General features: G+C 51.8%; 50 protein-coding genes and 9 tRNA genes (2 of these 59 only partly in view). 34 read left to right on the plus strand and 25 right to left on the minus strand.

Features of this window, described 5'->3' with window-relative positions; translation table 11 throughout:
* Window positions 1–893, minus strand: the 5' portion of a protein-coding gene (locus ACFFJP_RS04680; RefSeq protein ID WP_377240995.1) for a class 1 fructose-bisphosphatase. 79 nt of this gene lie to the left of the window's left edge; the window shows 893 of its 972 coding nt (coding positions 1–893); the start codon lies at window positions 891–893; its stop codon lies off the left edge, out of view.
* Between the two features lie 247 nt (window positions 894–1140).
* On the opposite strand from ACFFJP_RS04680, the gene mpl reads away from it, so the two are divergent.
* The 6 genes from mpl to ACFFJP_RS04710 all read left to right on the plus strand — a co-directional run bounded on the left by mpl (window position 1141) and on the right by ACFFJP_RS04710 (window position 8035).
* Window positions 1141–2502, plus strand: coding sequence for a UDP-N-acetylmuramate:L-alanyl-gamma-D-glutamyl-meso-diaminopimelate ligase (gene mpl / locus ACFFJP_RS04685; protein ID WP_377240997.1), 1362 nt, complete (start codon window positions 1141–1143; stop codon window positions 2500–2502).
* Window positions 2503–2583: 81 nt separating this feature from the next.
* Complete coding sequence (locus ACFFJP_RS04690) at window positions 2584–3249, plus strand: flavin prenyltransferase UbiX (protein WP_377240999.1); 666 nt, start codon at window positions 2584–2586, stop codon at window positions 3247–3249.
* Window positions 3250–3308: 59 nt separating this feature from the next.
* Complete coding sequence (locus ACFFJP_RS04695; protein WP_377241001.1) at window positions 3309–4226, plus strand: ABC transporter ATP-binding protein; 918 nt, start codon at window positions 3309–3311, stop codon at window positions 4224–4226.
* Window positions 4226–4999 carry an ABC transporter permease gene (locus ACFFJP_RS04700; RefSeq protein WP_377241003.1) on the plus strand — a complete coding sequence of 258 codons (774 nt, stop codon included), beginning with the start codon at window positions 4226–4228 and terminating at the stop codon, window positions 4997–4999. The genes ACFFJP_RS04695 and ACFFJP_RS04700 overlap by 1 nt, the downstream gene beginning before the upstream one ends.
* Before the next feature lie 193 nt (window positions 5000–5192).
* Window positions 5193–6842, plus strand: coding sequence for a pyridoxal-dependent aspartate 1-decarboxylase PanP (gene panP / locus ACFFJP_RS04705; protein ID WP_377241005.1), 1650 nt, complete (start codon window positions 5193–5195; stop codon window positions 6840–6842).
* A gap of 158 nt (window positions 6843–7000) precedes the next feature.
* Window positions 7001–8035 carry a M20/M25/M40 family metallo-hydrolase gene (locus ACFFJP_RS04710; protein WP_377241007.1) on the plus strand — a complete coding sequence of 345 codons (1035 nt, stop codon included), beginning with the start codon at window positions 7001–7003 and terminating at the stop codon, window positions 8033–8035.
* A gap of 29 nt (window positions 8036–8064) precedes the next feature.
* On the opposite strand, the gene ACFFJP_RS04715 is transcribed toward ACFFJP_RS04710, so the two are convergent.
* Together ACFFJP_RS04715 and ACFFJP_RS04720 are read right to left on the minus strand one after the other, a co-directional pair.
* Window positions 8065–9003 (minus strand): AEC family transporter, encoded by a 939-nt coding sequence (locus tag ACFFJP_RS04715; protein ID WP_377241009.1) that lies wholly within the window; start codon window positions 9001–9003, stop codon window positions 8065–8067.
* 69 nt (window positions 9004–9072) lie between these two features.
* The gene (locus ACFFJP_RS04720; RefSeq protein WP_377241011.1) at window positions 9073–9447 is read right to left on the minus strand and encodes a GIY-YIG nuclease family protein; all 375 of its coding nucleotides are present in this window, start codon (window positions 9445–9447) and stop codon (window positions 9073–9075) included.
* Between the two features lie 36 nt (window positions 9448–9483).
* On the opposite strand from ACFFJP_RS04720, the gene ACFFJP_RS04725 reads away from it, so the two are divergent.
* Window positions 9484–10770 carry a DEAD/DEAH box helicase gene (locus tag ACFFJP_RS04725; RefSeq protein ID WP_377241013.1) on the plus strand — a complete coding sequence of 429 codons (1287 nt, stop codon included), beginning with the start codon at window positions 9484–9486 and terminating at the stop codon, window positions 10768–10770.
* Window positions 10771–10794: 24 nt separating this feature from the next.
* Here ACFFJP_RS04725 and ACFFJP_RS04730 read toward each other — a convergent pair whose 3' ends face one another.
* Together ACFFJP_RS04730 and ppiC are read right to left on the minus strand one after the other, a co-directional pair.
* Window positions 10795–11316, minus strand: a complete 522-nt coding sequence (locus ACFFJP_RS04730) for a GNAT family N-acetyltransferase (protein ID WP_377241015.1) — start codon at window positions 11314–11316, stop codon at window positions 10795–10797.
* Window positions 11317–11339: 23 nt separating this feature from the next.
* The gene (gene ppiC / locus ACFFJP_RS04735) at window positions 11340–11618 is read right to left on the minus strand and encodes a peptidylprolyl isomerase PpiC (RefSeq protein ID WP_031568523.1); all 279 of its coding nucleotides are present in this window, start codon (window positions 11616–11618) and stop codon (window positions 11340–11342) included.
* Window positions 11619–11830: 212 nt separating this feature from the next.
* On the opposite strand from ppiC, the gene ACFFJP_RS04740 reads away from it, so the two are divergent.
* On the plus strand, window positions 11831–13642 hold the full coding sequence (locus ACFFJP_RS04740; RefSeq protein ID WP_377241017.1) for a DUF885 domain-containing protein: 1812 nt from the start codon (window positions 11831–11833) through the stop codon (window positions 13640–13642).
* Between the two features lie 66 nt (window positions 13643–13708).
* Here the strand turns inward: ACFFJP_RS04740 and aguA are convergent, their stop codons facing one another.
* From aguA to ACFFJP_RS04755, 3 genes are all read right to left on the minus strand, one after another.
* Window positions 13709–14830, minus strand: coding sequence for an agmatine deiminase (gene aguA / locus ACFFJP_RS04745; RefSeq protein WP_377241019.1), 1122 nt, complete (start codon window positions 14828–14830; stop codon window positions 13709–13711).
* A gap of 111 nt (window positions 14831–14941) precedes the next feature.
* Window positions 14942–15829 carry an N-carbamoylputrescine amidase gene (aguB, locus tag ACFFJP_RS04750; RefSeq protein WP_377241021.1) on the minus strand — a complete coding sequence of 296 codons (888 nt, stop codon included), beginning with the start codon at window positions 15827–15829 and terminating at the stop codon, window positions 14942–14944.
* Between the two features lie 251 nt (window positions 15830–16080).
* Complete coding sequence (locus tag ACFFJP_RS04755) at window positions 16081–16719, minus strand: peroxiredoxin-like family protein (RefSeq protein ID WP_377241023.1); 639 nt, start codon at window positions 16717–16719, stop codon at window positions 16081–16083.
* A gap of 182 nt (window positions 16720–16901) precedes the next feature.
* Between ACFFJP_RS04755 and ACFFJP_RS04760 the strand changes: the two genes are divergently transcribed.
* Both ACFFJP_RS04760 and ACFFJP_RS04765 read left to right on the plus strand, forming a co-directional pair.
* The gene (locus tag ACFFJP_RS04760; RefSeq protein WP_377241025.1) at window positions 16902–18059 is read left to right on the plus strand and encodes an FAD-dependent oxidoreductase; all 1158 of its coding nucleotides are present in this window, start codon (window positions 16902–16904) and stop codon (window positions 18057–18059) included.
* Window positions 18060–18148: 89 nt separating this feature from the next.
* On the plus strand, window positions 18149–18586 hold the full coding sequence (locus tag ACFFJP_RS04765; RefSeq protein WP_377241027.1) for a hypothetical protein: 438 nt from the start codon (window positions 18149–18151) through the stop codon (window positions 18584–18586).
* Between the two features lie 70 nt (window positions 18587–18656).
* Here the strand turns inward: ACFFJP_RS04765 and ACFFJP_RS04770 are convergent.
* From ACFFJP_RS04770 to ACFFJP_RS04785, 4 genes are all read right to left on the minus strand, one after another.
* Window positions 18657–18731, minus strand: a tRNA-Gln gene (locus ACFFJP_RS04770).
* A 58-nt stretch (window positions 18732–18789) separates the two neighbouring features.
* Window positions 18790–18864, minus strand: a tRNA-Gln gene (locus tag ACFFJP_RS04775).
* A 28-nt stretch (window positions 18865–18892) separates the two neighbouring features.
* A tRNA-Leu gene (locus tag ACFFJP_RS04780) sits at window positions 18893–18977 on the minus strand.
* Window positions 18978–19004: 27 nt separating this feature from the next.
* Window positions 19005–19081 (minus strand) — tRNA-Met (locus tag ACFFJP_RS04785).
* A 246-nt stretch (window positions 19082–19327) separates the two neighbouring features.
* Here ACFFJP_RS04785 and ACFFJP_RS04790 point away from each other — a divergent pair.
* Entirely contained in the window at window positions 19328–20872 is a 1545-nt protein-coding gene (locus ACFFJP_RS04790) for a POT-type proton-dependent oligopeptide transporter (protein ID WP_377241029.1), read from the plus strand.
* Window positions 20873–20931: 59 nt separating this feature from the next.
* Here ACFFJP_RS04790 and ychF read toward each other — a convergent pair whose 3' ends face one another.
* The 6 genes from ychF to lolB form a co-directional block, all read right to left on the minus strand.
* On the minus strand, window positions 20932–22023 hold the full coding sequence (gene ychF, locus ACFFJP_RS04795) for a redox-regulated ATPase YchF (protein WP_208930549.1): 1092 nt from the start codon (window positions 22021–22023) through the stop codon (window positions 20932–20934).
* Between the two features lie 71 nt (window positions 22024–22094).
* Window positions 22095–22697: an aminoacyl-tRNA hydrolase gene (gene pth / locus ACFFJP_RS04800; protein ID WP_377241031.1), complete on the minus strand. Its 603-nt coding sequence runs from the start codon at window positions 22695–22697 to the stop codon at window positions 22095–22097.
* Between the two features lie 2 nt (window positions 22698–22699).
* Window positions 22700–23302 carry a 50S ribosomal protein L25/general stress protein Ctc gene (locus ACFFJP_RS04805; protein ID WP_377241033.1) on the minus strand — a complete coding sequence of 201 codons (603 nt, stop codon included), beginning with the start codon at window positions 23300–23302 and terminating at the stop codon, window positions 22700–22702.
* Between the two features lie 181 nt (window positions 23303–23483).
* Complete coding sequence (locus ACFFJP_RS04810) at window positions 23484–24419, minus strand: ribose-phosphate diphosphokinase (RefSeq protein WP_106388982.1); 936 nt, start codon at window positions 24417–24419, stop codon at window positions 23484–23486.
* A gap of 83 nt (window positions 24420–24502) precedes the next feature.
* Window positions 24503–25342 carry a 4-(cytidine 5'-diphospho)-2-C-methyl-D-erythritol kinase gene (ispE, locus tag ACFFJP_RS04815; RefSeq protein WP_377243361.1) on the minus strand — a complete coding sequence of 280 codons (840 nt, stop codon included), beginning with the start codon at window positions 25340–25342 and terminating at the stop codon, window positions 24503–24505.
* A gap of 20 nt (window positions 25343–25362) precedes the next feature.
* Entirely contained in the window at window positions 25363–25965 is a 603-nt protein-coding gene (gene lolB, locus ACFFJP_RS04820; protein WP_377241035.1) for a lipoprotein insertase outer membrane protein LolB, read from the minus strand.
* A gap of 150 nt (window positions 25966–26115) precedes the next feature.
* Between lolB and hemA the strand changes: the two genes are divergently transcribed.
* The 6 genes from hemA to kdsA all read left to right on the plus strand — a co-directional run bounded on the left by hemA (window position 26116) and on the right by kdsA (window position 32516).
* The gene (gene hemA, locus ACFFJP_RS04825) at window positions 26116–27357 is read left to right on the plus strand and encodes a glutamyl-tRNA reductase (protein WP_377243364.1); all 1242 of its coding nucleotides are present in this window, start codon (window positions 26116–26118) and stop codon (window positions 27355–27357) included.
* A 30-nt stretch (window positions 27358–27387) separates the two neighbouring features.
* Entirely contained in the window at window positions 27388–28479 is a 1092-nt protein-coding gene (gene prfA, locus ACFFJP_RS04830; RefSeq protein ID WP_377241037.1) for a peptide chain release factor 1, read from the plus strand.
* Window positions 28479–29333 (plus strand): peptide chain release factor N(5)-glutamine methyltransferase, encoded by an 855-nt coding sequence (gene prmC / locus ACFFJP_RS04835; protein ID WP_377241039.1) that lies wholly within the window; start codon window positions 28479–28481, stop codon window positions 29331–29333. Before prfA ends, prmC begins: the two co-directional genes overlap by 1 nt.
* 191 nt (window positions 29334–29524) lie before the next feature.
* Complete coding sequence (locus ACFFJP_RS04840) at window positions 29525–31078, plus strand: DUF3369 domain-containing protein (RefSeq protein ID WP_377241041.1); 1554 nt, start codon at window positions 29525–29527, stop codon at window positions 31076–31078.
* 124 nt (window positions 31079–31202) lie between these two features.
* Complete coding sequence (locus ACFFJP_RS04845; RefSeq protein ID WP_377241043.1) at window positions 31203–31613, plus strand: SirB2 family protein; 411 nt, start codon at window positions 31203–31205, stop codon at window positions 31611–31613.
* A 63-nt stretch (window positions 31614–31676) separates the two neighbouring features.
* Window positions 31677–32516, plus strand: coding sequence for a 3-deoxy-8-phosphooctulonate synthase (gene kdsA / locus ACFFJP_RS04850; RefSeq protein WP_377243367.1), 840 nt, complete (start codon window positions 31677–31679; stop codon window positions 32514–32516).
* Window positions 32517–32556: 40 nt separating this feature from the next.
* Here kdsA and ACFFJP_RS04855 read toward each other — a convergent pair whose 3' ends face one another.
* Window positions 32557–35232: a hybrid sensor histidine kinase/response regulator gene (locus ACFFJP_RS04855; RefSeq protein ID WP_377241045.1), complete on the minus strand. Its 2676-nt coding sequence runs from the start codon at window positions 35230–35232 to the stop codon at window positions 32557–32559.
* 274 nt (window positions 35233–35506) lie between these two features.
* Between ACFFJP_RS04855 and ACFFJP_RS04860 the strand changes: the two genes are divergently transcribed.
* The 6 genes from ACFFJP_RS04860 to gpt all read left to right on the plus strand — a co-directional run bounded on the left by ACFFJP_RS04860 (window position 35507) and on the right by gpt (window position 38573).
* Window positions 35507–35582: transfer RNA gene (locus tag ACFFJP_RS04860), tRNA-Phe, on the plus strand.
* Window positions 35583–35651: 69 nt separating this feature from the next.
* A tRNA-Thr gene (locus tag ACFFJP_RS04865) sits at window positions 35652–35727 on the plus strand.
* 15 nt (window positions 35728–35742) lie between these two features.
* Window positions 35743–35818: transfer RNA gene (locus ACFFJP_RS04870), tRNA-Phe, on the plus strand.
* A gap of 323 nt (window positions 35819–36141) precedes the next feature.
* Window positions 36142–37359: a phosphopentomutase gene (locus ACFFJP_RS04875; RefSeq protein WP_377241047.1), complete on the plus strand. Its 1218-nt coding sequence runs from the start codon at window positions 36142–36144 to the stop codon at window positions 37357–37359.
* A 20-nt stretch (window positions 37360–37379) separates the two neighbouring features.
* Window positions 37380–38081 carry a purine-nucleoside phosphorylase gene (gene deoD / locus ACFFJP_RS04880; protein ID WP_377241049.1) on the plus strand — a complete coding sequence of 234 codons (702 nt, stop codon included), beginning with the start codon at window positions 37380–37382 and terminating at the stop codon, window positions 38079–38081.
* Window positions 38082–38096: 15 nt separating this feature from the next.
* Window positions 38097–38573, plus strand: a complete 477-nt coding sequence (gene gpt, locus ACFFJP_RS04885) for a xanthine phosphoribosyltransferase (RefSeq protein WP_377241051.1) — start codon at window positions 38097–38099, stop codon at window positions 38571–38573.
* 111 nt (window positions 38574–38684) lie between these two features.
* On the opposite strand, the gene ACFFJP_RS04890 is transcribed toward gpt, so the two are convergent.
* The gene (locus ACFFJP_RS04890; RefSeq protein WP_377241053.1) at window positions 38685–39863 is read right to left on the minus strand and encodes an endonuclease/exonuclease/phosphatase family protein; all 1179 of its coding nucleotides are present in this window, start codon (window positions 39861–39863) and stop codon (window positions 38685–38687) included.
* Window positions 39864–40224: 361 nt separating this feature from the next.
* Between ACFFJP_RS04890 and ACFFJP_RS04895 the strand changes: the two genes are divergently transcribed.
* From ACFFJP_RS04895 to ACFFJP_RS04920, 6 genes are all read left to right on the plus strand, one after another.
* Complete coding sequence (locus tag ACFFJP_RS04895; protein WP_377241055.1) at window positions 40225–43386, plus strand: TonB-dependent receptor; 3162 nt, start codon at window positions 40225–40227, stop codon at window positions 43384–43386.
* Window positions 43387–43545: 159 nt separating this feature from the next.
* Window positions 43546–44178, plus strand: coding sequence for a uridine kinase (udk, locus tag ACFFJP_RS04900; protein WP_208930564.1), 633 nt, complete (start codon window positions 43546–43548; stop codon window positions 44176–44178).
* 354 nt (window positions 44179–44532) lie between these two features.
* Window positions 44533–45747 (plus strand): NupC/NupG family nucleoside CNT transporter, encoded by a 1215-nt coding sequence (locus tag ACFFJP_RS04905; RefSeq protein WP_377241057.1) that lies wholly within the window; start codon window positions 44533–44535, stop codon window positions 45745–45747.
* A 15-nt stretch (window positions 45748–45762) separates the two neighbouring features.
* Complete coding sequence (locus ACFFJP_RS04910; protein ID WP_377241059.1) at window positions 45763–46716, plus strand: isopenicillin N synthase family dioxygenase; 954 nt, start codon at window positions 45763–45765, stop codon at window positions 46714–46716.
* Between the two features lie 221 nt (window positions 46717–46937).
* A tRNA-Leu gene (locus tag ACFFJP_RS04915) sits at window positions 46938–47022 on the plus strand.
* Between the two features lie 46 nt (window positions 47023–47068).
* Window positions 47069–47153 (plus strand) — tRNA-Leu (locus ACFFJP_RS04920).
* A 137-nt stretch (window positions 47154–47290) separates the two neighbouring features.
* On the opposite strand, the gene ACFFJP_RS04925 is transcribed toward ACFFJP_RS04920, so the two are convergent.
* Complete coding sequence (locus tag ACFFJP_RS04925) at window positions 47291–47704, minus strand: hypothetical protein (RefSeq protein WP_377241061.1); 414 nt, start codon at window positions 47702–47704, stop codon at window positions 47291–47293.
* Here ACFFJP_RS04925 and sixA point away from each other — a divergent pair.
* The 3 genes from sixA (at window position 47693) to ACFFJP_RS04940 (ending at window position 50527) form a co-directional block, all read left to right on the plus strand.
* Window positions 47693–48181, plus strand: a complete 489-nt coding sequence (sixA, locus tag ACFFJP_RS04930; RefSeq protein WP_377241063.1) for a phosphohistidine phosphatase SixA — start codon at window positions 47693–47695, stop codon at window positions 48179–48181. The two genes, ACFFJP_RS04925 and sixA, sit on opposite strands and share 12 nt — an antisense overlap.
* A gap of 182 nt (window positions 48182–48363) precedes the next feature.
* Window positions 48364–49539, plus strand: a complete 1176-nt coding sequence (locus tag ACFFJP_RS04935) for a tetratricopeptide repeat protein (RefSeq protein ID WP_377241065.1) — start codon at window positions 48364–48366, stop codon at window positions 49537–49539.
* Window positions 49517–50527 (plus strand): M28 family peptidase, encoded by a 1011-nt coding sequence (locus ACFFJP_RS04940; RefSeq protein WP_377241067.1) that lies wholly within the window; start codon window positions 49517–49519, stop codon window positions 50525–50527. The genes ACFFJP_RS04935 and ACFFJP_RS04940 overlap by 23 nt, the downstream gene beginning before the upstream one ends.
* Here the strand turns inward: ACFFJP_RS04940 and ACFFJP_RS04945 are convergent.
* From ACFFJP_RS04945 to ACFFJP_RS04955, 3 genes are read right to left on the minus strand one after another with little or no spacing between them, the layout of a single operon-like run.
* Window positions 50506–52020 (minus strand): cryptochrome/deoxyribodipyrimidine photo-lyase family protein, encoded by a 1515-nt coding sequence (locus ACFFJP_RS04945; RefSeq protein ID WP_377241069.1) that lies wholly within the window; start codon window positions 52018–52020, stop codon window positions 50506–50508. The genes ACFFJP_RS04940 and ACFFJP_RS04945 overlap by 22 nt on opposite strands.
* A 3-nt stretch (window positions 52021–52023) precedes the next feature.
* Window positions 52024–53412 carry an FAD-binding domain-containing protein gene (locus ACFFJP_RS04950; RefSeq protein WP_377241071.1) on the minus strand — a complete coding sequence of 463 codons (1389 nt, stop codon included), beginning with the start codon at window positions 53410–53412 and terminating at the stop codon, window positions 52024–52026.
* A complete protein-coding gene (locus ACFFJP_RS04955; protein WP_377241073.1) occupies window positions 53409–54932 on the minus strand; it encodes a cryptochrome/photolyase family protein in 1524 nt (507 codons plus the stop codon). The genes ACFFJP_RS04950 and ACFFJP_RS04955 overlap by 4 nt, the downstream gene beginning before the upstream one ends.
* Window positions 54933–55111: 179 nt before the next feature.
* On the opposite strand from ACFFJP_RS04955, the gene ACFFJP_RS04960 reads away from it, so the two are divergent.
* The gene (locus tag ACFFJP_RS04960; RefSeq protein WP_377241075.1) at window positions 55112–56461 is read left to right on the plus strand and encodes a sensor histidine kinase; all 1350 of its coding nucleotides are present in this window, start codon (window positions 55112–55114) and stop codon (window positions 56459–56461) included.
* An 81-nt stretch (window positions 56462–56542) separates the two neighbouring features.
* Window positions 56543–57082, plus strand: coding sequence for a ZrgA family zinc uptake protein (locus ACFFJP_RS04965; RefSeq protein WP_377241077.1), 540 nt, complete (start codon window positions 56543–56545; stop codon window positions 57080–57082).
* A 64-nt stretch (window positions 57083–57146) separates the two neighbouring features.
* Here the strand turns inward: ACFFJP_RS04965 and ACFFJP_RS04970 are convergent, their stop codons facing one another.
* Window positions 57147–57671: the 3' portion of a DUF3299 domain-containing protein gene (locus ACFFJP_RS04970; RefSeq protein ID WP_377241079.1), read on the minus strand. The gene runs 87 nt beyond the window's last position; the window shows 525 of its 612 coding nt (coding positions 88–612); its start codon lies off the right edge, out of view; it ends in the stop codon at window positions 57147–57149.

Genomic DNA, 57671 nt, shown 5'->3' on the forward strand with positions numbered 1-57671 from the left:
ACCGGTTGGATGTCCATTATGCGTTGATAACCGGTAGAACTGGCGCCGCCAGCCTGTTCGACCAGAAAGCTCATTGGATTGGCTTCATACATCAGACGCAATTTGTCTGGTTTGTTTGGATCTTTGGTGTCGGTCGGATACATAAAGACACCGCCGCGGCACAGGATGCGGTGCACATCGCCGACCATGGCAGCGATCCAGCGCATATTAAAGTTTTTGCCCCTTGGGCCAGCTTTACCCAGTAGCAAATCGCCGATATAAGCCTGCATACCTGGTTGCCAGTAACGTTGATTGGACATGTTGATAGCAAATTCAGCGGTGACCGATGGGATCGCAACTTCTTCCTGAGTTAACAGGAATCCGCCATAGGTTTTATCCAGTGTATAGAGGCGGGTGCCTTTCCCTGTAGTCAATGCCAGCATCGTGGACGGGCCATACAACACATAACCGGCAGCCAGCTGAGCGGTGCCAGGCTGTAAAAATTGTGCCGGGTCTGCTGCGTCTAGGTTGGCTTGTGCCGGCAGAATGGAGAAAATGGTGCCAATCAGGCTATTGATGTCAGTATTGGAAGAGCCATCCAGCGGGTCAAAAGTGACCAGATAGCGGCCTTGCGGGTTGCCTGCAACCGTGTTGTCTTCCTCTTCGCTGGAGATCGCTTTGACCACGCCGGTCTCCAGAATCATGTCTTTGAGCAATTCGTTGGCGAGCACGTCGAGTTTTTTCTGCGTTTCGCCCTGAATATTTTCATCCAGTGTGGAGCCTAATACACCGGCCAGCGCACCCTGACCAACACGGAAGGAGATTTCTTTGCAGGCCGCCAGAATGGTTTTAATCAGGGCAATCAGGTCGGTATCGACCCCATCTTGTCGCAATACGGGAGCCAGACGGCGCATCGGTGTTTCCTTCTGTTAGTGTAGGGTTAAGGCCCTATGCCGGTCTTCGTTGGAATAATAAGCAGGCTCTATTGGCCGACCTAGCATCGGATCCGGCCAGAGTTTAAAGAATCTGGGCAAAAATTGCATTTTTATCACCGATTTTATTTCGAAAAAGCCGGTTGTGCTTTTGTTACAATGCCGCAAAATACCGGCAAATGCCCGTGCGTGGATTGAGGCGCGGGGCCATCTATAGCAGGACTATTCAATGCATCTTCATATTTTGGGTATTTGCGGCACTTTTATGGGCGGCATTGCTGCCATCGCCAAGAGTTTAGGTCATCAGGTCACGGGTTCCGATGCTAATGTGTATCCACCAATGAGCACACAGCTCGAGGAGCTGGGGATCAGCCTGACGCAGGGTTATGATCCGGCACAACTGGAGCCTGCACCGGATTTGGTGATCATCGGCAACGCCATGTCGCGTGGTAACCCTTGTGTCGAGTATGTGCTCAATCGCAATATTCCCTACACTTCCGGACCACAGTGGCTGGCGGAAACCGTGCTCAGAGACCGCTGGGTCTTAGCGGTGTCGGGTACCCACGGTAAAACCACGACAACGACGATGCTGGCGTGGATTTTAGAATTCGCTGGCATGAAACCTGGTTTTCTGATTGGTGGTATTCCGCAGAATTTTGCTGTATCGGCTCGCCTCGGTGATGCGCCGTTTTTTGTTATCGAAGCCGACGAGTACGACACGGCGTTTTTTGATAAACGTAGTAAGTTTGTGCATTACCGGCCACGCACGTTAATTCTGAATAACCTTGAATTTGATCACGCCGATATTTTCCCGGATCTTGCGGCCATTCAGCGCCAGTTCCACCATTTGCTGCGAATGGTGCCAGGTAACGGCTTAGTACTTTCGCAGTCCGGTGTCCCGGCTGTGCAGCAAGTGCTCGACATGGGCTGTTGGAGCGAGCAGCAACAAAGCGGTACCGACTGGCAGGTGAAGTTGCTGCAAGCGGATGGCTCTAGTTTTGTGGTCAGTTTCCGTGGCGAAGTCAAAGGTACCGTTAACTGGGCTTTATGTGGCCAGCATAGTGTCGACAACGGCTTGATGGCGCTGGCGGCGGCGCAACATGCCGGCGTGCCAGTAGCCATCGCGATTGAAGCACTGAACCAGTTTGTTGCACCAAAACGCCGGCTCGAGCTCAAAGGTGTTGTCAACGACATCAGCGTCTACGACGATTTTGCCCATCACCCAACCGCGATTGAAACGACATTGGCCGGCTTACGCGCCCGGGTGGGCCAAAAACGCATCCTGGCCGTACTGGAACCGCGCTCAAACACGATGCGCATGGGCGTGCACAAAGAAGCCTTACCGGCGTCACTGCAACATGCTGATCAGGTGTTCTTGTTTGAACCAGCCAATAGCGGTTGGTCGCTGGGGATGCTCGCGGGTCAAATCAGTAATGAGTGTGGGATTGCAGCGACCGTTGAGCAGGATATTACCGGCCTGGTGCAGCGGATTGTTGCGGCGGCGCAGCCAGGCGATTCGATTCTGGTGATGAGCAACGGGGGCTTCGGCGGCATTCACGATAAGTTATTACAGGCGCTGGCTGGCGGTTGAGCCAGCCGGTTTTTGCCGCTGTCTGCAGACGTCTGAATCCAGACCGCTGCCGGCAGATGCATTCAGCAAGAAGGCACTTTTATGCATGTAAGTGATGATCTCAAAGTTCAACACAATGTTTCCCCTAAGCGTGAAGTCACGCTGGCTTTTACCGGCGCGTCCGGTGCTTTGTATGGCTGGCGCTTGCTGCAAGTGCTGCTGAGCCTGGAAGTAAAGGTACATTTGCTGATTTCCAGTGCGGCAAAAGTGGTCTTTGCGACAGAACACGATTTGAAACTGAATGGCAATCCACAAGCCTGTCAGGCCCAACTGGTTGAAATCTTTGGCTGTGCTCCCCATTTATTGGCTGTCTATGGCAAAGATGACTGGTTTTCGCCGGTCGCGTCCGGCTCAGCAGCGCCTAAAACCATGGTGATTTGCCCTTGTTCGACCGGCACAGTCGCTGCGATTGCGCACGGCATGAGCGACAACCTGATTGAACGGGCAGCCGATGTGGTGCTGAAGGAAAAAGGTCAGTTGATTCTGGTGCCGCGGGAAGCGCCATTAAGCGCGTTGCACCTGGAAAATCTGCTGGCTTTAGCGCGGTTAGGCGCCACTATCATGCCGGCCGCACCTGGTTTCTATCACCAGCCCAAGACCATCGAAGATCTGATTGATTTTATTGTGGCCAGATTGCTGGACCATTTGGGACTGCCGCAGCAGCTGATGCCGCGTTGGGGCTATCAGCCACAGACCACCAAGGATTAATCCGAAATAGGGTTATTCAATCACAACAAAAATCGCCTGGCGATTAAGAGGAGTAAGCTGTGACGCTGGCTTTATCGATCCGCGCTTTACACAAATCCTATAAAAGCGGCACCAAAGCGCTAAATGGCATTGACCTTGACGTGCAACAAGGCGATTTTTTTGCACTGCTCGGGCCCAACGGCGCCGGTAAAAGTACCACCATCGGTATCATCAGTGCGCTGGTCAATAAGACATCCGGTTCGGTGAGGGTTTTTGATTTTGATACAGATACTCATCTTGAAGATGCCAAGAGCCAGCTAGGTTTAGTTCCGCAGGAGTTTAACTTTAACCAGTTTGAAACAGTGCTGCAGATTGTGGTGAATCAGGCGGGTTATTATGGCGTGCCGAAAAGTGTCGCGTTGGTCCGGGCCGAAAAATACCTCGGGCAACTCGGCTTGTGGGAAAAACGTCATGCGCGGTCGCGTGAACTGTCCGGTGGCATGAAACGTCGTCTGATGATCGCTCGCGCTTTGATGCACGAGCCTAAGCTGTTAATCCTGGATGAGCCGACGGCGGGCGTTGACATCGAACTGCGCCGTTCGATGTGGGAATTCCTCAAAGAGATAAACGCGCAAGGCGTGACGATTATTTTGACCACGCATTATCTGGAAGAAGCGGAAATGCTCTGTCGTAATATCGCCATCATCGACAAAGGCCGCATCGTCGAAAACACCTCGATGAAAGCCTTACTGAGCAAACTGAACAAAGAAACTTTTGTGCTGGATTTAAAAGCCGGCCGCGCCGAGTTGACACTCCCTGGCTTTGTTACCCGCAAACTGGATGAACAAAGTTTTGAAGTGGATGTTGAGAAAAATCAGGGCCTGAATGCAGTGTTCAGTGCTTTAGCCCAACAGGACATCACAGTGTTGTCGATGCGAAACAAAGCCAATCGGCTGGAAGAGCTGTTTGTCAGTCTGATAGGTGAGGGGAAACACTGATGTTTAGACCAAGATATCTGATTGCACTGCAAAGTATTCTGAATAAAGAAACCAACAGATTCCTGCGGATTTGGGTGCAGACGCTGGTGCCGCCAGCCATTACGATGACCTTGTATTTTGTCATTTTCGGCAATTTAATCGGTAGCCAGATTGGTCAAATCCATGGTTTTAGCTACATGGAATTTATTGTGCCAGGCCTTATCATGATGTCGGTGATCACCAACTCGTATGCCAACGTGGCATCGAGCTTCTTCAGTGCGAAGTTTCAGCGTAATGTCGAGGAGCTGCTGGTCGCGCCGGTGCCCAACTACATCATTGTGCTCGGCTTTGTTGGTGGTGGCGTCGCACGTGGTGTGCTGGTTGGCCTGATTGTCACCATCCTCAGTTTGTTTTTTGTTGATATCCGCATTCATCATCTGTGGGTGATTGTCAGTACTGTGTTACTCACTTCGGCGGTGTTTTCGCTCGGCGGTTTGATTAACGCTGTGTACGCCAAAACCTTCGACGACATCAGCATAGTGCCAACCTTTGTACTGACCCCTTTGACTTATTTAGGCGGCGTATTCTACTCGCTGAGTCTGCTGCCGGAGTTTTGGCAGGGGGTGTCGACATTGAATCCGATTGTCTACATGGTCAATGCGTTTCGCTACGGCTTTTTGGGGCATTCTGATGTCAGTCTGGCACTGGCCTATTCAGTACTGATTGGTTTGATTGTCGTGTTGTTTGCCGTGGCGATGTATCTGATCCGCCGTGGTACAGGGCTGCGTAGTTAGTGATAAGCGGGTGCAGTGCGGTCAGCCTCTGCTGATTGCGCTGCGCTATTTCTACTGCACGGACCAGTCAGGATATTTTTTAAAGACATTTGTAATGTGTTTTAGTACATTGCTTCCTTTGGGCCAGATCAGAGCCCATGCGCATAACAGCGCCAACAGACCGCAGAGTCTGAGCTTACCACGGCGAGGATAAATGACAGATAACAAACGACTGGCAACAGCGTCCGAAGAGGCTCTGTGGCGGATCTTTACCGTCCCTGAAGCACCGGACTCGACGCTGAGTATTATCGAGCAGAATATTTCGCAGAATCTGGCGGGGTTCCTGCGCGAGAGCATTGTGGCGGTGGAAAAACCGCTGTGGCAAATCGAGCGTGATTTCCAGGCCTACCAGATCCCGGCAGAACCTAGTTTTGTGTCGGATTACGCCGAAAATATTATGGAAAAGCTGGTCGCGCACTCAGTGCACACGGCAGCGCCCAGTTTCATTGGTCACATGACGTCGGCCTTGCCGTATTTCGTGTTACCGCTGTCAAAAATGATGGTGGGGCTGAACCAGAATCTGGTCAAAATCGAAACCTCCAAGGCTTTTACGCCACTTGAACGCCAAGTGCTCGGCATGATGCACCATCTGGTCTATGGCGAAAGCGAAGGGTTTTACAAAAAATGGCAGCATAGCGCCAACCATTCATTAGGCGCATTTTGCTCCGGCGGCACTGTCGCGAACATGACAGCCCTTTGGATCGCGCGTAACCGCCTGCTGAAGCCAGACGGTGATTTTAAAGGCGTGGCCAAAGAAGGCTTGTTCCGCGCCATGCGGCATTATGGTTACGACGATCTGGCGATCCTGGTATCAGAACGCGGCCATTATTCATTGAAAAAAGCAGCGGACATCCTCGGCATCGGCCGCGACATGCTGATCCCCATTCCTACCGACGCTGACAACAAAGTCGACGTCGCCAAGATGCGTGAAAAAGCGCTGGAACTGCAGGCTCGGCATATTCGCGTGATGGCGATTGTCGGTGTCGCTGGCACCACTGAAACCGGTAATGTCGACCCGCTGGCCGATCTTGCGGCACTGGCCACTGAACTGCAGTGTCATTTTCATGTCGACGCGGCCTGGGGCGGTGCCACCTTATTATCCGAGAGTTACCGCTATCTGCTCAAAGGTATTGAGCTGGCGGATTCAGTCACTATTGATGCGCATAAACAAATGTATGTGCCGATGGGCGCCGGCATGGTGGTGTTTAAACATCCGTCCAGTGCCCATGCCATTGAACATCACGCTGAATATATTCTGCGTAAAGGCTCAAAAGATTTAGGCAGTCAGACTTTAGAAGGCTCGCGTCCTGGTATGGCCATGCTGGTGCATGCCTGTTTGCAGGTGATTGGTCGCAAAGGCTATGAAATTCTGATTAACCGTAGTCTGGAAAAAGCACGTTACTTTGCCGGTCTGATTGATTTACATGCAGATTTTGAGTTAGTGACCGCGCCTGAGCTCTGTTTACTGACCTATCGCTATGTTCCGGCATCAGTGCAGCAGGCGATGCAAAAAGCCAAAGCTGCCGGTGACCTTGAGCGTTTAAAGAAATTTAATGATTTGCTGAGCGGCTTGACCAAGTTTATCCAGAAGCGGCAGCGTGAAGAGGGCAAATCCTTTGTTTCGCGCACGCGGTTGACACCGGCGCGTTACCACCGGCAGGATACTGTGGTATTTCGTATTGTGCTGGCGAATCCATTAACCACTGACCAAATCCTGCATGATGTGCTGGATGAGCAAGTGGAGCTGGCGAAAATGGACAAAGAGTTTTTACCGAAATTGTTGCAGCTGGCGCGCGATTATTAATCAGCACCTATCTCTGTAGTCAGAGTAAAAATGGCGGCATGGCCGCCATTTTTGATCTCGGCGATTTTGGGTCATGCCCATTTTTGATCATGACCCTTGTTGATCATCAATAGCGCCGCTAATCAGCCAGTGATGACTATTAAATGCACAGGAGTCAGATGATGTCTTTATGGATACGACGGAGTAGCCGCTTGCTGCTGACCACCGGCGCTATTGGCTTGGTGCTGGTCGCAGCGATTTGGCCATTTTATCAGGTGAGTCAGCAGCAGCTGGCCACCGCAGAGCAAGCGCGAATTGATGCACAGCCGGATGTCAGCCGCAGCGATTATCAGCCAAGGCTTGACCAGTTACAACAAACGGCTGACTTCAGTACTCTGGCTTCAACGGAGATGGCGGGGCGTCGGCCCGGTCAACCGGGTAGTGACCTGGCGCGGGACTTTCTGCAGCGTCGTTTCAGCGAATCGGGCTTAGTCCCTGCTGGCAGCGAAGGATTCCGGCAAGCCTATCAGACGGATAGTAACGGCGCTGGTGTGAATTTCGTCGGAAAAATCCAAGGCGTGGATGCACAGTTACCTGCGATCGTTATCACGGCGCACTATGATCATTTAGGCGTCCATAAAGGCCGGATGTATCCGGGGTCAGATGACAACGCCTCAGGCGTAGCTGCCTTGCTGGCGCTGGCGACGTATTTTCAGGCGCATCCGCCGCGTCATACCTTGATATTCGCGGCCGTAGACCATGAAGAGCAGGGCATGCGTGGCAGCCAGCAATTATTTGACGGCAAGCTGTTAATACCTCAGCAGCTGGCGCTCAATGTGAATCTGGAGATGTTAAGCCGTGATAGCAAGGCCCGGTTGTTTGCCGTCGGCACTTATCAGCATCCGGCGTTACTGCCGCTATTGCAGCCGCTGCAACAGGACAGTCTGGTTGCGGTCAAATTCGGTCACGACCGGCCTGCTTCGCTGGTAGGGCAGACGCAGGATTGGAGTAGCGCCAGTGACCACGCGGTGTTTGCCCGTCAAGGCGTGCCTTTTGTCTATTTCGGTGTGCCGGATCATCCCGATTATCATCAGCCGACAGATACCTTTGAGCGCGCTGATCTCGATTTTTATCACAAAGTCAGCGAGACCATCCTGTCCGCATTGCTGCTGCTAGACAATGCTGATTTAGCGCTATTGCGCAGCAAAGATTAAGCACTGAAAAACCAGTCGATGCACCAGAGTTAAAGCTGGTGCAGTAGCCAGGCCCATAACGGCAGCGTGATAAAACTCAGTAACAAGCCAAAGCCAACGAGTGCTGCGACCAGCCGCGGTGCTAAACCTGCCATCATCGCAATGGCGCCGGCAGAGATCATCGGGGGCATCGCCGCTTCAAACACTGAGACTTGCACTGCTTTGCCTGACAACCCCAGCAGCATCGCGCCTGCCAATACAAGCAGTGGCATCAATAGCAGTTTAATGCCAAGACCGCTCAGCAGTGGGGACAAGCGCTCACCGGCTACAGAAAACTTCAGTTGGAAGCCTACGGCAAACATAATCAGCGGCACCAGGGTGCCCGCCAGGTTATCCAGCGTCGTCTGTAGCAGTGGCGGATAAGTCCAGGACTTCATTAATAAACCAGTCAGCAACGCCAGGAAAGGCGGGAAGGTCAGAATGCGCATTGCCATGGCTGCAGGTGTCACTTTCTGCGCCGGCTGACTGCTGCCGTCCGGGCCAATCTGTGCGGTGCCATAGAGCGCAGCCAATATTGTTGACCAGGTCGCCAGCGCGACAAATGAGCCGATTTGGTCATAAATCATTGCATAAGGCAGCCAGTCGCCACCAAACAACGCTTCAATCATCGGGAAGCCCAGGAACGAGGTATTGCCAAGCGGCAGCACAATCAGCAACGCGACAATGATATCGCGTGACCAGTGCAGCAGACGCCCAAGCACTAAGATCAGCGCACTGACCAGCAATAACAAAATCCACGGCACTAACGCCGGGATCAATAAATCCCAGGAAAAATGTAATGACGGGATTTTCTGCAGCACCAGCGCCGGCAACGCGACATACATGACAAAAGTATTCAACACGACTGGTGTTTCAGTCGGGAATTTTGGCACCCGGCGCATGGCAAAGCCAAGGCTCAGGTAAATCAGGATCAGGATAAAATTGTCCAAGGTGCAACAAATCTCAGGTAAGACGACAACGAGCTTTGCAGGCAGATTACCGGTTTTACTCTGTCTTGCCTATGCGACTTCGGTGGAAGTAATTGTCGTTGCGGTTACTGCTGCCTCAGGTTCTGGTGTATGTTGCAGCCATTCAGGTTGCCAGCTGCCGCTGATCAGTCGTTCTTTATCGGTCTTTTTCAGTTGCTTCAGCTGATACTCCAGCATGCTGGCGTGACTGCGGTTGTGGGCCGGAAAAAGCCAGACCAACTGCAGCGGGCCTTTACCGCGTAAAGCGCGGGAGCCACCGGTCAGTTCACCTTGATGCTGACGCAGCCGGCGCTGCGGATCAGTCGAAATTCCGGTATAGAGATTGCCAGCCGCAGTGCGTAGCACATAGAGCTGCCACTGAGTTTTCGGCAGCGGGTCTGTTTCTGCTATAATCGCGCTCTGCAATTGTGCTCCTGCATTCTGGTTGTTCGTTGAGGTGTTATGCAATTTACCGATTTGGCCCTAGCGCCGTCTATTTTAGCGGCCATCGCCGAGCAAGGCTATCAAACGCCGACGCCGATTCAGCAACAAACCATCCCATTGATTTTACAAGGTAAAGACGTGTTAGGCGGCGCCCAGACCGGCACCGGTAAAACCGCCGCTTTTACTTTACCTATTTTACAAAAGCTCAGTACCAGCACCACGGAACTCGTAGCAAAACAGGTACGTTGTCTGATCTTAACACCGACACGCGAACTGGCGCAGCAAGTGGCTGATAACGTCGCGGCCTATGCGCGACATTTGCAACTGAAAACCGCGGTGTTCTATGGCGGGGTATCCGTCAATCCGCAACTGGAGCAGGCGGCTGCTGGTCTCGACATTCTAATCGCAACGCCCGGACGACTGCTCGACCATCTACATCAGCAAAGTATCAGCCTGTATCAGCTGGAAGTGCTGGTACTGGATGAAGCGGATCGCATGCTCGATATGGGCTTTATCCACGATATTCGCCGCATAATGGCGAAACTGCCGGCCGAGCGTCAGACACTGTTTTTCTCTGCTACTTTCTCACCGGAAATTAAAACGCTGGCGGATTCGTTGCTGAATAACCCGGTGCTGGTTGAAGTGGCTAAAGCCAACTCCACTGCTGCAGGGGTCGAGCAGCTGGCGTATCGGGTGGATTCACAGCGTAAACGCGAATTAATTTCCGAAGTGATCGGCAAAAAGAACTGGCAACAGGTACTGATCTTCAGTCGCACTAAGTTTGGCGCAGACCGCTTGAGCAAGCAGTTGCAGCTGGATGGTATCGACGCGCAGGCGATCCATGGCGATAAAAGCCAGGGCCATCGCAGCAAAGTGTTGCAGGATTTTAAAGAAGGCAAAGTCCGGGTGCTGGTCGCGACTGATATCGCTGCGCGTGGTCTTGATATTGAAGAGCTGCCGATAGTGGTCAATTTTGATTTACCGCATCAGGCCGAAGACTATGTGCATCGTATCGGGCGGACGGGGCGGGCCGGTAATATCGGTCTTGCCGTGACGCTGGTGACTCCGGACGATTTACCGATGCTCAAAGAGATTGAGGTGTTGACCAAGCAGGTGATCGCGCAACAGGTATTTCCCGGTTACGAACACGACCCGCGGTTTAATCATTCCAGCAAAGGCACGCACAAATCCGCCGATGAGCAGGAAGAGATCCAGCTGAAGAAAAAACTGTCCAATAACCGCAAGCTGTCGCAGGAAAAATCGCGTTTACGTGCTGAATTGACTGGAAAAAAACGCCCGCGTTAAGCGGGCATTTTGATATTGATATTCTCAATCATCATGTGGCTGCAGCGGCGTAGCCAGCGTCAGCTGATAAAACGCCAGGTCCAGCCAACGACCGAATTTAAATCCTGCTTGAGTAATAGTGCCACTGTGGACAAAGCCAAGCTTCTGATGCAGCGCGATACTGCCGCTGTTTTCGGCATCAATACCACCAATCAATAAGTGATAACCCTGAGTTTGGGCCGCTTCAATCAGCAGTTGCAGCATCTGCTGGCCGAGGCCTTTGCCCTGATGCTCCGAATGCACATACACCGAATGCTCCACCGAGTATTTAAATGCCGGAAAAGCACGGAAAGTGCCATAACTGCCAAAAGCCAGCAGCGTGCCGTCGTCGGCTTTAATGCCGATGACGGGGAAGTTGCCGGCGCTTTTATTAGCAAACCACTGCTGCATGGTTGCCATGGTGCGGGGTTTGTATTCATACAGTGCCGTGGTGTGCAAAATGGCGTGGTTGAAGATCTCGAGGATCTGCGCCGCTTCCGACTCAAACTGACACTGAATAATCTGCATGCAGCACTCGCTTTGTCTGCGCGTTAAGCGCGATATAAGGTTTTAATCAGGTGGAAGCCAAACTGGGTTTTCACCGGGCCGTGCACTTCCAATACTGGCTTTTTGAATACTACTTCGTCAAAGGCTTTGACCATCTGACCCGGTCTGAACTCACCGAGATCACCGCCTTTTTTTCCGGAAGGACATAATGAATGTTTCTTCGCAAGATCCTGAAAATTGGCGCCTTTGGCCAGTTGTTTTTTCAGTTGTTCCGCTTCTTCCTGGGTCTTGACCAGGATATGACATGCACAGGCTTTGGCCATACTGAGTACTCCTACCACTTAAAATGAGCAGCTCTGCCTTCCCGGGCGGACCTTTTGCAATGGGCGCGTAGTTTAATCGAAATTCACTACGAAAAAAACCTGCTAATCCGACCTGTTTGGCTGTGTTTTTTTTCAGCAGTTGCAGGTATGGTAAAGATGTAACAAAAAAGTATCTGGATAACTAATTTATAACTAAAAAAAGGAAAGTTGATATGTGGAAGTGGTTGGGGCGTTTATTGCTGTTGGCAGTGCTCGTTGTGACAGCGTTTGTCGTGAATGCGGTTTGGTTTAAGCCGCTGTCAGCCAGAGTGTTTTACGAACGGGTTTTTCTCGAGTTTGGCTTTAATAGCCCTGAATTATTAAGCCAGCTTGGATTGTTAGAAAGTTTTGGTTTACGTGCTCACAATGCTGAATTAGATGACCGCTCGCAAGCGGCCGGTGACAAGCAATATGCCAAAATGAAGCAAGATTTAGCGACGCTGCGCAGTTATGACCGAGACGGGATGTCTGACAGTGAAAAACTCAACTATGACATGCTGGAATGGTTTATGGCGCACCAGGCCGAGGGTGAAAAGTGGCGTTACCACGAGTACCCGGTCAATCAGTTATTTGGTGTGCAGAATGTGTTGCCGCGATTTATGACCACCACGCACAGACTGAAAGATAAAACAGACGCCGAACAATATGTCAGTCGTCTCAACCAGTTTGACCGGGTTTTCAGCCAGGTGATTGAAGATTTGAATATTCGGGCTGGCAAAGGCATTGTGCCGCCCCGTTTTGTGCTGGAAAAAGTGCTGGCGGAGGTAAAAGGTTTCACTGCGGGCGGTGCCAAACAAAATATGATGTATAAGCATCTGGTCGATGCGATGGCGAAAATGCCGGAACTTACCGATGCAGAACGGCAAAAGATCGCTGCTGATGCCAAAACCGCAATGGAAAAATCGGTATTACCGGGTTATCAGAAACTGACAGATTTTTGGGCCGATACTGTGGCCTCAGCAACACAGGATGATGGTGTCTGGAAGCTGCCGGACGGTGATCAGTACTATGCCTATATTCTGAAACAACATACCACGACAGATATGACACCTGAACAAATCCATCAGATGGGACTGTCAGAAGTGGCCAGGATCCAGCAGGAAATGCTGACAATTTTGCATGCGCAAGGCATCAGTGGCGACAATGTTGCACAAATGATGACTGCACTTGGCGATGACAAACGTTTTCAATATCCGGATTCAGACGAGGGGCGCGCCCAGATCCTAGCTGACTATAAATCACTGCTAGAGGCAAATGAGCAGCTTTTGGCGCCAGCTTTTAATATCAGGCCTAAAGCTGCTTTAGAAGTAAAACGCGTACCTGAGTTTTCCGAAAAAACCTCACCAGGTGCCTATTATTATGCACCAGCAATGGACGGTTCACGGCCGGGGCTGTTTTATGCCAATCTATATGATATCCGTGCGACGCCTAAATTTGGTATGAAAACGCTGGCTGTGCATGAAGGCATTCCCGGCCATCATTTCCAGATTGCGATCCAGCAGGAACTGAAAGGCTTACCGACGTTCCGCAATATTCTGCCATTTACCGTCTATGCCGAAGGCTGGGCGCTGTACACCGAACGGCTGATGGCAGAACTCGGTTTGTACAAAGATGACCCCTTTGGCGATTTAGGCCGGCTGCAGGCCGAGTTGTTTCGCGCGATCCGCTTGGTAGTAGACACCGGTATCCATCACAAACGCTGGAGCCGCGAACAAGCAATCGCGTATATGTCCGGTAATGCCGGTATGGCGAAATCTGATGTTGAGTCTGAGATTGAGCGTTATATCGTAATGCCGGGGCAGGCCTGTGCTTATAAAGTCGGCATGATGAAGTTGCTGGAGCTGCGCAGCAAAGCACAGCAGGAACTGGGTGATAAATTTAAGCTGACCGATTTCCATGACGTGGTATTGCAAAACGGCTCGATGCCGCTGGCGATCCTGGAGCGGGTGGTGGACCAATATATCGCGGCGAAAAAAGCGGCCTAATCAGGCCTACACCCATACGATAACAAAAAGGCGCCTGATGGCGCCTTTTTCACGTTGTAACTGTCGTTACGCCGGTTGTTGCTGGGTAATACAGTGAACGTTACCGCCACCTAACAGAATTTCGCGGCCAGGCACAGTCACCACCTGATGCTGCGGAAACACCTTGGCGAGGATATCTGCGGCAACGTTATCCATCGGATCGTCAAAGGTTGGCAGGATCAAACCGCCGTTACACAGATAGAAGTTGATATAAGAGCCAGCCAGACGGGCTTCGGCTTCGCGCGGTACGGCAGCACCTGTTAAGTCGACACTGGCATATTCTTCGGCTTTGGCCAGTAACGGGCCCGGTACCGGTAGTTTATGCACGATAAAAGGCCGGCCTTTGGCGTCTGTGCTGTTTTCCAGCACTGTGAGCGCCGCGCGCGAGCGGGCGTATTGCGGGTCGGATTCGTCATCGGTCCAGGCCAGCAGCACTTCACCGGGGCGGACAAAACAGCACATGTTATCGACATGACCGTCGGTCTCGTCATTAAAAATGCCTTCTTCCAGCCAAACCACTTTATCAATACCGAGGTAATCGCTGAGTTGTTGTTCAATCTGTGCTTTGGTCAAATCCGGGTTGCGATTCGGATTGAGCAAACATTCGGCGGTGGTCAATAAAGTGCCTTCACCGTCGGTGTGAATGGCGCCGCCTTCCAACACAAAACCTTCAGTGCGGTAGCGTGGCAGGCCTTCAATATTTAGTACTTTTTGCGCGACCTGGTCGTCCAGATCCCACGGGAAATACAGGCCGCCATTGAGGCCGCCCCAGGCGTTAAAGGTCCAGTCGATGCCACGCACTTCTTTGCCGTTGGTGACAAAAGTGGGGCCGGTATCACGGCACCAGGCGTCATTGTTAGAGACTTCAACGACACGGATTGGATGCACGCTTTCCAGCAGGCTCAATTGCGCCTGCGCATTGGCAAACTGACGGGCTGACGCCATCACTGTCACTGGCTCAAACCGGGCAATAGCGCGGATCACGGCGGTAAAGGCCTGCTGTGCAGGCTTGGCACCAAGGCGCCAGTTGTCGGTCCGCTCCGGCCACACCAGCCAGGTTTGTTTGTGGCGGGCCCATTCGGCAGGCATATAAAAGCCGTCCGCGCGTGGCGTGCTGGTTAAGGTACGATCTGAAATAAATCCGCTCACGTCAGGTTCCTTGTTCAATGTTCAGCCTGCTGCTGAAAAGTCGTCAGGCCAGAATAATCCGGCCTGAGTGTTTATCTGTCGCTGATATCCTGCGGCGTTGCCGCGGTACACTTAGTTGCTGTTTTTAGGCACTGTTTTGCCGTCTTTGGTCAGCAGCGTGTCAAACAGGTCGATACGGCGGTCACGGTAAACGCCCCAGCTGCGGCGAATGTGTGCCAGCTCGTCGAGGTCAAAACTGTGCACCAGCACTGCTTCGCTGACTTCGTCGGCTTCCTGCACTTTGGCACCAAACTGGTCGGCAATAAATGAGCTGCCATAGAAAGTTATAGAGAAATCCTGTTCAGATTCAGTACCGATCCGGTTCGACGCAATCAGCGGCACCAGGTTGGCGGCGGCGTGACCTTGTTGGGTACGTTGCCAGTGGTCGCGCGAAGAGATGGTTGGGTCATGCGGTTCGCTGCCAATCGCCGTTGGGTAGAACAACAGTTCTGCGCCCATCAATGCCATAGTGCGGGCACATTCCGGGAACCACTGATCCCAACAGATGCCGATGCCGATTTTGGCGTAGGCGGTGTCCCAGACTTTAAAACCGGAATCACCCGGCGTGAAATAGTATTTTTCGCTGTAACCCGGGCCGTCCGGGATGTGGCTCTTGCGATAAGTGCCGAGGTAAGAGCCATCGGCATCAATGACTGCAACGCTGTTATACAGGCAGTTACCGGCGCGCTCATAGAAACTGATTGGCAGAACCACATTCAGTTCTTTAGCGATTTTAGTGAAATGCGCGACGGCCTGATTGTTTTCAAGCGGTGTGGCGAATTCTAAATATTCTGGTTTTTGCTTCTGGCAGAAGTAGTTACGTTCAAACAGTTCCTGCAGCAGGATAATTTGGGCGCCTTTTGCAGCGGCATCACGCACCAGTTTTTCACCGCGGGCAATATTTTCTTCTACATTCCAGCCACCGATCATCTGAGTGGCAGCAACAGTTACCTTACGCATGCAAAGCATCTCCTGGCAAAAGAACAAAATAGACACATTACTTTAGCCACTTATCGTCACCGCAGCAAAGACTGACGGGCAGTAATGGACTGGCACATAATGCAGTTTGGCCGCGCAAAATGCCGGATTTTTCCCCTCGGGTCAATGAAATTCTGCTGATTTTTCCGCGCCTTGGCTGAGATGAATTATCCGCGAATTTCTATGCGGCATTCGCGGATATTCATTAGGATTTTATGCTGTTTTCGCCAGGTCTATTGATTTGCCAATTCAGCAGCCAAAAGCAACAACCGAGGTTGCAGGCGGGTTTTGTAATTGATATGCACATAACTGAACTGAATTTCGCCGCTTTTACTGATAATAAAAACGGCGGGCGCCGGCAGCACAGCCTGACCTGTACTGTCATACGTCAGCTGTATGCCATAAGTACCTTTATAGGTTTTCTCTGTCGCGGCATCCATGTAATACGCCACACCAAAACCTTGCAGGGCATTCAGGTGAGGATCAGACAACAGCTGATAATTCAGCGCGGCATCTTTAGTCATTTGTTCTGACTTGCTGCTGGCTGTCGGTAATTCAGGGCTGATTGCGAGAATGCGGTATCCGAGTTTCTGTAATTGCGGTGCGATGTCGCGAAGGCCCGCCAGTTGCGTGTTGCAATAAGGGCACCAGCCGCCACGATAAAATACCAGAATGGTTTTTTGCTGACTTAACAAGGCTGACAAATCGATAGTCGCTCCTTTACTATCTTGCACCTGTAATCCGCTAGGTACTGACTGACCGTTTAATAGAGGCCTAATCTGTTCGGGTTTTAACGCGATTTCTGCCGCACCGGCAAAAAAAGTGCTGAGCAGCAGTGCAATGGAAAACAACATCTGTTGGTAACGGGTCATAACTTGGGCCTTTGATTGATGAAAGTCACTGGGATCACAAGACCTGTTCACGCCGGATTTTCGTTCGCGCTGTGAAAAAAATTATCATTTTGTGATTTATCGCAGCTTTCAGCTGCGGAAGCTGCGTAAAATACCGGCTCAGGATAAGTGTTTGATGGTCATCATGAATAAGGCAGGTCAGCGTGTTTGATATTGCAATTGTCGGTGGCGGCATGGTTGGCGCGGCTTTGGCTGTAGCAACGGCGCGAGCTGGTATGAAAGTCGCGTTACTGGAGCGGCAAATGCCAGTCACGATCAGTGAACACAGTGAAGTGGACTTGCGGGTCAGTGCAATCAATCGTCGCAGCGAGCAATGGCTTCAAGATCTTGGCGCCTGGCCGCAATTAATGACCAGCCGGCTGGCTCCGTATGCCACATTACGTGCTTTTGAAGGCGATGCGGCACCGCTGGATTTTACTGCCGCCGAACTGGGTGAAGATCACCTCGGTCACATCATCGAGAATTTACATATCCAGCAAGCGTTATGGCAGCAATTGCCAGATACAGTCGAACGGTTTTGCCCGGTCCAACTGCAGGGCTATCAGCAGATGAACGATTATGCCAGTCTGCAGACCGATCAGGGCGAGATAAAAGCCCGTTTGCTGATCGCCGCCGACGGTGCTCAGTCGCAACTGAAACAACTGGCAGGGATTGGCTCACAAGGGTGGCAATACAGCCAGGCCTGTTTGCTGGTGCATGTCAGTACCAGCTATAGCGCATTGCCGATGACCTGGCAGCAGTTTACACCACAAGGGCCGCGGGCCTATTTGCCGCTGCCGGGCCGCGAGGCATCACTGGTGTGGTATGACGACCATCTGCGCATTCAGCAACTTGCAGCGCTCCCGCCGCAACAGCTCGCACAACAAATCCAGCAGCATTTCCCGGCAGAGCTTGGTGAATTCAGCGTGCTCAAACAGGGTTATTTCCCATTGACCCGCAGCCACGCCAATCAATATGTCAAAGGCCGGCTGGTGCTAGCCGGTGATGCGGCGCATACCATCAATCCACTAGCCGGGCAGGGTGTTAATCTGGGGTTTGCCGACGCGCAGTGCCTGGCGGCATTACTGATTAAACAGTTCGCTGCTGGTGCTGATTTGGCTGCCCCTGCGTTGTTGGCGCAATATGAGAGTGAAAGGCGTAAGGCGAATCTATTAATGATGTCCGCGATGGATGTGTTTTATCAGGTGTTCAGCAGCAAACTGACTCCTTTGGTACAGCTACGCCGGCTCGGGTTACAGGTGGCCGCGAAAGCAGGGCCACTGAAAACTTATGTGGGAAAATATGCGGCGGGTCTGGTCTGAGACCAGTTTCCAGACATTTAAAACGCGGGACAGGGCGCTGGCCTTGTCTGTTTTACGCTGCACCCTGCTGAATCGGGGAGACATATCGTATGCAGAGTCTTGGCTGGCGTGATTATGCTGCGCGCCGGACCGGTTTACCAGTCGGTAGCCGTGGTGAGTTACGGCAAAATCTCTATCGGGCCTTCACCGCCAGTAGCTTCGGCCGTTTCTGGCAGATCTGGAACCCGCTGTTTGGTTTTTATTTACAGCTGTGGCTGTATCGCCCGCTACAGCGACGACTGCCGCAATCACTGGCTCTGTGGTTGACCTTCGTTGGCAATGGCATGTTGCATGATGCAGTAACGATGCTGGTACGACAGGATGTTGCTTTGTTTTTCACACCCTGGTTCTCTTTGATGGGCGCTTATGTATTGGCGGAAAAACGGTTTGGGCTTCGTCTTACAGCTGGCAGACCAGTACTTGCGATGTGTTATCACGCCAGTTTGTTAGCAGGGGCCGCAGTACTGGCAGGCTTTGCGCGGATTTGAACTGATAGCTGATATTTATTCAAATATCGCCGCAAAAAGAAAACCCAGCCGAAGCTGGGTTATCAAATAATGGCAGGGGTACAGGGATTCGAACCCCAGAATGGCGGGATCAAAACCCGCTGCCTTACCGCTTGGCTATACCCCTGCAGAAGCACATGTGGCTGTAACGTATGAACTGATGACCATACTGCCACTAAAATTAATGGCAGGGGTACAGGGATTCGAACCCCAGAATGGCGGGATCAAAACCCGCTGCCTTACCGCTTGGCTATACCCCTGCAGAAACTGCAGAATTCTTACTTGCTTTGGTGCGGAAAGAGAGACTCGAACTCTCACGCCTCGCGGCGCTGGAACCTAAATCCAGTGCGTCTACCAATTTCGCCATTTCCGCAATATACGGCGAACAACGCAGAGAAAGTGGTGGCTACAGCGGGAATCGAACCTGCGACCCCAGCATTATGAGTGCTGTGCTCTAACCAGCTGAGCTATGTAGCCACTGCGTCTTAGTTGTCCTAAGCAAGTGGCGCGTATTATGCTCATCCATGTTTTTTGCGTCAACCGTTTTTTTGCCACAAATCCATGCATTTGAATCGTTTGCTGAATTTATGTTCGCCTTGCTGCAGTTCGCAGCAATTTCTGGCCAAATCATCGCCGCTGAGGCTGATAAGGTTTGGCACTTTGCACTTTTGCGTTAGTATCGCTACCTACCTTTATACGCAAAAAATTGCCTTTGGATGACCAATGACAGATAAAACTGCGCGCTGGCCGCGCCAACTACCATACATTATTGCCAGTGAAGCCTGTGAACGCTTTAGTTTTTATGGCATGCGCAATATTCTGACGCCGTTTTTAATGACGGCGTTGCTGTTGTCGGTGCCGGAGCAATTCCGCGCCGGTGAAGCTAAAGACATTTTTCACTCCTTTGTTATTGGTGTGTACTTTTTTCCGCTGCTTGGTGGCTACCTCGCTGATAAATTCCTCGGTAAATACCGCACTATTTTGTACTTAAGCATTCTGTACTGTATTGGTCATGCTTTTCTGGCAGTCTTTGAGACCAACAAAGAAGGCTTTTATGCCGGCTTGTTTTTAATAGCCTTAGGCTCAGGCGGTATTAAACCGCTGGTGTCGGCCTTTATGGGTGACCAATTTGACCAGTCGAATAAACATCTGGCCCGAAAAGCCTTTGACTGGTTTTATTTCACCATCAATTTCGGATCGTTTTTCGCGTCATTATCGATGCCGCTGGTGCTGAAACATTACGGCGCAGCCTGGGCCTTTGGTTTGCCTGGCGCGCTGATGGCGTTGGCTACGTTGTTCTTCTGGCTTGGACGTAGCCGCTACGTGCACGTTGCGCCGGAGCCGGATAATCCACATAGCTTTTTGCAGGTGGCGAAAACAGCGCTGCTGAGCAAACAGGCTGGTCACGCAGATAAAGGTTTATATTTGGCCTGCGCCGGTGTGGCGCTGGCGCTGTTTTCATTGTCACAAACACCGAACTTAGGTTTTGTCGCGGCTTTCTGTCTGGCCTTAGTCTTTATCATTGGTTTTGGCGGGGGCGGTGCCGCCTTGCAGCTTGAGCGTGCGCGGGGAATACATCCGGACGAAGCAGTAGATGGTGTGCGGGTGGTATTGCGGGTATTAGTGCTGTTTGCTCTGGTCACGCCATTCTGGTCTTTGTTTGATCAAAAAGCCTCTACCTGGGTACTGCAAGCAAACCTGATGAGCCGGCCGGAGTGGTTTGAACCGGCGATGATGCAGGCACTGAATCCTTTACTGGTGATGATCCTGATCCCATTTAATAACTTTGTGCTTTATCCGTTATTAGAACGATCTGGCTTAAAAATCACAGCGTTACGCCGGATGGGGGCGGGGATCGCTTTTTCCGGTTTTGCCTGGATAGTGGCAGGCAGCCTGCAGGTTTGGTTGGATAACGGCCATATTGTCAGTATTTTATGGCAGATGCTGCCATATGCCTTACTGACCTTTGGCGAGGTTCTGGTCTCTGCCACCGGTCTGGAATTTGCCTATAGTCAGGCGCCGGCCACGATGAAAGGCATTATCACGGCATTTTGGCAATTGTCGGTCACTGTCGGGAACCTGTGGGTGCTGCTCGCCAATAATAGTATCCGCAGTGAGTCGGTGTTATCGCATGTCGACAGCACAGGTCTCAGTCAAACTGCGTTTTTGATGTACTTTTTTGCAGGTTTTGCGCTGGTGGCTGCCGCCGTGTTCGCGTTATATGCAAGGCGTTATCAGCTGGTGGATAACTACCGGGCTGCGGGTTAATCAGCGCCGTGTGCCCATAAAAAAAGCCCGCGTTGCGGGCTTTTTTTGCAAGAAATGAATCAGACGTTAAACAGGAAGTGCATCACGTCGCCGTCTTTACAGACGTAAGTTTTACCTTCAACTTTCAGCTTCCCGGCTTCTTTAGCCCCGGCTTCACCGTTACAGGCGATAAAGTCGTCAAAAGACACCACTTGAGCACGGATAAAACCACGTTCGAAGTCGGTGTGGATCACGCCAGCCGCTTGAGGCGCTGTCGCGCCAACCGGAATAGTCCAGGCACGCACTTCTTTCACGCCGGCAGTGAAATAAGTGTGCAGATTCAATAACGAATAACCGCCGCGGATCACCCGGTTTAAACCAGGTTCATTTAAGCCCATTGATTCTAAGAATTCGGCTTTTTCGTCATCTTCCAGTTCAGAAATTTCTGATTCAATGGCGGCGCACACTGGCACGACAATAGCGCCTTCTTTGGCGGCAATTTCACGCACTACATCGAGGTGTGGGTTATTTTCAAAGCCATCTTCCAGCACGTTGGCGATGTACATGGTTGGTTTGATGGTCAGGAAATTCATGTAAGAAATCAGCGCTTTTTCTTCCGGCGACAGCTCCAGCTGGCGCAGCGTCAGGCCTGATTCTAAGTGCGCTTTGACTTTTTCCAGTACTTCAATTTCAGCTTTGGCGTCTTTATCACCGGCTTTGGCTTTTTTGCTGACACGGAAAATAGCTTTTTCTGCGCTATCCATATCTGCCAGTACCAACTCCATATTGATGGTATCGATGTCGTCAGCCGGGTCGACTTTATTGGCAACGTGGATCACGTTTTCATCTTCAAAACAGCGCACCACGTGGCCGATGGCGTCGGTTTCGCGGATATTGGCCAGGAACTTGTTACCCAGACCTTCGCCTTTCGAAGCGCCTTTGACCAGACCTGCGATATCAACAAATTCCATTGTTGTTGGCAGGATACGTTGTGGTTTGACGATGTCAGCCAGTTGCGTCAGCCGTGGATCCGGCACAGGCACCACACCGGTATTCGGTTCAATGGTACAAAACGGGAAGTTGGCCGCTTCGATGCCAGCTTTGGTCAAAGCATTGAATAAAGTCGATTTACCGACGTTGGGTAAACCAACGATGCCACATTTAAAGCCCATTTTCAGATCCTGTGTTATCCGGGGTCAGCGTGCTGACCAGAAAAAAGATGTAGCGCCCAAAGGCACAGGGCTCAGGCTTGCGCCGGAGCCGCGTTAAAACTATGCAGCCGGTGTTGTGCTTTAACCAGGCCTTGTTCCAGCCACAGTTCAAAACAGCGCAGACTTTCGTCCAGCGTTTCATCCAGCAGTTTTTGCTCCGCCTGCGGCGCTTTACCCAGCACATAGCCGGTCACTTTATCTTTGTGACCCGGATGGCCGATGCCAAGCCGCAAACGGTAAAAATTCAGGTTGTTGCCAAATTTGCCGGCAATATCTTTCAGACCATTGTGACCGGCGTGGCCACCACCGAGTTTGATTTTCGCCGTACCGGCTGGTAGCGCCATTTCATCATGCGCGACCAGGATCTGCTCAGGTGGAATTTTGTAAAATTGCGCCAGCGCCAAAGTTGCCTTGCCACTTAAATTCATAAAAGTGGTGGGGATCAGTAGTTTGATTTCACGGCCCTGACAGACAATCTTGCCTGACAAACCATAGAACTTCGGATCAGCTTTGAGCGGGGCGTTGTAGCGGCGGGCCAGTTGTTCGACAAACCACTGTCCGGCATTGTGTCGGGTCTTTTCATACTCGGGGCCTGGATTACCCAGGCCCACGATTAACTGAATGTTTTCAGTCATGCTTACTCAGCGGCTTCAGCGTCTGCTTTACCAGCTGGTTTGTTGACAGAAACAACAGCCTGGTCATGACCAGCGCCTTTTGCCAGTTCAGCGATAGTCACGCCGGCTGGAACTTTCAGGTCTGACAGGTGCAGTGTTACGCCAACTTCAACGTTTGCCAGGTCAACTTCAATGAATTCTGGCAGGTTTGCTGGCAGAACAGTGATAGCAACTTCGTTGATGTGGTGAGCAACGATACCGCCTTTTTTACCTGCAGCAGCTTCGTTAACGAAGTGCAGAGGAACGATTGTGTGCAGCTCGTGGCCAGCTTCAACGCGTTGGAAGTCAACGTGCATTACTTTTGGCTTGAACGGGTGACGTTGCATGGCTTTAACGATTGCTTTTACTTCTTCACCGCCGACGTTGATAGTCAGGATGTGAGTGTAGAAACCTTCGTTGGCTTGTGCTTGGATCAGTTTGTTGTGGTCCAGAGTCACTGACAGAGGCGCTTGGTGGCCACCGTAGATGATTGCAGGAACTTTGTCCGCGTGACGCAGGCGGCGGCTCGCACCTTTCCCCAGGTCGTTACGGATTTCGGCATTTAACGTGTAAATGGCTTCAGACATTTGGATCTCCAAAAATTAAGAATGCCGGTTTCCGCGACCAGAAAACCAGCTCAGATTTTTTTCTCGCCACGAAAACGCGAGGCGCTCTGGCGGAAAAAAGCGCGACATAATAGCACCGGCCCTATGTTCAGGCAAACAAAAAAGCCGCTCAGGGAGCGGCTTTTATCAACAGAGCAGGCTCTTAGTCAAACATTGAAGAAATCGATTCTTCGTTGCTGATGCGGCGGATACACTCAGCCATCATCTCGCTCAGGGTCAGCTGTTTCACTTTACTCACCGCCTGCATGGCTGGTGACAGTGGAATAGTGTCAGTAATGATCAGTTCATCAATCACTGAGTTGGCAATGTTTTCTGCTGCGTTACCAGAAAACACCGGGTGCGTTGCATAAGCGAACACACGGCGGGCGCCTTGTTCTTTTAATGCTTCAGCGGCTTTACACAGCGTACCACCGGTGTCGATCATGTCGTCGACGATGATACAGTCGCGGTCTTTCACGTCACCGATGATGTGCATCACCTGCGCCACGTTGGCTTTTGGCCGGCGTTTATCGATGATAGCAAGGTCGGCATCGTTCAGCAGTTTGGCAATAGCACGGGCACGCACCACACCACCGATATCCGGTGACACCACGACAGGCGCCTGGAACTCACGCTTACGCATATCATCCAGCAGTACTGGCGATGCGAAAACGTTGTCGACCGGGACGTCGAAGAAACCCTGGATTTGTTCAGCATGCAGATCAACGGTTAATACACGGTCAACACCGACGCTCGACAGGAAATCTGCCACAACTTTTGCTGTGATAGGTACCCGGGCAGAGCGGACACGGCGGTCCTGGCGGGCATAACCAAAATATGGGATCACCGCAGTGATACGACCGGCAGAAGCGCGGCGCAGCGCATCGACCATTACGATCAGTTCAATCAGGTTATCGTTGGTCGGGGCGCAGGTAGACTGGATAATAAAAACGTCCGATCCACGGACGTTTTCATTAATCTGAACGCTGACTTCTCCATCGCTGAAACGGCCAACTTCGGCATCGCCGAGCTTGATGTACAGGCGGCTGGCGATTTTTCTGGCGAGTTCTGGTACGGCGTTACCAGCGAATATCTTCATGTCGGGCACGGTAGGATCCTCAGGGATTGCTCCGGTTAAAATCTGAAATCAGCACCCGGCAGCAAAAGGGCGCTGATCCCTCGTCATACGGCATGTCGTAACGCAGTCAGCAGCGGCGACTGGTTGAGCCCCCGGGCGACAAATCCGCGGCAATTAGCCGGCAGGTCAGCCAGGGCGCGACGAGCACTGAGTTCATCGGCGAATTCAGCGAAAACACTGGCACCAGTACCCGTCATTCGAGACGGCGCGTATTCTACCAACCACTGTAAGGTTATTGCAACCTGCGGACACAGACGTTCAACCAGTGGCTGACAGTCATTTCGCCACGGACTGCTCATTAAATCTGCCAGCGTCAGTGGTTTGCTGTCGCGAATTAAATCCGGATGGGTAAACACAGCCGCGGTTGAGACGTGTGCATCCGGCGTGACTACCAGATACCAGCAATCCGGCAATTCAACCGGCTGTAGCTGCTCGCCAACACCTTCAGCAAAGGCGGTCTGGCCAAACACAAATACTGGCACGTCGGCTCCGAGTTTTAAGCCGATATCGGCTAGTTGCTGGGTTGATAACCCGAGCTGCCATTGCAAATTTAAAGCATGCAGGGTGGTCGCTGCATCGGACGAACCACCACCAAGCCCACCGCCCATTGGCGTACGTTTTTCCAGATAAATCTCAACACCGGCATCTGGTGCGGCGAATGGCTGCAGCAGTTTGGCGGCACGCACCACCAGATTATCTGCACCGGCAATGCTGGCATCAGAGCAGCGAAAATTGATAGCGCCGCTTTGATTGGCGCGAAAACTCAGCTCGTCACCGACGTCCAGCATGCGAAATAGGGTTTGTAGATTGTGGTAGCCGTCCGCGCGCCGCCCGGTGATATGCAAAAATAAATTCAGTTTGGCCGGCGCCGGTAATGTCAGCATGCTATTGATAAAAGTGCCTGTCATGGCTGCCACTCCCGGATCACCAGTTTGAGGCGGGTCTCGCCGGATTGCAGCTGCATTTTCCGTGGTAACGATTTGGCGTCAGGGAAAAAGTCACTGTAACTGACCTGCCATTGCCGCGAGCGGCTATCGGTTAGGGTGAAACTGGTCAGGCGACCCATGCCGTCGCGTTGCAGATTTTCACTGCTGGGGCCAGGCAGGCCTTTGAGCCACAGTTGCATTTCTTCAATCGGTAAAGACCAGCCGGATAAATAATCCAGCAAAGCACCGGCAGACATGGCCTGATGCGTCTGACCATCGACTTTGACTGTCGCACCTTGTTGATGCGTTTCCAGTTCAAACACGGTCAGACCCAGAAAGTTGGTCATGGACGCCTGATAATATTCGCCGTTTTGCTGCCAGTTCAACGTGCCACTGACATTTTCACCGGGCGCTTTGACGCCCAGAGCCGCGACGACTTTATATTCGGTCATCGCATCCAGTGCCTGCTCCCGTTCAACAGCGGGCAATGGGCGTGAAACTTGCGGAGCCGGCTGGCTGGCACAGCCGGTTAATAGCAGGCCCAGCAAACAGCCGGCCCAGAGATTTTGCTTCAAAAACACAGTTTTTCCTGCTTCAAAATGATGCGCCGGACCTGCAAGCGGTTGCAGTAGGCTTTTCAGCGTCCGTGGATTTTCGTACAATCCGGCCTTTATCCGGTACTCTGGCTGTATCCTGCCAAAGTTTCCTTACTTATTTTCAGGTGAATCGCTATTTTCGCACTTGGCATCAATCACAAAACTGCGCCGGTCGCCCTGCGTGAGCAACTGGCCTTTGCGCCAGAGCAAGTCGCTGATGCGCTGCTGGATCTGACTGCCAAAACGGCGGTGACTGATGCTGTGATCGTATCCACCTGCAATAGAACTGAATTGTATTTTAGCGGCAGCAGCGAACAATCGAAACAAGTGATTGACTGGCTGGCGCAATTTCATCAGCTGAACCGGCAGGAAGTGGAGCCGCATTTGTATCTGCACAGTGCAGATGCCGCCTCAACACATCTGATGCGGGTCGCTTGTGGTTTAGATTCACTGGTGCTCGGCGAGCCGCAAATCCTTGGTCAGGTGAAACAGGCCTACAGTCAGTCGCGCCAGCTTGGCACTATTCAGCCGGTGTTTGAACGCTTGTTCCAGAAAACTTTTGCGGTGGCCAAACAGGTTCGCACTGACACTGAAATTGGTGCCAGTGCCGTATCGGTGGCCTTTGCTGCGGTGACGCTGGCGCGGCAGATCTTCGGTAAGCTCAATGATGTCAAAGTGTTATTGATTGGTGCCGGCGAAACGATCGAACTGGTAGCCAAACATTTACTCGAGCAAGGCGCTGCCCATTTGACAGTGGCGAATCGTTCCTACGACCGGGCCGCGGCTTTGGCGGCACAGTTCAACGGTCAGGCGATTAGCCTGGCCCAAGTGCCGCAAGCGCTGGTTGATGCCGACGTGGTGATTAGTTCCACCGCCAGTACTTTGCCGATTGTTGGCAAAGGCATGGTGGAGCAAGCGCTAAAAAAACGCCGGCACAAGCCGATGTTCCTGGTCGATTTAGCGGTGCCGCGTGATATTGAAGCGCAGGTAGCAGAGCTTGAAGATGCGTATCTGTATACCGTCGATGACTTACAGAATATCGTTGCGCAGAATATGCAATCCCGCCAGGCGGCCGCCGAGCAGGCTGAGCAGATGATTGCGGTTGGCGTGGCAGATTTCAGTCAATGGCTGGCGCTGCAGGGCAATATCGACTGGGTGCGGGACTATCGCGAGCGCTGCGACGCGGTGAAGCAAGAATTATTACAACGGGCGTTGAATCAGCTCGCCAGCGGCCAAAGCGCCGACAAGGTGATGACTGAATTAGCGACTAAACTCAGCAACAGGTTAATGCATGCGCCAACCCGGACTATCCGGCAGTTGCTGCAAGATGACACTACTCAACCCCAAACATTGATCAACACGCTGTTAGATGTGTAGTTGGATGTTTAACCAGGTATTTATTGTTCCATGAAAGAATCGGTATATCGCAAACTCGAAGGTCTGGTCGAGCGTTATGAAGAAGTGCAGGCGCTGTTAAGCGACGCTGCTGTGATCTCTGATCAGAATAAATTCCGCGAGTTATCCCGCGAATACAGTCAGCTCGAGCCGATCGCTCAGCATTTTGCGCTGTATTGTCAGGCGCAAGACGATTTGCAAAGTGCCGAAGAGATGTTGAAAGACGCCGATCCGGATATGCGGGAGATGGCGCAGGAGGAATTCAAATCTGGCAAAGAACGGATTGAAGTGCTGGATCAGGAACTACAAATCCTGCTGTTGCCAAAAGACCCCAACGACAACAACAACTGCTTTCTTGAGATCCGGGCCGGCGCCGGTGGTGATGAAGCCGCGATTTTTGCCGGCGATTTATTCCGCATGTACAGCCGTTATTGTGAAAAACGCCGCTTCAAAACCGAGATCATCAGTTTTAACGACGGTGAACACGGCGGCTACAAAGAAATCATCGTCAGTGTGCAGGGCGATGGCGCTTACGGCGTGCTGAAGTTTGAATCCGGTGGTCACCGTGTGCAACGGGTGCCAGCCACCGAATCGCAAGGCCGCGTGCATACTTCTGCCTGTACGGTCGCTATTATGCCGGAAGTACCGGAAAGCGAAGCGATTGAAATCAATCCGGCTGATTTAAAAGTTGATACTTATCGCGCATCCGGTGCCGGTGGTCAGCACGTCAACCGAACAGATTCTGCTATTCGGATCACTCACTTGCCAACTGGCATTGTGGTGGAATGTCAGGACGAACGGTCGCAACATAAAAACCGCGCCCGCGCTATGTCGGTGCTGCAGTCGCGCATTCAGGCAGCCGAAGATGAAAAACATCGGTTGGCGGAAGAATCGACCCGTCGCTTGTTGGTGGGCTCGGGCGATCGTTCAGAGCGGATCCGCACTTATAACTTCCCGCAAGGCCGTTTGACTGATCACCGTATCAACCTGACCATCTACAAATTACTCGATGTGATGGAAGGTGACCTGGATCCGGTATTAGGTCCGCTTGGCCACGAATATCAGGCCGACCAATTGGCCGCGCTGGCCGAGGAAAACCGCTGATGTTGTTGCGTCAGTGGCTGCAGCAGGCAGAAACCGCGCTGCAGGCGCTGGCACAGCAAGACCCGCATGCCACCGATCTTGCTTTCGAAGCCAGCCGGCTTTGGGCTGACGTGTTGGATAAAAATCCGGCCAGCCAGCGTCTATATCTGGACCAGCCACTGAGTGAAACTGAATTAGACCGCTTAAATACCGCGTTACAGCGGCGCGCCGCTGGCGAGCCTCTGGCCTATATTACCGGGCGCTGGTGGTTCTGGGATCTGGAACTCGAAGTAGCCCCGTGCACGTTAATCCCAAGACCGGATACCGAGTTACTGGTGGAGCAAGCCTTAGCGCTGCCGTTGCCGTTAGATGCCAAAGTGCTGGATTTAGGCACTGGTACCGGCGCCATTGCGTTGACGTTGGCGTCACAGCGGCCACACTGGCAAGTCACAGCTGTCGATTTTTCGCCGGACGCCGTTGCACTGGCGGAGCGCAACCGCAGTCGCCTAAGGCTGGTTAATGCTAGTGTCTTGCAAAGTGACTGGTATCAGGCCGTTGCTGGCATTCGTTTCGATTTAATCATTTCAAACCCGCCTTACATCGACGTTGCGGACCCGCATTTGCAACAAGGTGATGTGCGTCATGAACCGCTCAGCGCCTTGGTGGCTGCAGATGACGGTCTTGCTGATATTCGGCTGATTTGCGCGCAGGCGCCGGTGCATTTAGAGGCTGGCGGTTGGCTCTGGCTTGAACATGGTCATCAGCAGCATGAAGCGGTGCAACAAATCCTGACTGACGCCGGTTTTAACGCGGTGCAATCACGCCGTGATTATGGCGGCAACTGGCGCATCAGCGGCGGTTGCTGGCTGCCCTGATCTTATCCTGCTTTTGGCGCGTACCCACCTCCCGTATTTTCCCGAATATTTTCAGTGCTATTTGCAGCAATCTTTTTGACCATCGCTTGATTAGCGCATATAACTACTGCAGTTTATTCTTAAAATAATTAATTCATCTCAATCACTTAAACTACCGGAGTCGAGTGGCTGAAGCTCAAGAGGGAACAAGCGTGGCGAATGATTTTTTATTTGCGGATGAGCCGGAAGAGCAGGCGCCGCAACATAATGGCAGCTGGAAAATTCTGATCGTCGACGATGAGCCGGAAGTGCACGCGGTGACGAAACTGGCGTTGAGTGATTTTTCCTTTCAGGGCAAAAATCTTGAGTTTTTCAGTGCTTATTCCGGTACTGAAGCGAAAAAATTGATCGAAACGCACCACGATGCGGCCATCATCTTGTTGGATGTGGTGATGGAATCAGACGACGCTGGCTTAATTGTGGCGCGTTATATCCGCGAAGAACTGCACAACCACTATGTCCGCATTATTCTGCGGACTGGTCAGCCCGGACAAGCGCCTGAGCGCCAGGTGATCGTCAATTACGACATCAACGACTACAAATCCAAGACTGAACTGACCGCACAAAAACTCTTTACTGTGATTATGTCGAGCCTGCGCTCGTACCGCGATATCTTGTCGATTGATAACAGCCGGCGCGGTTTAGAGAAAATTATCACGGCCTCCGCCGATTTATTTTCGTCGCACTCGATGGAACAGTTTATCGATGGCGTCCTGCAACAACTGACCTCTATCCTGGGCTGTGATGACAATGCGTTATTGGTCACGTCGTCTCTGGTTGCTGGCAATATTCACGAAAATACCGATCCGGATAAGTTGGTGGTATTTGCCGGTCTCGGTGAATTTGAACACCAGGAAGGCCGTGCTGTATCTGATGTACTGGACCATACGCTGATGGATGCTTTCCATCAGGCGCTCAGAAGCCGCAGTATTGTTTATCGCGAAAACTATCTGGTGGCCTACTGCACCAGTAAATTCACCCATGGCTCTTTGTTGTATGTTTCGGGTCTGCCGACTCTGGTCAATGAAACGCAAAAACGGCTGATCGAGCTTTTTTCGCAAAACGTGCAAATTGCTTATGAAAACGTGCAATTACAGCATGAAATTGAAGATACTCAGCGCGAGATCGTTTACCGGCTTAGTGAAGCGGTAGAGCAACGCTCGATTGAAACCGGCAACCATGTCAAACGCGTCGCTTTTATTTGTTATGAGCTGGCAACGGCTTATGGATTACCCGTGGATGAGGCAGAAAAACTGATGTTTGCCTCGCCTTTGCATGATGTCGGCAAAGTAGGTATTCCCGATGGTATTTTGAATAAACCGATGAAACTGGCTGAACACGAGTGGGAAGTAATGAAAACCCATTCCAGTATCGGTTATGAGATCTTAAAAAATTCAAAGCGCGCCATTATTCAGGCCGGCGCGGTGATCGCCCGTGACCATCATGAAAAATGGGATGGCAGTGGTTATCCGGCCGGTAAACGCGGCGAAGAAATTCATGTGTATGGCCGGATCGCGGCAGTCGCTGATGTCTACGACGCGCTGCGGCATCGACGCTGCTATAAATCACCCTGGACCGCAGGCGCAACTTTGGCGCATATGGAAAGTGAAGCAGGGCGCCAATTTGACCCGCGATTGGTGGAGATCCTGAAAACCCGCGTCGATAAAATTGAAGCGATTTTAACTAAGTATCCCGACGAAGAATAAATCTGTATCGCGTATGACAAAGCCACCATCTGGTGGCTTTGTTGCTGATAAGCATGGACGATCAAGCGATGAACATGCAAAATGCGTTTTTCTTCAATTAATCCATAGATTGTGCGTCGTAACCATGCGACTGCTCAGTCAGGTTCCGGAGCATATTGCGATGTATATGGCATTAAAACATACCCACCTGTTATTAGCTGCCCTGAGTGTGTCCCTGTTGTTTATTCGGTTTGTGCTGAGCATGCGTGACTCAGCGTTGTTACAGAAAAAACTGTTCAAAGTGCTGCCGCATGTGATTGACACCTTGTTGTTGTTATCAGCTGCAGGCCTGATGCTGACCATTCAGCAATATCCTTTTGTCACCCCATGGCTGACGGAGAAATTTCTCGGTTTATTGGCTTATATAGCCCTTGGCGTGATGGCGTTAAAAGGCCGGACCAAAGCGCTGCGGGTGTTCGCGTTTTTCGGCGCCCTCGGCTGGTTGGCATTAATGGTGCGCGTAGCAATCACTAAGACGCCGGTATTATTTGGTTAAGTTTGGACTTGTGCCCGGCTGCAACAATCAGCCGTGTTATTGAAGGAGGCCCTTGTGGCGTCAATGAATATTCAGATTGGTAAGCTGGAAGTTGCCAACGACAAACCTTTTGTGTTGTTCGGTGGTATGAACGTGCTGGAGTCGCGTGACATGGCAATGCAGGTGGCAGAGCACTATGTCAGAGTGTGCGAAAAGCTCGGTATTCCTTATGTGTTTAAAGCGTCTTTTGATAAAGCCAACCGCTCGTCAGTGCATTCTTATCGTGGTCCGGGTCTCGAAGAAGGCTTGCGGATTTTTGAAGAGATTAAACGCACATTTAATATTCCGCTGATCACGGACGTACATGAACCCTATCAGGCGGCGCCTGTGGCAGAAGTGGTCGATGTGATCCAGCTGCCGGCATTTCTGGCGCGCCAGACGGATTTGGTCGTAGCTATGGCCAATACAGGTGCGGTAATTAATGTGAAAAAGCCGCAATTTCTGGCTCCGCATGAAATGCGCCATATCATCACCAAGTTCGCCGAAGCCGGCAACGACAAAGTGATCCTGTGCGAGCGTGGTTCTTGTTTTGGCTATAACAATCTGGTCGTTGACATGCTGGGCATGGACGAAATGAAGCAATATGGTCCGGTGATTTTTGACGCGACCCATGCGCTGCAGAAACCGGGCGGTCGCACCGATTCTGCCGATGGCCGTCGCGCACAGGCTGCACAGCTGGCTCGCTCGGGCATGGCCCTAGGTCTTGCCGGTCTGTTTATCGAAGCGCATCCGGATCCAAATCAGGCCAAATGCGATGGTCCTTGCGCGTTGCCACTGGCGAAGCTGGAAGATTATCTGCAACAAATGCAGGCGTTAGATCAATTGGTGAAATCTTTTGCACCATTGGATACTTCCGCCAGTTAACCGATACGCCTTAACCGTGACAAACGCTGCAGCGCACTGCTCAGCGTTTGTAGCGTTCCTGCACATACACCACCACTTGTTGATAACTCTGCTGTAACCGGTCCGCCAATGCGCTCAATTCGGGCCAATAAGGTTGTTCTGCCTGCTGCTCCAGCTGCAATGCCAGTTCTGACAATGCTAAGGCGCCAACACTCTTTGCCATGGACTTTAACTGATGGGCCAGACTGCGACAGACGTCTGCTTGTTGCTGTTGTTGTGCGTCCTGCAGTTGCACCAGTAAATCGGCGGCATGACTAACAAAATAATTCAGATATTGTTGATGTTTCGCCGGATCCGGCCCCAGGAAATTGGCAATAGTGGTAAAACAAATGGGGCTTACTTCTGCAGCGTCCGGTGCCGCCGGCGTGTTTTGTACCGTAGCTGGTTGAGGCTCTGCCGCTTCAGGCGCAGCGAGCGGCAGCCAACGCTGTAGCACGGCATGTAATTTCGCCAATTCGACCGGTTTGGTCAGATAGTCGTCCATACCAACACTCAAACATTTTTGTGCCTCTCCTTTGAGAGCATTGGCGGTTATGGCCACAATGCGGGTAAATACGATGTCTTCGTCATCATACTGTGCGGCTTCCTTGCGGATAGCCTTAGCCAAATCATAGCCGCTCAGATTTGGCATATGCAGGTCAGTCAGCAACAGTGGATAGCGATATTGGCGCCATTTATCGAGGGCGATTTGGCCGTCATCTGCGACTTCAACCCGATAACCGAGCGTTTGCAACTGTTCGACCAAGACCTTTTGATTCATCGGATTATCTTCGGCCAATAACAACAGTGGGGCGTTCACGTCTGTGACGGCCAGGCCGCTATCCAGTGCTTGCGGAAATTGCAGCGCAGGTTTGTTACTCAGTTGGCCCTGAAGTTTTAACAGCGCAGTGGCCAGGCTGCTGCGACACAGTGGATTGAGTTCCAGTACCTCACTGCCGGCTGGCGCGCTGCGCAGCGCTGATTCCGCGGCAACCAACAATAAGGTCGGCAACGGTAGCGACGCTGGTAACTGTTGCAAAGCACTTTCCGGCGACTGACTGCAGTCCAGCACCACCAGGTCTGCGCCATGGTGCGGCGACCACAACTCTGTCAGGCCGACCAGCACCGGCGTTGCACCAAACGACGCCAGGTAACGCTGCAGTAGTTCTTGCTGACCGCTGTCGTCGCTGCAAATCAATACGCGCTGGTTTTGTAGATCTGGTTGTTGGCGCGGGATGGTTTCCTCGGCGTGGCGCATCGGCAACAACACGCTGAATTCGCTACCTTTACCAATCACACTCTGCACTTCGATCCTGCCAAACATCAATTCAGTCAGATGCTGACAAATCGACAGACCAAGGCCGGTGCCACCATACTTGCGCGTAATGGAGCCTTCTGCTTGTAAAAAGGGCTGAAACAACTGATTCAGCTGGCGCGGGGTCATGCCTTTTCCGTTGTCGGTCACCGAGATCCGGATCTGACAAAACTCCAGATTATTGTCGACCAGTTCAGCTCTGATATGCACTTTGCCACGTTGTCCGGGCAAGGTTTCGGTGAATTTAATCGCATTGCCGGTCAGGTTATAAAGGATCTGCCGCAAACGCACCGGATCACCGACCAAGCTTTCCGGTATCGCCGGGTCAACAAAGATGCTGAGCTGCAGCTGGCGCTGCAATGCGACGGTAAACATGACCTGAGCGACAGCCTCAACCACTTCATTTAGCGACAATGGAATATGCTCGATTTCCATTTTGCCGGCTTCGATTTTGGAAAAATCCAAAATGTCATCGAGAATACGTAGCAGCGCAAAGGCGGATTCACGCACAGTATTGGTCAGACGGAACTGATTGCTGTTTAACATGGTATTTCGGAGTAAATCGACTGTCCCGATGATGCCATTCATCGGCGTGCGGATCTCGTGGCTCATTGTGGCGAGAAAGGTGGATTTCGCTTCATTCGCGCGCTCTGCACTGATTTTAGCGCTGGCTAGCGCTTCGGTGCGTTGCAGGATTTTATCATCCAGTTCGTGTTGTAACAGGGCGCAATCCGCTTTCGTTTTTTCCAGTAGCAGTTGTTGTTCACGACAATGTTGTAACAGCAGCTGTAATGGATGTTCCAGCGCCTGCAAACTGCTCGGCGCTGTTAGCATCAGTTCAAACTGCTGCCTGCCCACACAAAGCAGTAATTGGTCGTTGAGTTGTTGTTGCTGCTGTTGCAGACGACGCTCGAATAAACGCATCGGTACAACCCCTAACAGCAGTAGCACGCCTGCGCCTGCCGCTGCGAACAAGAACCAGAGCCGCCAGTCGCTCTGTAGCGGCTGTGCGACCAGAATCATTTCCCCTTGCGGTATTGATTGACGTGCCAGCAGCAATTCTGCAGCGAGTGTTTCAGGCTGCAGCGGATTAAAACCCGCGAGTCCGGGTGTGTGCGCCAGCACCTTTTGGTTGGGCCCGAGCAGGTACAAGGCTTGTTGTTGCTCGCCAGCCAACAAGTCCGACAGCTGCTGATTTGCTTGTTCCAGCGGCATGGCAGCAATATTGGCCGGCACCAGCTGACTCACTAATTGCAACTGATGCTGCAATTGCATCTGTTGTCCATTATCGTGCTGATGTTGTTGATACCAGGAATGGCACCAAAGCGCACTGAACAATAAACAACTACTGACAGCTAATAGCCAGACGATAAACAGCGGCATTTTAAAGCTCGATTGCGGCATACGGATGTGTACGAATAAGTGGAAGTCCTTTCATTTTAATCAGTTTTTTCTAATTATCTGAGAACTTTCAGAAAATTTGCGACTAACGCGTGTGTGGTGAAAGTTCAGTCGTGCCGGTTTTCACCGTTACTTCCGAAAATATGCTGATAGTTTCAGCAGAATCGCCTGATTTGTTCAATCCATAAGCGGTCAGCAGGTTCAGGCCAAAAAAAAGTTGACTTGATCCGGCAAAATCCGTTTAATACCCCCCGTTGCCCAGATAGCTCAGTCGGTAGAGCAGCGGATTGAAAATCCGCGTGTCGGTGGTTCGATTCCGCCTCTGGGCACCACTAATTTTTAGTGTCTTGATTTTCCTCATCAATTCGCTACACAAGCAACAACAGTTTCGCTTGATATATGCCGCTTTAGCTCAGTTGGTAGAGCAACTGACTTGTAATCAGTAGGTCATCCGTTCGACTCGGATAAGCGGCACCATTCAAGGCCAGTTTTGCCCAGATAGCTCAGTCGGTAGAGCAGCGGATTGAAAATCCGCGTGTCGGTGGTTCGATTCCGCCTCTGGGCACCAAAACAGCAAGCCCCGGACAATGTCCGGGGCTTTTGCTTTCTACTGCAGTCAGATTCTTCTGTGTCTTGCCATAGTGACACAACGTTCTGTTATTAACTCCCGGTTGTCAGCAATCAGTTAAGTAGTTGCTAATTTGTCGCATTCGTTCTAATCTGCGTGCCCCTTTTTGCATTCGCGCTGCAACAGGGGACTGGTTGTGCCATTTTGCTGAAAAAAGCAGCGGTCAGTGCAGACTGAGTTTCAACAGTTTCCGCTTCAGCTATGGTTATCAAATCTGCTGTGAGTCCACTGGCTTGCAGATCAAGCGCTGTAGGGGTCAATCCATGAAAAAAGCTGTGATTCTGGTATTGGACAGTTTTGGTGTCGGCAGTGCGCCGGACGCTGATAAGTTTGGTGATAGCGGAGCCAATACCTTTGCCAGTATTGCTCGTGCTTTTGCCAATCATAAAGGTAGGCAGTTGCAACTGCCAAACTTGGCGAGACTGGGTCTCGTCAAAGCCGCATTTGCGGCTTCTTCTGAAATGGCTTGCGTGACCGACAATGAGCCCGCGGTTGGGGCCTTTGGTTATGCCCGCGAATTGTCCAGCGGCAAAGATACGCCGAGTGGTCATTGGGAAATCGCCGGCGTGCCTGTGTTGTTTGAGTGGGGTTACTTCCTGAATAAACAACACAGCTTTCCGCCGGAACTGATTGACGAATTATGCCGTCGTACCGGCGTGCCCGGCATTCTGGGCAATTGCCATGCGTCTGGCACCGACATTCTGGTGCGCCTCGGTGATGAGCATATCCGTAGTGGAATGCCGATTTGTTATACCTCGGCTGACAGTGTGTTTCAGGTCGCCGCCCACGAAAGCCATTTTGGTTTGGAACGGTTGTATCAGTTCTGTGAAACTGCCCGTCAGTTACTGGATGATTACAATATCGGCCGGGTGATTGCGCGGCCATTTTTAGGTGATGCACCGAACAACTATGCGCGCACCGGTAACCGCCGAGACTATTCCGTGTTGCCACCGGCGCCAACGGTGCTGGACAAGCTGACCGCTGCCGGCGGTACTGTGGTCAGTATCGGTAAAATCGCCGACATCTACGCTCATCAGGGCATCAGTAAAGAGGTGAAGGCCAATGGCCTCGAAGCACTGGTTGACAAAACCATCAGCGAATATCACGCCGCGCCGGATAAAAGCCTGATCTTCACCAATCTGGTGGATTTTGACCAGAACTACGGCCATCGCCGTGATCCGATTGGCTATGGCGAAGCGCTGGAGTATTTCGACAGCCGTCTGCCTGAATTAATGGCCATGCTTGAACCGGATAGCCTGATGCTGCTGACTGCAGATCATGGCTGTGATCCGACCTGGATTGGCACCGAACACACCCGGGAATATGTGCCGGTATTGTGCTACGGCCCGCAGATCAACGCCGGTTCTTTGGGCGAACGTGCCAGCTTCGCCGACATGGGCCAGACCTTTGCTGAGTATTTTGCATTGGATGCGCTGGCGTATGGCCAGTCGTTCCTGACAGAACTCACCCGTACTCATTAAATAATCAGAGAATTAAGTTTATGACCACTCCACATATCCACGCCGCTGCCGGCGCTTTTGCTGAAACAGTACTGATGCCGGGCGACCCGCTGCGCGCTAAACATATCGCCGATACGTTCCTGACCGACGTGCAATGCATTAACACAGTGCGCAATATGTATGGCTTTACCGGTAAATATCAGGGTAAACCAGTCAGCGTGATGGGCTCAGGCATGGGCGTGCCGTCGATGTCAATTTATGCCACTGAGCTGGTGAAATTTTATGGTGTGAAAAATATCATTCGTATTGGTTCTTGCGGCGGTCTGCCGCTGTCGGTCAAAGTGCGTGAAGTTGTTGTCGCGATGGGCGCCAGCACTGATTCTGCCGTGAACCGTAACCGCCTGCAGGGTATGGATTTTGCCGCGCTGGCAAGTTATGACCTGCTGGAGCGTGCAGTAGCCGCAGCCCGGGCGAAAAATATCGGTGTGAAAGTCGGCAATGTCTTTACGTCTGATCTGTTCTACAACCCAAGCGACACGCTGTTTGATACGCTGGAAAAATACGGCATTCTCGGCGTGGAAATGGAAGCGGCCGGTTTATACGGCGTCGCTGCTGAGTATGGCATTAACGCGCTTGCAATCATGACGGTCTCTGATCATATCCGTACCGGTGAATCGTTAAGTCCGGAAGAGCGCCAGACCAGCTTTAACGAAATGGTCGAAATCGCCTTAGCACTGGTATAACGGGAGTCAGCTGACATGTCTTTATCCGGCAATAAGAACTTTTATGTGTCCTGGGAAGCGTTCCACCGCGCGACCAAGGAACTGGCGAAAATGTGCCTGCACGGTAATTTTGATAGTATTGTCGCAGTCAGCCGCGGCGGTCTGGTGCCGGCAACGATCATCGCGCGCGAACTGAATATCCGGGTGCTGGATACTATTTGTGTCTCCAGTTATGACCATGATCAACAACGTTCGTTACAGGTGCTGAAAGATGCCACGCTGCCTGACTCAGAGCGGCTGTTGGTGATTGACGATCTGGTGGATACCGGTGAAACCGCCCGTGCACTGCGTGAACGGTTTCCTAAAGCTTGTTTTGCCACTGTTTATGCCAAACCACAAGGCAAAGCACTGGTCGACAAATATGTCACCGACATTGAGCAAGACACCTGGATCCACTTGCCTTGGGATATGGAGCTGGCCTACAGCGCGCCACTGGCAGAGCAGTCACGTTAAGTGATTGTTTTATAGATAAAAAGCAGCCGATGGCTGCTTTTTTTATGTCTATGGCCGGACGGTACAGCGGCACTGCCGCAGCAATTGCCGCTGTTGATCAGCTAAAAAGACTTATTTCTTTTCGCCGGTGAGACTGAGCTTGACCCAAACTAGCCGGTGATCTGAGCTGGCGCCGCGGCTGGCGACCGCATCAAACAAGGCTTCGCCTTTAACCGGCCAGAACACACCACTGCTGTGCACCGTTACGCCTTGCTTTGACGGCAACACATAGTCAGCGCGCATCCGCCAGCCGGCGGTGTGGAATTTCGCCAGCGGGTTATCCGGGCTGTGCGCAGCGCCACCAGCGCTTTGCGGCACAGGTTCATGCTGGATTTTTGGATGATTCACCAGCGCCTGAATCGCGTCACGATGCGCATCGCCTTCATCCGGTGACGAGTTCTGATCACCCATGACCACAAAAGGTGCATCGGCCTGATAACCACCGCGGCCAGCTTTATCGTCATAGATGTAGTCGGCGTTGCCGGACAAATAATCGACCCAGAATTTGACTTCGTCATGGTTACGATGGCCATTGCGGTTTTCCGCGCCATCAAACACGGGGGGGGTCGGGTGGCTAATTAACAAATGCAGCGGTTTGCCATCGACATTGACCGGTAAATCCCAGTGCGATTTACTCGATAACGGCATGTTGGCCCAGGCATCTGGACTGAACCATGGGCTGCCATCGGCTTTTTTCGTTGTTTTGTGCCCTGGCATATCCTTCCATTTAAAATGCTGAAAAGTACGCGCTTTTTCGGCATCAATTGGGAAACGTGATAGCACCAGCATGCCATATTGGCCCGGATAGTGGCCAAATCCCCAGGCATCTTCGGCGCCTGCGGCTTTGCCATCATTGTTTAAATCAAAACCACTCGGCTGACCGGTATTGACGGTTTGATAATAAAAGTAGGGGTATTGCAGCGGTTGACCGCCGTGTTGTGGTTTTTGCAGATACTGCTGAATGAATTGCTTGACGCCCTGCGCCGGATCTTCGATATAGTCGAATTCATTTAATAGCAGAATATCGGGGCGTACTTGCTGCAAAATAGCCGCGATATTGCGGATTTGCGCATTATGGCCGCTGGCCAGTTCGCGGGCCAGCACTTGCGGGCCCAGCGGGCTGCCTTTGGCGACGTAATTTTCGGACTCCATGCTGACATTAAAGGTGGCAATGGTCAGTTCAGTAGCATGCACGTGCAGACCTCCGCAAAGCCCCAGTCCGGCCAACAGGCTTGTGATCAGTGATTTCATTGATAAAAATCCGGCAGAAAAAGACCAGTCTAGCCTACCCAGATTTGTAACGATATCCCAGAAGTTTCGAATTTAGATGGCTGGATAGCCGAAAATGTCAACAAAATACAGCGAAAATTTAAACAAACTTATTTAGGCTGCCTGCATATTTCTGGTCTGATATGTTACACTCGCATGACATCAGGCGTCTTGACTGCAGATGTGCGGATAAGTTCCGCGAGCTGATATTAATATTTCATCAGCAAGTGCTTGTGTAAGAAAAACGTAATGTTACTGCGTTAAGCTTGCCACCCAAATTGGACACACAGTTTGGTTTTATTCAGGGTTTGACAATACCTACAACTACCAGGTGAAAAACGATATGAAAATCAGACATATTGCTATGGCCGTTGCCGTAGCCTTAGGTTCTAGCTATGCCATCGCTGATACTTCTTCAGCAATCCGCGGTCGTATTTCGAATCCTCAAGGCGAAGCCGCTGCAGGAACCAAAGTTATCATTCTGCACGTGCCTTCAGGCACCAGCCGCACTGTTGTTACCAACGAATCCGGCAGCTTTGTAGCTTCTGGTCTGCGTGTTGGTGGTCCATACAAAGTTATCGTTGATTCAGATACTTACAACGACGAAACCGTCAACGACGTATTTTTACAACTGGGTGACACCTATCAGTTAAACCGCCAACTGCAATCTGCTGCAGTAGAGCGCATCGCGGTAACAGGTTCTGCGATTGCAACTGTGGTTGCAACGGGCAGCTCCAGCTATTTCAGCGCCAAAGAAATTGAAAACGCGCCAAGCTTAAACAATGATTTAAAAGATATCGTTAAAAACAACCCGTTAGCAGTGTTGTCACCAAAAGACGGCGAGCTGAGCGTGGCAGGGACTAACCCACGTTTTAACAGTATCAGCGTCGATGGTATCTCTCAGAACGACGATTTCGGTCTGAATGCCAACGGTTACCCAACGACCCGTACACCAATTTCTTTTGATGCTATCGATCAGGTCACTGTCGATGTATCGCCATTTAATGCCAAAGCTGGTGGTTTCCAGGGCGGTAATATCAACGCCGTCACCAAGTCTGGTGCTAACGACACATTCGGTTCACTGCGTTATGAAATCAAAAACGACAGTCTGGCCGGTACACCAGAAAACCAATTCGCTGCCACTCCAACCAATCCAAAAGGTGAAGTGCCACTGAATTTTGAAAACAAAAACTGGGCTGCCACATTAGGTGGTGCAGTGGTTGAAGACAAACTGTTCTACTTCGTTGCTGCTGAGCAATATGATGCAACGCCTCCGCTGGAGTGGGGCCCGGTCGGTTCTGGTCTGTCAAACGCTGCATTGGTCAGCCAGGCAGATTTGGACCAGATCATGCAGATCGCCAAAAACGTCTACGGTGTTGACGCCGGTGACTGGAATGTGAACCCGGAAGAAACAGATGAAAAGTTACTGGTCAAATTAGACTGGAACATTTCTGATATTCACCGTGCGGCTTACACCTATCAGTACAACAAAGGTAACCAGACGCAAAATAACCAGTCAACCACGACGCGGATGCGTTTGTCGTCTAACTGGTACAACAAAGAAGAAACACTGAACAACCACGCACTGAAACTGTATTCAGACTGGACTTCAGAGTTCTCAACCCAGTTAAGCGCTACTTATATGGACGTTGCTACTGTTCAAGCGTCACTGGGCAATTACGGCGAAGCCATTATCAACGTGCCACGTGTAGGTGGTACTGCGACTCAGACGACTTCAGTCAATATCGGCAGCGATGTTAGCCGTCATTCAAATGACCTGAAAAAGAAAACCTGGATTATCGCCGCTGACGGTGAGTATCTGATGGACGAGCACCGTTTGTCTTTCGGTTACCAGATGAAACGCCTGGACATTTTTAACTTGTTCCTGCAACGCACTAAAGGTGAGTACACCTTCAGCAGCATCGCGAACTTCCAGAACCGTTTAGCACAATCAGTGCGTTACCAGAACTCTGTGACACACAACCCAGATGATATCGCTGCGAGCTTCGTGCGTGACGAACATGCGCTGTACGCACAGGATGAGTGGGCTGTTACTGACGAATTCACGTTAAACTATGGTCTGCGTTATGAGCGTTTAGGTTCGAATGACAAGTCAACCTATAACAAGTTCTCTGAAGCTCGCACTGGTCTGCGTAACGACGAGAACCTGGACGGTGTGGATATCTTCTTACCACGTGTTGGTTTCAGCTACCTGATGACCGAAGATCTGACCGTTCGCGGTGGTGTTGGTCGTTTCTCTGGTGGCCAACCAACAGTTTGGGTGTCTAACAGCTATTCAAACCCAGGTATCGGAACCGGTGACCGTTCACAAAGCAACGTAGCGAACGTTAGCCTGAGCCAAGTACCACAGTCATTAAAAGATGCAGTTGCTGGTGTCACAACAGGTGGTAACACCAACCTGGTTGACCCGAACTTCAACCTGCCTTCTGACTGGCGTGCGCAGTTAGGTGCAGACTATATCTTCAGCCTGCCGCTGATTGGTGATGACATCACCTGGACCACTGAATATCTGTATATCAAGAAAGAAGACAGTGCAGTGTGGAAAGACCTGTCGCTGGCTGACAGCGAAAAAGTGGGTACTACACCAGATGGTCAACGGGTGATTTATAACGACGCGGACGGTGTGGTTGATATCATGCTTACCAATGCGGATGAAGACGGCCGTTCTAAAGTATTCAGCACACAATTAGCGAAAAACTGGGACAGCGGCGTCAGCTTACGCACGTCTTACACCAACATGGACATCACCGAAGGTGCGCCGGCGACCAGTTCTACTGCAGGTTCTAACTTCGGTAACAACGCAGTCATCAACCGCAACGACATGCTGATTGGCCGTGGCGCGTTCGAAACTGAACACCGCTTCGTGGTGAATCTGGGTTATGAAACTGAGTTTTTCGCCAACTATGCGACCAACTTCAACCTGTTCTTCGAACGTAAATCAGGCAAGCCTATTACTTATGTATTGGGTGTAACTGAATTCAACAGCACGAACAAAGCAGCGAACCCGTACTTGCAGTTAAGCCCGGGCACAACTAACAACTACTTCCTGCCGTTTATCCCGAAAAAGGGTGATACCAGCGTAGTAACTTTTGCTGATGCAGCCTCTGAAACAGCGTTCTGGAACACGGTCACTGCTTTAGGCCTGGACAAATACCAGGGGCAATACCTGCCAAAAGGCGCGAATACTACGCCTTGGGTAACGACACTGGACTTGTCTGTACGTCAGGAAATCCCTGGTTTTGCCGAAGGTCATAAAGGGTCTGTTTACTTCACAGTCGACAACCTGCTGAACCTGATCGACAAAGATAAAGGCAAAGTATACGGTGATGACTTTGGTGATTTGACGTTGTCTAACTTTGTGTTGAATCAAACCAACAACAAGTACGTTTACAGCAACGTGACTAGCAACACCCGTAACTGGGACAAGTTCTATACTGAAGAATCAACCTGGCGCATCAAAGTAGGCGTCAGCTACAAGTTCTAAATTGAACTGTTGTTGATTGAAAAAACGCCGGCTTGTGCCGGCGTTTTTGTTTTATCTGCCGCCGACTGGCTGACAGATACATTTTCCCGCTTCTGGCAGTTTCTAATCCGGCCGGAATTGGCGATAATTAGCGAACTATCTTAAAAGAAGAACAACATCGTGGCCAAACCTACCATCATTGCTATCGCCGGCGCTTCAGCGTCTGGCAAAAGTTTATTTGCTTCCACCGTCTATCAGGAATTGGTGGCAGAATTTGGCGGAGAACGCATCTCCGTGTTAGCAGAGGATGCTTATTATCGTAATCAGGATCATCTGTCGATGGATCAGCGCGTGCTGACCAACTATGACCATCCTGCAGCTTTTGAACACGAATTGCTGGCGCAGCATTTACAGCAGCTACGCGACGGCAGTGCGGTGGAAATGCCGCAATATTGTTATAAAACTCATACCCGTAAAACCGAGACGATTAAAGTGCAACCAGCCAAAGTGGTGCTGGTCGAAGGCATTTTACTGCTGACTGATGCGCGTTTACGTGAGCAGTTTAATATCACGGTATTTATGGATACACCGCTGGATATCTGTTTATTGCGCCGGATTAAACGCGACGTAGAAGACCGCGGCCGCACTATCAGTTCAATCACCGAGCAATACGAAAACTACGTGCGGCCGGCATTTTTTGAGTTTATCGCGCCGTCAAAGCAATATGCCGACATCGTGGTGACCCGCGGTGGTAAAAACCAGATTGCGATTGATATTCTGAAAACAAAAATCCGCGCCTTGCTTGCCAATTAAGCGAGCGTCACATAGTAAGTAAATCCCGCTAAGGCGGGATTTGTTGTTTTTAGTGATTGTCGTTGATTATCTTTGAACTGGTAGCGAAAAAGCAGGGATATTCTGTCTTTTATTTGTTTGCATTGCTGTTAAATTAGTCTCTTTTCAACTGCAAGTATTCTGCTATATAATCGACCGGCAAAACTTCAAGTTCAGACAACCCCATAAGAGCAATTCCAAGCCCGAGCACTCAGCTTCGGCTCCCGCTTTGAAACTGTAACTACTTGATCTTTTGATGCTATCCTAGGATTTCAGCATCACAAGAACAATAATTCCGCAGTGCTGTAGCGGACCTAAAATCCAAGGAAAATCAATATGATGAGTTTAGTTGGCATCGCTGCCATCTTATTAATCGCTTATCTTTGCTCAGCGCACCGCCATGCCATTAAATGGCGTACTGTCGGCGGCGCTTTTGCAATTCAGCTGGCGATTGGCGCTTTTGTGTTATACGTTCCGGCCGGTAAAGACGTGCTGATCAGTGTGTCAGATGCAGTCGGCTCTGTGATTGGTTATGCCAACCAGGGCATTTTATTTTTATTCGGTGACGCCGGTGCGAAAAAATATGGCTTTGTCTTCGCCATTCACGTACTGACCGTCATTATTTTCTTTTCATCATTAATTGCTGTGCTGTATCACATCGGCGTGATGAAAGTGGTTATTGGTGTGATCGGCGGCGGCCTGCAGAAACTGCTTGGCACCAGCCGGCCGGAATCGATGAGCGCGGCAGCGAATATTTTTGTTGGTCAAACCGAAGCGCCATTAGTGGTGCGGCCATTTATTCCAACGATGACTCGCTCTGAGTTGTTTGCGGTGATGGTAGGGGGCCTGGCTTCTGTTGCCGGCTCAGTGCTGGCCGGTTACGCCGGTATGGGCGTAGAACTAAAGTATTTAATTGCGGCCAGTTTCATGGCGGCGCCAGGTGGTTTGTTGATGGCAAAACTGTTGTTGCCGGAAACGGACACGCCAAAAAATGATTTAACTGAAATCAGTTCAAACGAAAGCAATACCAACGTGATCGACGCTGCCGCATCTGGCGCTGCCAGTGGTTTGCAGTTGGCGCTGAACGTGGGCGCAATGTTACTGGCTTTTGTCGGTCTGATCGCACTGGTCAACGGTATTGTTGGCTGGGTGGGTGGTCTGGCTGGTTTTGAAGGCCTGACATTGCAGCTGATTTTTGGTTATCTGTTCCAGCCACTGGCGTTTATTTTGGGCGTCAACTGGGAAGAAGCACGTCTGGCCGGCAGTTTTATCGGTCAGAAACTGGTGATCAATGAATTTGTCGCTTACGTTGATTTTATGAAGCATGTGCAGGCCGGTGAATTGTCGGCGCATACGCAGATTATTGTCACGATAGCGCTGTGTGGCTTTGCGAATTTCTCGTCGATTGCCATTTTGCTGGGTGGTCTTGGCAGCATGGCGCCAAGTCGGCGCAGTGATATCGCAGAGCTGGGTTTAAAAGCACTGTTTGCCGCAACATTAGCGAACCTGATGAGTGCGGCAATCGCAGGCTTTTTCTTCTCGTTAAGTTAAAAACAGGTCGATATTATGACTCAACAACAAGTCCCTACGTTGGACATCAGACGGTTTGCCACCGACAAAGACGCCTTTGTTGCCGAAATTGGCAAAGCCTACACTGAGTTTGGATTCTGTGGCATTAGTGGCCATGGCATTGCAGACGAAGTGGTTGGGGAAACCTACAAAGCAATTAAACAATTTTTTGCTTTACCGACTGAAGTAAAACAGCAGTACCATGTGCCGGGTCAAGGCGGCGCGCGGGGCTACACGGGATTTGGCGTTGAGAAAGCCAAAGACAGCAAGCATCCGGATTTAAAAGAGTTCTTCCATGTTGGCCGCGAGCTGAATGGCCCGGCACAACACGAATGCCTGTATCCGAATGTCTGGCCAAGCGAAGTGCCAGAGTTTAAAGCAGCGACATATACGCTGTATCAGGCGCTGGAAAACCTCGGCTGCCAGGTGCTGGAAGCTTTGGCTTTGTTCTTAAAACAAGAACAGAAATACTTTGCTGACAAAGTGGATTACGGTAACTCGATTCTGCGGCCTATCCATTATCCGCCGATCCAGGATACCTCGACGCAAAGTATTCGTGCTGGTCAGCATGAAGATATTAACCTCATCACTTTGTTGGTAGGTTCGCACGAATCAGGGCTGGAAATTTTACGTCGCGACGGCAGCTGGCTGCCGGTAACGACCATTCCGGGCACTATCGTGGTGAATATCGGCGATATGCTGCAACGCCTGACCAACCATGTGCTGCCGTCAACGACGCATCGCGTGGTGAATCCGGCCGGTGCTGCTGCAGGTCAGCCACGCTATTCCATTCCGTTTTTCATGCACCCGAATCCGGACTTTGTCATTGAAACGCTGAGTTCTTGCGTCAGTGCTGAGAATCCGGACCGCTATCCGCAGCCGATTAATTCCAACGACTATTTATTACAACGTCTGGAAGAAATTGGTCTGCTGAAAAAAGCGAAGTACTGATCTTTGCCTTGACCTAAAAAACGGAGCCTCAAGCTCCGTTTTTTTTATGCCGGTAAAACCAAGATGCCGATAATAAAAAACGGTAAATCTGGCGGGACTGGCGCAGATTCCTGCAGGTTGCTGATGATTTGCGCAATCAAACTGCTTTTGCCAGATTTTTTGCATTCAGCAGTTGACGACTTTGTCACTGGCGCATAATATGCACGGCGTCGGCGGCATATGCCTCGGTGGTGGAATTGGTAGACACACTAGCTTCAGGTGTTAGCGCTTCGCGGCGTGGGGGTTCGAGTCCCCCCCTAGGCACCAAAGTCGCAGACAAATAAAGTCGTATTGCAAAATACGCAGAACACATGCCTCGGTGGTGGAATTGGTAGACACACTAGCTTCAGGTGTTAGCGCTTCGCGGCGTGGGGGTTCGAGTCCCCCCCTAGGCACCAAATAATCCAGCTTAATGCTGGATTTTTTGCATTTTACATCCCTGTAAAATGTCACTACGTGACCCTCCGGCCTTCGCCAGAGGCTCAGGCGTTAAACCGGCAGCAAGCCAAACTATTGGCTTGCTGAAAGACCGGTTTCACCCCATGGCGGTCCAAAAAACGGTAGGATTGCCGTTTTGCACAGCATTAGCTGCCGTCAGGCGAGCGACACGGATGTTGCGAGTGAATAACGTTCCGGACGTTTTTGTGTTTTTTGGCATTCGCAAAAAATCCCTGCGGGACCGGCGTTCCGCCGTCCACAAAACGGTAGGATTGCCGTTTTGCACAGCTTTAGCTGCCGTCAGGCGAGCGACATGGATGTTGCGAGTGAAATCGCTCCATGCGATTTTTTGTATTTTACAGCCCTGTAAAATGCCATTTCGCAACCAGCCTGCGCCAGAGGCCCAGATGTTCAACCGGAATTTCGTCCAGTTACTTTCTGTCTTGTTGTTGTCATCTGGATCGCTGACACTGGTGGCTGACTTGTACCCGGAGTGATTATGTCGGTTCAAACCATTTACCTGTTACGTCATACCAAAGCAGAAGACCGATCTGTGTTGCGGCCCGATGTTGATCGGTGTCTGGTGGAGAAAGGGCGGCAGCAGGCGTTGCGGATTGGCAACTTTATCCGCCGTCAGCAATTACAGCCGGATCTAGTATTGACCAGCCCGTATCCCAGAGCCTTGCAAACGGCGATGTTGGTGTCTGCCAGTGCCGATTTGCTCACCGAAGTCCAGGAAGCTTTGTGGCTGTCGCATGGTACCGCCGCGGAAACACAGCTGGCGCAAATCGAACAGGCGCGGGCAGACTGGCCGGCTCGATTGCTCTTAGTTGGGCATGAGCCTGAGTTATCCCAGTTGCTGGCACTGATGCTTGGCAGCAGTGCACATCAATTGTCGATTAAAAAGGGGACGTTGGTGGCGGTGCAATACGACGCGCAGGCTGGCTGGCGTTTATTATGGTCGTTACCTTGTCAGCTGATGCGTTGAATAATCATTCGTCTGCGTTACGTTAAGTTGCCAGAATTTGCCAGTGCTGTTGTCGTCTTTTTGTCCCTTCTACGCCCTGCTGGTCACAAATATTTGACATGACTGGGTCACAAAGCACTAAGCTGAGATATTGCTTGCCTGAATTTCACAGGCGACAACTTCAGCTGTGGTGGAGGTGTGTGATGTGGCGAATAGTACTGATGCTGCTGGTGGCAGCACTCACCGGCTGTCAACAGACGCCGGCGAATCAAATGCTGCGTTCTGCTGACGATCTATTACAAAATCAGGCATTTATGCCTGTTGAAACCGCCATCGAAACGCGCGAGCAGATTTTTAAACTCCCAGAAGATTTAGTTTTGAAGGCGCGTCAGGAGATATTGGCTTACTCGGACCCACGTGAACGCAGTCTGGCGTTATTAAAGTTTATTTTTCGTGAGCAAACCGACCCACTGCAATACGTCAATAATGCCACACTCACGGCATTAGAAACCTATGAGCAACGTGAGGCCAATTGCCTGTCACTGACCATCTTGTCTTATAGTCTGGCGCGATCGCTGGGTTTTCGCGCGCAGTTCCAGGATGTGCAGATCCCCGAATATTGGATCACCCGCAATGGCACCAGCGTGCTGAATGGTCATGTCAACCTGGTAGTCACGCCACCTTATATGCAAACGCTGACCAAAACCTTTATTTCGGCTTCGCACAATTTCCTGATCGATTTCGAACGGGCTGGTGGCTCGCGCGAGCGCTTGCCGGTGCGGAAAATTAACGAAGCGGATATCGTTGCGCTGTTTTACAACAATAAAGCGGCAGATGCGATGCTGACCCAGCAGTTTGATTTAGCTTATCGTTATTTGCAGGAGGCTGCTGCCGTGGCGCCTACAGTTGCAGCAACCTGGAATAATCTGGCGGTGCTGTATCGCCAGCGCAGTATGCCCGAAGCTGCAGAACTGGCCTATTTACAGAGTCTGGCGCTTGAACCTGATCACCCGAATACCATGGCCAATCTGGCGATTTTATACGATCTGCTGGGCCGTCATGCCGATTCGGTGCAGCTAAGCGATAAAGTGCAGCAAACGCGGCTGCGCAACCCGTATTATTTTGTCATGCAGGGCAATGAAGCGCTGAGCCAGCAGCGGTTTACCGATGCAGAGATCGCTTTTCATCGCAGTATCCGTTTAGAGCCCAAAATGCCAGAGGCGCTGTTTGGCCTGGCTCGTGTGGCTATTCTGCAGCATGACTATGCCGCAGCGACTGGTTATCTGCAGCGCGCAAGGCTGCATGCTGCGCCGGGCGCTGATCGCCGCTTATATGACCATAAGATTGAGATGTTGAATGCTGTGGCGCAAGCTGATTAAACAGCTATTTGTGCGCATCGGCTTGCTGCTGTCGCTTTGCGTCGTCGTACCGTGCGTGGTCGCGCCACTCGCGGCGGCTGCCAACAATAGCGAATATAGCGAAAGGAGTTGGCAGCAGGCCTGGCAGGATCTGCAGCAATTGTCAGCGGACGCTATGGCTGGCCGCGCCACCGGGACTGCCGGCAATGAGGCGGCTCGTTTGTATCTGCAGGCGCGTTTTGCTGAGTTACAACTGCTGACAGCTGGCGACAGTTATTTTCAGCCTTTTGTGTTTAAAGAAGGCTTCAGTCAACGCCAGGGCGTCAACGTGCTGGGTTTGCGGCGTGGCTGTGTGCATCCGGACCGCTATATCGTCGTCACGGCACATTACGATCATCTGAAACCCCGCGGCAAAAAAATCTTTAACGGCGCTGATGACAATGCGTCCGGAGTCGCTGGCTTGCTGTATCTGGCCGCGCAGACACTGACGAAGTGTCCGGCCTATTCGTATTGGTTTCTGGCGACCGATGCCGAGGAGATGGGGCTGGACGGTGCAAAAGCTTTTCTGGCGGCGCCGCCGGTGCCCCGTGCGCAACTGCTGCTGAATATCAATCTGGATATGATTAGCCGCGGCGAAATGAATCAGCGATTGTATCTGGCCGGTAAAAAACAATTACCACAGCTGAAAACGTTCGCTGCCGCCGCAAAAACGCCGTTGAAGTTGACGCTGGCGCATGACGGCCGGCAGTCACGGCTCGGCCGCCACGGCAACGCCGCCGTTGATTGGGCTAACGCTAGTGATCATGCGGTGTTTCGCAAGGCCGGGATGCCATATCTGTATTTTGGTGTTGATGTACATCCGCAATACCATACCCCGCAAGACGACTGGCAACGGATTGATCCGGATTATTTCCGCGCCGCCCTTGAATTGATTGAGCAAAGTCGGGGCTGGGCTGATGCATTACCGCTTGATGAACTGGCTGCGGCTCAGAAATCCAGCGTCAACTGAGGTGCAGGGGCGGCCTTGAGCGGGCGCCGCTGCGGTGGCCGCTTGCGGCTGGCATGACGCTCCCGCACCTCTTCGCGGCCTTGCTGCCAGACTTGTTTGTCATATTGGCTGTGCCACTGTGTCAGCCGGCTGCGGGCTAGTCGGGTCGCCTGAACTAAATCGACGATGGGCAGCGGATAGTCTCGCCCTGGCACCCACTGATATTGTCGTTGCAATGTGGCGGGCAACAACCAGGGCTGGTGCAACCAGTCATTCGGCAGTCGCGCCAGTTCCGGACACCACTGCCTGATAAAATGGCCTTGTGGATCTTTCAGCAGACTTTGTTTCAGCGGGTTATACATCCGGTTCGGATTAATTGACGTGGTGCCAGCCTGCATCTGGATCTGTGGATAGTGAATGCCGGGTTCGTAGTCGGTAAAACAGCGCGCCAGATGCAGGGCCACCGGGCGCCAATCCAGCCAAAGCTGGTAGCAGGCAAAAGACACCAACATGGCGCGGGCGCGAAAATGCAGCCAGCCGGTCGCGATCAGACATCGCATTGCTGCATCGACGAGCGGGTAGCCGGTTTCACCGCGTTGCCAGGCCTGAAACAACGCCGGTTCAAACTGGTCGCGCATCCCCTGATACAGCGGCTGCATCGGAGAAAATTCAATGCGCGGTTCATCTTCCAGTTTTTGCATAAAATGACAATGCCAGCGCAACCGGCTGAAAAAAGCCGCCAGGGCCTGCTGTTGACGCGGATCGGTTTGTTGTTTTATTTGCAGGTAAGTCTGTTGCTGCAATTGACGCAGACTGAGCTGACCGGCGCTCAGATAAGGGCTGAGTCTGGAGCAACTCTGGCCGGCCCGCGCCGCAATCGAAATATCGCGCTGATAATGTTTACCACGAAATTGCCAGAAAGAATCCAGCGTCGGTTGCAATGCCTGCGCTTGCTGTAGCTGCACCACCGGTGGTAATTCGCGGCGTTGCGGCGCCTGCCACAAGGATCCGCACCAAGGCGCAGCGCTCAGAAAGGGCAGCGCCGTCGGAGTAGCGGCGCAAGGACTACGTAAAAACGCATCGGCTTGCTCAAACCATTGATCGCGATGCTGCAGACGGCGTTTGACCGCATGCTGACGATATTGCTGCCATGGCAAACCGAGTTCCCGCAGCAGTTTGCCGACCGCTTCGTCACGTTGATAAGTCCACAGATTACCGGTTTCCTGGTGGCTGACGACTTGCTGTAGCGGGAATTCCCGGCATAGCTCGCGCAGGACCCGCGTCGCTGGCCCGCGCCGAATGAGCAGAGGCTGACCCAGCTGACTGAGCTGCTGATATAAGCCATAGACCGCATCGCGCACAAATTGCCATTGGCGCACAGAAGTGTCTGGTTGCTGCCAATAATCCGGTTCAATGATGTAAAGCGGTAAAACTGCACCCTGTTGCAGCGCACGGACCAACGGTTCATGATCGTCAATCCGCAGATCACGTTTAAACCAGACCAGCGTCAGCATGGCTCAGTGTTCCGGCAGTTGCTGCAACTGTTCTAAGTACTGTTGCCAGGTCCAGGCCTGTGGCGCCGGCCAGTTTGGTTGTGCATAAGGCTGATGACGATGCTGACCGTTGTCCGCTTTGCCAAGCAGCAAGCCAGTAAAGGCGGCCGCCTGATCATATTCAAGCGCTTGTTTCAGCGCATTAAAACTACGCGGCGCTGAATATAACGCGCCGGCAATATAGGCCCAATTGCCCCAGTTACTGGCAACGTCGTAATCCAGCAGCTGTTGTTCAAACCAAGCGGCGCCGAGGCGCCAGTCACAGCCAAGCTGAAACATCAGATAGCTGGCGACATTCTGCCGGCCACGATTTGACATCCAACCGGTTTGCGCCAGCAGTCGCATATTGGCGTCAATAAACGGCAGGCCAGTTTCACCCCGACACCAACGTTCGAAACCCTCATCAGCCGCGCTGGGCTGGCCCGGCACCAGATGTAATCCAAGCCCCTGATGGCGGAAACACGCCAGTGGATGTTTGCGTTGCAGGTGGCGGAAATATTCCCGCCACAGCAATTCAAACCGCAACCAGTAACTGGATTCATTCTGACCAAACTTGTGCTCATATTGCAGAATCAACTGCCATGCCAGTCGCACCGACAGCGTGCCGCGGCTCAGCGGGATTGACAGGAAACTGGCAAAATCGGTGCCGATCAGCGCATTACGGCTGAGCTTGTAATGTGATAAATGCTGCTGCAGATATTGCTCAAAACGGGCCAGTGCGGCAGTTTCGGTTTGTGCCTGCCAGTCCATGATCCCTGCGTTCAGCTGAGCGGCGAGCGCAGGCGCTACTGTTACCGGTGGCGCTGCAAGCATGGCCGGAAGATCTGATAAAGCGATAGCGGTGGCGACATCCAAAATGCCGTTTAACTGTGAAACCGCGACAGGCTGATGCTGTGGCGGCCGCACATTCAGTTGCGGCTCGCGTTGCTGGCGAAAGGCCGTAAAGCTACGGGGCAATGTAGCAAGGTCCGGTCTTAATTCGTCGGCCAGCAGTGAATTCAGATCCAGATACTGCATCGGCAGATCTGTGCCCCAGCGATACTCGTCAATGGCCGTTGGTTCGGCTGCGGCGATCCGTTCTATCTGATATTGCGCACAGAGCTGGCGCAGTACTGTCGCGGGCTTGCCATGGCGCAATAATAACGGGATCCCCAGATTAGCCAGGCGCTGTTGAAACTGATAAAGCAGGCCGAGTTGCTGTTGCAAGCGGCGGGAACTGGCCCGCTGCTTGCGAAATTCGGCGGCAGGCAAGATACACACCAGCAGCGCAACATCGCGTGTTGCCGGCAGGCTCAGTAAGGCGTTGTCATCAAGCCGCAACAGGTCATTACAGAACAGCAGCCAACGGGTCATAATTGCTCCAGATGGATCAAAAGGTCAGCAGCCTTATCCCGCAGTGCCTGCTGGATGTCGGGGCTTTTGCGGCGCCATTGCTGATAGGTCAGTTGCATGCGGGCATTACCGCCGAGTTTGTCGCTGTTGCGGGCGATAAAGTCCCAATACAACGCATTAAACGGGCAGGCGGTCGGGCCGGTGCTTTGTTTAACATCGTAGTGACAGTGCTGGCAGTAGTTGCTCATCTTGGCGATGTAATTGCCACTGGCGACATATGGTTTAGACGCCAACACACCGCCGTCGGCAAACAGCGCCATGCCGAGCGTGTTTGGCAGTTCGACCCATTCATATGCATCGGCATAGACCGCCAGATACCATTGCGTCACTTCGTCTACCGACAGCCCGGCCAGCAGCGCAAAGTTGCCGGTCAGCATCAGGCGCTGGATATGGTGCGAATAGGCGTGCTTGATGGTGTGCTGTATTGCCTGCGACATGCAGTTCATTTTGGTGTCGGCATGCCAATACCAGCCAGGCAGAGGCCGTTCGGCGGCAAAAAAGTTTAATTCACGGTACTGAGGCATCTTCAACCAGTACAAACCACGCACATATTCACGCCAACCGATGATTTGACGGATAAAACCCTCGGCGGCAGCGAGCGGCACCGCGCCAGCTTTCCATGCCTGTTCGACCTGCAGGCAAACCCAGCGCGCGTCAAGCAAGCCGCAGTTCAGATACATGCCCGCCAGACTGTGAAATAAAAAGGCTTCGTCCTGGCGCATCGCATCCTGATATTTACCAAACAGTGGTAAGCGATACTGCACAAAATGTAAAAAAGCTGCTCTGGCGTCCTTGCCAGTGACAGCAAAACTAAAGTGCTCCGCCTGACCCATATGGCCGGCGAATTGCTGCTGCACCATGCGGATCACATCAAGGGTGATCGCATCCGGCTCGAATTCTGGCGCCTGCGGTAACTTTAAATCGGGTGGGCACGGCAGCCGGTTCTCGGCATCAAAATTCCATTGCCCGCCGACCGGGCCAGCGCCATCCATCAACAGGCCGGTATAACGGCGCATCTCCCGGTAAAAATATTCCATCCGAAAACTTTGCCGACCGTCAGCCCAACGCCGGAACATGGCGTGGCTGCAGATAAACCGATCGTCTTCGACAATTTCAACCGGCAGGCCAAGTTGTTGCTGCCAGGTTTGCGTCTCTGTCGCGAGCCGATGCTCGGCCAGCTCCGTCAGGCGGACGCTGTCGATGCCGCTCTGCTGTGTCAGCACCAGGCGGACAGCTGCCAGCAATGAAGGTACTTGTTGTTCGTAGTTGAAGTAGTGCACTTGATAACCCTGCGCTTGCAGGGTGTCGGCAAAGTGACGCATGGCACTAAACAACAACACCAGTTTGAGTTGATGATGCGGCGCGTAATGCGCTTCGGCCTGGACTTCAGCCATTACGATCTGGTCGCCGGGTTGCAGTGCACGCAGCGAGCTCAGTGCAGGACTCAGTTGGTCAGCTGTGAGCAGGATTAATGCCGGCATCAGTAGGAATTCATTGATTTGTATAACATTTGGGGAATTTCACCGCAGAAGCAGCATCGATAAAATAACTACGCGCGATTTTCTACGCTGGATCAGTGTTTCAACACCGCAGAGCAATTTACAACGCCGCTACTTTTCTATAGGTTAGTTTTTCAGCAAACAGGTCTTGGGGGCGGATTGTGGATCCATTGGAGCAAATTTTACTGGATGTATCTGCATCGCCGCTGATTGACCTCGGGGCCTGGGACCAAGCCAGTCAGTTAATTCTGCAAAGCGTACAACACGGCTTGCAGGTGCAACGCGTCAGTTTGTGGCTGTATGATCAGGATGATTACAGCATGGTTTGCCAATTGCTTTTGGATGGTAATGCGGTGGCGACAGAGCCGTTGCGGTTAAGTGCCAGCCAGTTTCCGGCCTATTTTCAGGCGCTGCGGCGTGAGCGGGCGATTGTGGCGCATGATGCCCGCCATGACGCCAACACCGCCGAGTTTCTGGAACCTTATCTGCGTTCGCATCAGATTTTTTCAATGTTGGATTTGCCGGTCCGTCATCTTGGCAAAATGATTGGGATTATTTGTTGTGAGCAGACCGGACAACCACGATATTGGCAGGATGATGAAGTCCGTTTTGCCGCCGCGCTGGCCGATCAGGTTGGACGCGCATTAAATGCCGACCGTTTTCTCAGTGCACAAAGCCAACTAGAACAACTGAATTTGCAGCTGGAACAACGAGTAGAACAGCGGAGTCAGCAACTGGCGGATTCAGATGAAATTGTCCGGCGCGCACATCAGCAGATGGAAGACCAAGCCCGGCTGGCCACTTTGGGTGGCATCGTCGCCGGTGTGGCGCATGAAGTGAATTCACCGCTTGGCGTGGCGTTGACCGCCAATTCATTGCTGGAACAGCGGCTGCAGGATTTTATTCACGGTATGCGCCAACGCTCGCTCAGCGCAGCGCAGGCGATGAGTGTGCTGGAACAGATGCATGAGAGTTCGTTGTTAGTGACGGCGAATTTGCAGCGGGCGCAGCGCTTAATGGAGCAATTTAAAGACACGGCCGCACACCAGACCCGGGTAGAATCCGCGCCGGTGGCGTTTCGCCAGTTGGTGGTGGATTTGCTGGCCAGCCTGACCCCAGCCACCCGGCAAGTGCCGGTGTTTCCCGATGTGTATATAGATCCAAATCTGATGCTAATCACCGCGGCCGATGTCTGGTTGCAGATATTGACCAATCTGGTGATTAACAGCTGTCTGCATGCCTTTGCCGACACGGCGTATCCGACCGTGAGTATCAGCGCCACATTAAATGAGCAGCATGAACTGTGTTTTGTCTATCGCGACAACGGCTGTGGCCTGACACCGCAGGTGCGCCGGCAGATTTTTGAACCGTTTTTTACCACCAAACCGCATCAGGGCGGCACAGGCCTTGGCATGTCAATCTTGCGTCAGCTGGTCGAGAAAAAACTCAGTGGTGAACTGCAGCTGCTGGACGGTCCGGGTTTTGGCCTGCAAATCAGCTGTCTGGCGTAACAAGCTGGTTAATTCGATAGTTTTGTTATAGTGTCACATTTTGGCCGGAAACGGCAGCATTGCTGATGGGGAGATTTTGCTATGCGTTGTCACACTATTATTCCGCTGCTGGCGGTATTGGGTATCCCTACTATCGGGACTGCGGCTGAGCCTGCTCAGAGCAGTTCGCATGGGGCTCACGTGCATGGCCAGGCGCAGCTCAGCTTTGCCACAGACGCGCAGCAAGTAGAGTTGCTACTGGAAAGCCCGGTCGCCAATTTACTCGGGTTTGAACATGCTCCCGGCAGCGCGGCAGAAAAAGCGGCGTGGCAACAAAGCCAGACGCTGTTACAAAGTGGTCAGTGGTTACAGTTGCCGCCTGCGGCGAATTGTCAGTTGCAACAACAGCAGCTGAACGAGCCATGGTCGAAGTCGGCGGATCCGCATCATCATGCCGATGTCGAATTGAGTTTAACTTATCAGTGTAGTAACCCTGCCGCGCTGACTGAAGTGCGGTTAGATCTGTTTCGTCATGCTGCTGATCTGCATCAGGTTGATGTGCAATGGGTGAGTGGTCAGCAACAAGGCGCAGCAACGCTGACGCTAAAACAACGCGAATTTCGCTTGGTTCCGGCAAACTAAGGCGGTTAGCGGCATAAAAAAACACCGCATGAGCGGTGTTTTTTTATTGCAGTGCGCCACGAATTTATTCGTAGACGTATTCGCTGATTTTATTCACTTTCAGGCTATACGCCGAATTGGCCAGATCATGGCTCATCGTATCTGTGGTTAAAGTACCTTCAATCCAGAATGGGTTGTAAATCAAATCTGCTTTTAAGTTTTTCGCGCCACTGACATAAACAATCTGGTTCGGTGGCGGTGGTGGCACGTGAATACAGGCACCAAAATACGGCACCAAGAAAAAGGCGGTGATGTTTTGATCCGCATCGTATTCAATCGGTACTACGAAGCCCGGAATTTTCACGAGGCGGCCGTTCAGCTCGCCACGCACATTGGCTGATGACATCACATCGGCCCAGGCTTTCATTGACGGATCGTTGCTGGTATTGAGGTTCTTGTTGATCGCAGAGCCGGCAGCTTCACCACCTTCGTGGCTGACTTCAGGCAATGCTTCCATTTTTTGTAAATCGGCGTCAGGCAGCAGATCTGTCCATTCCAGCTCAATAACTTTGCTTTTATCGGCGGGCAGGACCCGCGCTGCTGGTGCTTG

This window comes from Rheinheimera tilapiae (assembly GCF_042432165.1).
GTDB classification, from domain to species: Bacteria; Pseudomonadota; Gammaproteobacteria; order Enterobacterales; family Alteromonadaceae; genus Pararheinheimera; species Pararheinheimera tilapiae.

Excerpts from the sequence above, each read along its gene's own strand:
- mpl (WP_377240997.1), top strand. The coding sequence starts at position 1,141 with ATGCATCTTCATATTTTGGGTATTTGCGGCACTTTTATGGGCGGCATT.
- ACFFJP_RS04690 (WP_377240999.1), top strand. The coding sequence starts at position 2,584 with ATGCATGTAAGTGATGATCTCAAAGTTCAACACAATGTTTCCCCTAAG.
- ACFFJP_RS04700 (WP_377241003.1), top strand. The coding sequence starts at position 4,226 with ATGTTTAGACCAAGATATCTGATTGCACTGCAAAGTATTCTGAATAAA.
- panP (WP_377241005.1), top strand. The coding sequence starts at position 5,193 with ATGACAGATAACAAACGACTGGCAACAGCGTCCGAAGAGGCTCTGTGG.
- ACFFJP_RS04710 (WP_377241007.1), top strand. The coding sequence starts at position 7,001 with ATGATGTCTTTATGGATACGACGGAGTAGCCGCTTGCTGCTGACCACC.
- ACFFJP_RS04725 (WP_377241013.1), top strand. The coding sequence starts at position 9,484 with ATGCAATTTACCGATTTGGCCCTAGCGCCGTCTATTTTAGCGGCCATC.
- ACFFJP_RS04730 (WP_377241015.1), bottom strand. The coding sequence starts at position 11,316 with ATGCAGATTATTCAGTGTCAGTTTGAGTCGGAAGCGGCGCAGATCCTC.
- ppiC (WP_031568523.1), bottom strand. The coding sequence starts at position 11,618 with ATGGCCAAAGCCTGTGCATGTCATATCCTGGTCAAGACCCAGGAAGAA.
- ACFFJP_RS04740 (WP_377241017.1), top strand. The coding sequence starts at position 11,831 with ATGTGGAAGTGGTTGGGGCGTTTATTGCTGTTGGCAGTGCTCGTTGTG.
- aguB (WP_377241021.1), bottom strand. The coding sequence starts at position 15,829 with ATGCGTAAGGTAACTGTTGCTGCCACTCAGATGATCGGTGGCTGGAAT.
- ACFFJP_RS04755 (WP_377241023.1), bottom strand. The coding sequence starts at position 16,719 with ATGACCCGTTACCAACAGATGTTGTTTTCCATTGCACTGCTGCTCAGC.
- ACFFJP_RS04765 (WP_377241027.1), top strand. The coding sequence starts at position 18,149 with ATGCAGAGTCTTGGCTGGCGTGATTATGCTGCGCGCCGGACCGGTTTA.
- ACFFJP_RS04790 (WP_377241029.1), top strand. The coding sequence starts at position 19,328 with ATGACAGATAAAACTGCGCGCTGGCCGCGCCAACTACCATACATTATT.
- ychF (WP_208930549.1), bottom strand. The coding sequence starts at position 22,023 with ATGGGCTTTAAATGTGGCATCGTTGGTTTACCCAACGTCGGTAAATCG.
- pth (WP_377241031.1), bottom strand. The coding sequence starts at position 22,697 with ATGACTGAAAACATTCAGTTAATCGTGGGCCTGGGTAATCCAGGCCCC.
- ACFFJP_RS04805 (WP_377241033.1), bottom strand. The coding sequence starts at position 23,302 with ATGTCTGAAGCCATTTACACGTTAAATGCCGAAATCCGTAACGACCTG.
- ACFFJP_RS04810 (WP_106388982.1), bottom strand. The coding sequence starts at position 24,419 with ATGAAGATATTCGCTGGTAACGCCGTACCAGAACTCGCCAGAAAAATC.
- ispE (WP_377243361.1), bottom strand. The coding sequence starts at position 25,342 with ATGCTGACATTACCGGCGCCGGCCAAACTGAATTTATTTTTGCATATC.
- prfA (WP_377241037.1), top strand. The coding sequence starts at position 27,388 with ATGAAAGAATCGGTATATCGCAAACTCGAAGGTCTGGTCGAGCGTTAT.
- prmC (WP_377241039.1), top strand. The coding sequence starts at position 28,479 with ATGTTGTTGCGTCAGTGGCTGCAGCAGGCAGAAACCGCGCTGCAGGCG.
- ACFFJP_RS04845 (WP_377241043.1), top strand. The coding sequence starts at position 31,203 with ATGCGACTGCTCAGTCAGGTTCCGGAGCATATTGCGATGTATATGGCA.
- kdsA (WP_377243367.1), top strand. The coding sequence starts at position 31,677 with ATGAATATTCAGATTGGTAAGCTGGAAGTTGCCAACGACAAACCTTTT.
- ACFFJP_RS04855 (WP_377241045.1), bottom strand. The coding sequence starts at position 35,232 with ATGCCGCTGTTTATCGTCTGGCTATTAGCTGTCAGTAGTTGTTTATTG.
- ACFFJP_RS04875 (WP_377241047.1), top strand. The coding sequence starts at position 36,142 with ATGAAAAAAGCTGTGATTCTGGTATTGGACAGTTTTGGTGTCGGCAGT.
- deoD (WP_377241049.1), top strand. The coding sequence starts at position 37,380 with ATGACCACTCCACATATCCACGCCGCTGCCGGCGCTTTTGCTGAAACA.
- gpt (WP_377241051.1), top strand. The coding sequence starts at position 38,097 with ATGTCTTTATCCGGCAATAAGAACTTTTATGTGTCCTGGGAAGCGTTC.
- ACFFJP_RS04890 (WP_377241053.1), bottom strand. The coding sequence starts at position 39,863 with ATGAAATCACTGATCACAAGCCTGTTGGCCGGACTGGGGCTTTGCGGA.
- ACFFJP_RS04895 (WP_377241055.1), top strand. The coding sequence starts at position 40,225 with ATGAAAATCAGACATATTGCTATGGCCGTTGCCGTAGCCTTAGGTTCT.
- ACFFJP_RS04905 (WP_377241057.1), top strand. The coding sequence starts at position 44,533 with ATGATGAGTTTAGTTGGCATCGCTGCCATCTTATTAATCGCTTATCTT.
- ACFFJP_RS04910 (WP_377241059.1), top strand. The coding sequence starts at position 45,763 with ATGACTCAACAACAAGTCCCTACGTTGGACATCAGACGGTTTGCCACC.
- sixA (WP_377241063.1), top strand. The coding sequence starts at position 47,693 with ATGTCGGTTCAAACCATTTACCTGTTACGTCATACCAAAGCAGAAGAC.
- ACFFJP_RS04935 (WP_377241065.1), top strand. The coding sequence starts at position 48,364 with ATGTGGCGAATAGTACTGATGCTGCTGGTGGCAGCACTCACCGGCTGT.
- ACFFJP_RS04940 (WP_377241067.1), top strand. The coding sequence starts at position 49,517 with ATGCTGTGGCGCAAGCTGATTAAACAGCTATTTGTGCGCATCGGCTTG.
- ACFFJP_RS04945 (WP_377241069.1), bottom strand. The coding sequence starts at position 52,020 with ATGCTGACGCTGGTCTGGTTTAAACGTGATCTGCGGATTGACGATCAT.
- ACFFJP_RS04950 (WP_377241071.1), bottom strand. The coding sequence starts at position 53,412 with ATGACCCGTTGGCTGCTGTTCTGTAATGACCTGTTGCGGCTTGATGAC.
- ACFFJP_RS04955 (WP_377241073.1), bottom strand. The coding sequence starts at position 54,932 with ATGCCGGCATTAATCCTGCTCACAGCTGACCAACTGAGTCCTGCACTG.
- ACFFJP_RS04965 (WP_377241077.1), top strand. The coding sequence starts at position 56,543 with ATGCGTTGTCACACTATTATTCCGCTGCTGGCGGTATTGGGTATCCCT.